Here is a 57671-nt window from a genome sequence, read left to right on the forward strand (position 1 = left end):
CAGCGGCAGCGGATCACTGCTGGTCACCAGCTCCCGCAGCGGATGCCGGGCCAGCACCGCCTCCACCTCCGGCGTCAACGCCGCCGCCAACCGGGACGCCGCCGGACGGCTCTCGTCGCGCAGGGCGTCCACGGCGGCGAGAAGGACGCTTCTGGACCCGGAGTCGGGCACTCCGTCCGCCGCCCGCTCGTGCAGCCGGGCGCCCTCCTCCAGGACGATCCCGGTGTCCATCCCCGCCGGGACCTTGATCTGCGCGTGGTGCCGCCAGGTGGTGACCGGATCACCCCACGCCTCCACGGTGTACGTCCACAGTCCCGGCTCCCCGGCGGTGACGGTCGCCCCCCACCTGTCCGTGCCGGGCGCGAGCTCCCGCATCGGCGTGAACGGCCCCGGACGTCCCCCGGGATCCCTCAGCACCACATCGGCGGCCACCGCGTCGTGCCCCTCCCGGAACACGGTCGCCGAGATCTCGAACGCCTCACCGGTCACGGCCTTCGCCGGCCGGCGCCCCTGCTGGACCATCGGCCGGACGTCGAGGACGGGAATGCGCCCCACGGCGGTCACGGGGCCCGGGGCGGGGGACGGCGGGGGGCCGGTCCCGGCGTGGCGGCCGGGAGAGGTCTCGGCGCCGTGCTTCACGGGCGCCGGGGTGCCGGGCGCCGGAGGGGATGACGAGTGGTGCTTGGCGGGCATGACCGCTCCTGTCCGCGTCAACGTGGGTGGGCGGATGACTGTGGGGAGGTGGGTCCGGCGTGGCGTTGCTGAGGGAGTACCCGCAGGAGCCTTCCCACACTGTTCGGGTGGGCAATCCGGCCCTTTGCTAACTACTCACGCGTATGTCGACACGCAAGACCGGCCCCGTCCGCGCGGGCCGGGGCCGGTCGTCGGTGGGCCCGCTCCCACGGTCGCCGGTGCCGTCCCGGGCGGCCGGTGCCCGGGATCGCGCGGGGGCGCCGCCACGCGCGCGGAACCTGGAGCAGCCGGTTCGGCGAACCGAGCCCGCGCCCGGCCACCTTCCCGCTCGCCGCGCCCTCGACCAGCGCGTTCGCCACCTGGGCGGGGGTCGCCCGCCGGTGCTCGGCGAGATACAGCGCCGCCGCGCCCGCCACGTGCGGGGATGCCGTCGACGTGCCCGAGGAGGCGACCCGCGCGGTGTCGCCCGCGGCGGAGGCCGAGGTGACCGAGACCCCCGGGGCGAACGGATCGAGGGCGGAACCGAAGTTGGAAAAGGCCGGTTTCTTGTCCTGCCGGTCGGTCGCGCCGACCGTGAGGGCCTGCTTCACGCCCGCCGGCGAGTACAACGCGGCCGGCCTGCCCTCGTTGCCCGCGGCAACCGTGTACGTGACACCGGAGGCGATGGAGGTGCGGACGGCGGCGTTCGGCCGTGCGCTGTGGAAGCCGCCGAGGCTGAGGTTGGCGACCGCGGGTTTCCTTGCGTTCCGGGTGACCCGGTCGATGCCGGCGATCACCTGGGCGGTGGTGCCCGAGCCGGCGTCGTCCAGGACGCGCACGGAGACGATGCCCGCCTTCTCGGCGATTCCTCCGCCCCGCGGTCCGCAGGACCGGACCCGCTCCCGGTCCGGCCCGATCCGGGCGGCAGGCCCCGGTGTCCGACGCGGACCGGTACGTCCGGATGGCAGCGTCTCGTGCGGGGTGAAGCGCGGCAAGAACGCCTACGGGGGCGGAATCGGCCATATCCGCCCTCAGGGGAATCGTTTGGCCGGGGGCACGGAGGTACCCGTGTCCTCCGGCTTCCCGCGCGGACCGTGTCCGCGCCGGTACTGTCGGCAACGATGCCCGGACGCACACCGCGTCTCTCACGAACCCGCCGAGGTGGCTTGTGAAGGCGATCCGTCGATTCACCGTCCGACCCGTGCTCCCCGAACCCCTGCGTCCCCTCAGTGACCTGGCCCGCAATCTGCGCTGGTCCTGGCACGCCGGGACCCGTGACCTGTTCCGCTCCGTCGACCCCGAACGCTGGGCCGCCGCCGGCCGCGACCCCGTACGGCTGCTCGGCAGCGTGGCGACCGAGCGGCTCACCGAGCTGGCCGGTGACCGTGACTTCCTGGACCGTCTCGACGCGGTCGCCGGCGATCTGGACGCCTATATGACCGGCGACCGCTGGTACCAGGCGCAGACCGACCGGCTGCCCGCCGCCGTCGCCTACTTCTCCCCGGAGTTCGGCATCACGGCCGCCCTGCCGCAGTACTCCGGCGGACTGGGCATCCTCGCCGGTGACCACCTCAAGGCCGCCAGCGACCTCGGCGTCCCCCTCATCGGCGTCGGCCTGCTCTACCGGCACGGCTACTTCCGGCAGTCCCTGTCCCGGGACGGCTGGCAGCAGGAGCACTACCCCGTGCTCGACCCCAACGAGCTGCCCCTGGACCAGCTCAAGAAGCCCGACGGCACCCCCGCCCAGGTCACCCTCGCCCTGCCCGGCGACCGCTGTCTGCGCGCCCGGATCTGGCTGGCCCAGGTCGGCAGGATCCCGCTGCTCCTGCTGGACTCCGACGTCGAGGAGAACGACCTCGGCGAACGCGGGGTGACCGACCGGCTCTACGGCGGCGGCAGCGAGCACCGGCTGCTCCAGGAGATGCTGCTCGGCATAGGAGGGGTCCGCGCGGTACGCGCGTACTGCGAGCTGACCGGGCACGCCGCACCCGAGGTGTTCCACACCAACGAGGGCCACGCCGGCTTCCTCGGTCTGGAGCGCATCGCCGAACTGCGCGCGGACGGGCTGGACTTCGACGCGGCGCTGGAGGCGGTCCGCGCGGGGACCGTGTTCACCACCCACACGCCCGTCCCGGCCGGCATCGACCGCTTCGACCGCGAACTGGTCGCCCGGCACTTCGGCCCGCACGCCGAACTGCCGAACATGGAGGCCGACCGCATCCTCCGGCTCGGCATGGAGAGCTACCCCGGCGGTGAGCCCAACCTGTTCAACATGGCCGTGATGGGCCTGCGCCTGGCCCAGCGCGCCAACGGGGTCTCCCTGCTGCACGGCCACGTCAGCCGCGAGATGTTCGCCGGACTCTGGCCGGGCTTCGACCCGGAGGAGGTGCCCATCACCTCCGTCACCAACGGGGTGCACGCGCCCACCTGGGTCGCCCCCGAGGTGTTCCGGCTCGGCGCCCGGCAGATCGGCGCCCAGCGCGCCGAGGAGGCGCTGAGCGTCGGCGACTCCGACCGCTGGGACTCCGTCGCGGACATCGCCGACCAGGACATCTGGGAGCTTCGCCGGTCCCTGCGGGAGCTGCTGGTCCTTGAGGTGCGCGAGCGGCTGCGGGCCTCCTGGCGGCAGCGCGGCGCCGGCACGGCCGAGCTGGGCTGGATCGACGGGGTGCTCGACCCGGACGTGCTGACCATCGGCTTCGCCCGGCGCGTCCCGTCGTACAAGCGGCTGACGCTGATGCTGCGCGACCGGGACCGGCTGATGGACCTGCTGCTGCACCCGGAGCGGCCGGTGCAGATCGTGATCGCGGGCAAGGCGCACCCGGCGGACGACGGCGGCAAGCGGCTCGTCCAGGAGCTGGTCCGCTTCGCCGACGACCCGCGCGTGCGGCACCGGATCGTCTTCCTGCCCGACTACGGCATGGCGATGGCGCAGAAGCTCTACCCCGGCTGCGACATCTGGCTGAACAACCCGCTGAGGCCGCTGGAGGCGTGCGGCACCAGCGGGATGAAGGCGGCGCTCAACGGCTGCCTCAACCTGTCGGTCCTCGACGGCTGGTGGGACGAGTGGTTCCAGCCCGACTTCGGCTGGGCGATCCCCACGGCGGACGGGGCGGGTACCGACCCGGACCGGCGTGACGACATAGAGGCCGCGGCGCTGTACGACCTGCTGGAGCAGCGGATCACCCCGTGCTTCTACGACCGGGGGCGCGGCGGGCTGCCGGACCGGTGGATCGAGATGGTGCGGCGGACGCTGAGCCTGCTCGGGCCGAAGGTGCTGGCCGGACGGATGGTCCGGGAGTACGTGGAGCGGCTGTACGAGCCCGCCGCGCACGCGCATCGTGCGATGGACCCGGAGTCGGCGCGTGCGCTTGCCGGGTGGAAGGCGCGGGTGCGTGCGGCCTGGCACGGTGTGACCGTCGACCACGTCGAGACGTCCGTGACGGCGGCCACCGCGGAGCTCGGCACCACGCTCGGGCTGCGGGTGCGGGTGGGGCTGGCCGGTTTGAAGCCGGAGGACGTCGAGGTGCAGGCGGTGTCCGGGCGGGTGGACGAGGAGGATCGCATCACCGATGCGGCGTCTGTGCCGTTGAAGCCGGTGGGCGTGCCCGATGCGGAGGGGCGCTGGGTGTACGAGGGTCCGCTGTCCCTGGAGCGGACGGGGCCCTTCGGGTACACGGTGCGGATCCTGCCGGACCATCGGCTGCTGGCGTCCGGGGCGGAGCTGGGGCTGGTCGCGGTGCCGTCGGAGGACGTGGTGGAGGCGGCGGGGCTGTTGATGCGGTGAGCGCCACGGTGGCGCGGTGGTGGTGCGGCCTCTGTTGGGGCGCCTCCTCCGGAGGGGGACCCCAGCGCCCACCCGTGCCGCCCTGGGGGTACCTCCCAGGCCCTTCAGGCACTGGGGGAGGCACGACTGCCCGCGGGCTGGGGTGGTGGGCAGGCCGAGGCGCGCCTGCCCGCAGGCTGCGGGTGTTGTGCGGTCAGTCCTCCTCGATGCCCCGTGTGGCCAGGCGGCGCAGCACCTTGCCGCAGCGGCGGGCGTAGGCGTGCTGCATCGCGCGGGTGGCCGGGCCGCCCGCGCGGGAGTACCAGCGGGCCGGCCTGCTGAACGCCTCCACCGTCAGCCACACCGTGCCGTCGCCGGTGCGGTCGACGACGAACGACTCCTCGCCGCACTCGGGGTGCCCGGCCAGGGTGCCGTACGCCCAGCCGGCCCTGCGGTGCTCCTCCACCGTCCACACCACACGGCAGGGCGCCTTCACGACCCCGGCGAGGGTGATGGTGACGTCGACGTCCGGGGCCGCGCGGTCGGCGGCGGTCTCGACACCGACCCCCAGCTCCCGGTGCAGCTCCCAGGTGAGCAGCGCCCGGGCCGCCTGCCGGAAGACCGCCTCGCCCTCGCCGAGCCGTGTGCGGACGTGCATGGGGTGGAAGCCGGGAGGGCAGGAACCGGGTTCCCGGGTCGCGCCGACGTGGTCGTAGGTGAAGTCCGCCGAAGACATGGGACCCAAGAGTAGGGCGGCGCCCACGCCTCGGAGGAAGGCGGGGCGCCGCTCACGCGATGCGTGTCCGGTTTACGGGAAGGTGAGCTTCCAGCCGCTGATGTAGCCGGTGTCGTACCGCGCCACGTCCTGCACCCGTAGCTTCCAGGCGCCGTTGGCGGTCTCGGAGGAGGCGTTGACCGTGTAGGTCTCGTTGATGTTGTCCGCGGAACCGCCGGTGCGGCTCCTCAAGGGGTACACCGTGCCGTCCGGGGCCACCAGGTCGACGACCAGGTCACCGCTCCAGGTGTGCACGATGTCCACCGAGACCTGGAGGTTGGAGGGCGCGTTGCCCGTCCGCCCGGAGACGCTGATCGAGGACGTCACCGCGGAGCCGGCGTCCGGGATCGACACGTCGGCGGTGCTCTCGAAGGAGGTACCGCCACCGCCGCCGCCGCCGGAGCGCGAGCCGACGTTGATGGCCGCCCAGGCGTCCTGCACCGCCTTGTACTCGGCGCTGTCCGTGCCGTACAGCTCACCGGTCGCCGCCAGGGTGCCGGTGCGGGCGCCCGCGTAGTTGGTGGTGGAGGTGAACTTTGTGGTCAGCGCACGGAACCAGATCTTCTCCGCCTTGGCGCGGCCGATGCCGGTGACCGGGAGGCCGTCCGAGGTGGGCGAGTTGTAGCTGACACCGTTGATGGTCTTGGCGCCGCTGCCCTCGCTCAGCATGTAGAAGAAGTGGTTCGCGGGGCCGGACGAGTAGTGCACGTCGACGTTGCCGATACCGGAGTACCAGGAGTCCTTGGACGCGCCGTCCTTGCTCGGCTTGTCCATGTAGCGCAACGGGGTGCCGTCGCCGTTGATGTCGATCTCCTCGCCGATGAGGTAGTCACCGACGTCGGAGGAGTTGTTGGCGTAGAACTCGACCGTGGAGCCGAAGATGTCGCTGGTCGCCTCGTTCAGGCCGCCGGACTCGCCGCTGTAGTTGAGGCCCGCGGTGTTCGAGGTCAGACCGTGGGTCATCTCGTGCGCGGCCACGTCGATCGCGGTGAGCGGGTTGGCGTTGCCGGAGCCGTCGCCGTAGGTCATGCAGAAGCAGCTGTCGGACCAGAAGGCGTTGACGTAGTTGTTGCCGTAGTGGACCCGGGAGTAGGCGCCCACGCCGTCGCCGCGGATGCCGCTGCGGCCGTGCACGTTCTTGTAGTAGTCCCAGGTCAGCGCGGCCCCGTAGTGGGCGTCGGCGGCGGCCGACTCCAGGTTGGACGGGCTGCCGTTGCCCCAGACGTCGTCGGATCCCGAGAACAGCGTGCCGGTGCCGGAGGTGCCCCGGTTCAGGTTGTACGTCTTGTGTCCGCCGCGCGCCCCGTCGGTGAGGTTGTACGACGACCCGGACTGGGTGGTGGTCAGGTCGACGGTGCCGCTGTAGACGGTGTGGCCGGTTCCGTTCTGGACGGCCTCCCACTCGTACAGCTTCTCGCCCGTGGTGGCGTCGGTGACGACGTGCAGCTCCTGCGGGGTGCCGTCGTGCTGGAGGCCGCCGACGACCGTCTCGTACGCCACGACCGGCGTGCCCTTCGCCGCCCAGATCACCTTGCGCGGGGCCTGGTCGACGTCGGCGCCCTTCGCCTCCTCGGCCTTCGCGGCGGACAGGGCCTGCCGCTCGGCCTCGGCGGCCGGCACCTCGGCGGTGGTGGTCGCGGGCTTCACCGCGGTCCGGGTGGCCTTGACGACGGCGTCGGCCTCGCCGGCCGTGTCGCCCTGGACGACCAGGTCGCCGCCGAGGACGGGGAGGCCGTCGTAGGTGCGCTCGTAGCGGACGTGCACGGTGCCGTCGCGGTCCTTGAGGACGTCACGGACGACGAGCTTCTCCTTCTCGCCCAGGCCGAGGTCCTTGGCGGTCTCCGCCTTGGTGGCGTTCGCCTCGCGGATCAGCGCGGCGCGCTGGGCGGGGGTGAGCCTGACCGACTCGGAACCCGGCTTCGCCTTGCTCGCGGCCGCCGGTGCCTGCTCGGGGGCGGCGGTGGCGCTGCCGGACTGCACGGCCGTGGCGATCAGCGCGGCCACCCCGGCGAGGGCGACGGCGGCGGCACGGCGGTGTGTGGCGTGGGGGGTGCGTCTGTGGGACGACCTGCTTCTCAACGCGGACTCCTTCTGCGTGGCCGCGGGTCGCGCGGCCTGGGGAGACCGGACGGCGGGTGGGCCGGCCGGGCAGAACGGAAGTGCTCTGAGCCATGGCCGCCGTACAGCGGTGGATGTCGCTGTGGGGTTGCTGTGGAGCGGCCGTGGGAAGAGTGGCAGGGGATCGCGGTTTCTGTCAGGAGCGCGTCAGGAATTTGGCCGGAAACCGTTCGTTGTCCGGGAGTTCACGTTCGATATGCGAACCGTTACGGGAGGGGTGTGGGCCGGTCCCCGTGCCAGGAGTGCCACAGCGCCGCGTACACCCCGCCGGCCGCCACCAGGGCGTCGTGCGTGCCGAGTTCGGTCAGCCGGCCGTCCTCCATGACGGCCACCCGGTCGGCGTCGTGCGCGGTGTGCAGCCGGTGCGCGACGGCGATGACCGTACGGCCTTCCAGGACGGCCGCCAGCGCGCGCTCGGCGTGCCGGGCGGTCGTCGGGTCGAGCAGGGCGGTGGCCTCGTCGAGGATCAGCGTGTGCGGATCGGCCAGCACCACCCGCGCCAGGGCCAGTTGCTGCGCCTGCGAACCGTCGGTGGGATGGCCCCCCTCGCCCAGCCCGGTGTCCAGCCCCCGCGGCAGCTCCCGCACCCACGCCTCGGCGCCGACCACGGCCAGCGCCGCCCACAACTCCTCGTCGTCGGCGGCCGGTTCGGCGATGCGCAGATTGTCGCGAACCGACCCCAGGAACACATGGTGCTCCTGGGTGACCAGGACGACCTGCCGGCGCAGCCGCTCCGGGTCCAGAGCGGCCACGGGCACCCCGCCCACGGTCACGGTCCCCGCGGTCGGCGCGTCCACGCCCGCGAGGAGCCGGCTCAGCGTGGTCTTGCCCGCCCCGGACGGCCCCACCACGGCCAGCCGCTCGCCGGGCGTCACCGTCAGATCGACCCCGCGCAGCACCTCGCCGCCCCCGTCGTAGGCGTAGCGCACCCCGGTCACGTCGATGCGGTCGTCGGCCGGATCCGGACTGTCGCCCCGCTCCGCCGTGCGCGGCGCCCGGGCCAGCCCCTCCACCCGGGCGAACGACGCCCCGCTGCTCTGCAGCTGCTCGACCCGCATCAGCACCTCGTCCAGCGGCCCGCTCAGCTGCAGCAGATACAGGGACGCGCTCACCACCGCCCCGAGGCTCACCGCGCCCCGCTCGTGCAGCACCCCGCCGATCAGCAGCACCCCGGCCACCGGCACGGCGTACGACACCTCGACCACCGGGAAGAACACCGTGCGCAGGAACAGCGTGCGGAACCGGGTGCGACGGGACGTCTCCAGCGCCTCCCGGCTCGCCCGGATCCGCCGCTCCTCCAGCCGGAACGCCTCCACCGTGCGGGCACCCGACGCCGTCGCCGCGACGATCTCCGCCACGTCCGAGTTCGCCGCACCCTCGGCGAGGTAGGCGTCCCGGGCCCGGCGCAGATACCAGCGCACCCCGAGCCAGATCGGTGTGAGACACAGCAGCCCGAGGACGCCGAGCAGCGGATCCACCACGACGACCGCCGCCATCACGAACAGCGACTGCACCCCGTTGACCAGCAGCGAGGGCCCGGCGTCGCGCAGGGTCGTACCGACGGCGGTCACATCGGCCGTCCCCCGCGCCGTCAGATCACCGGTGCCCGCCCGCTCCACCACCGACGAGGGCAGCGCCAGCGCCCGGTCCACGAACCGCTCCCGCACCCGCGCCAGCGTCCGCTCCCCGAAGCGGTGCCCCACGTACCGGGCCCACCGGGACAGCAGCAACTGCGTGACGGCGCACAGCAGGATGACCGGCGCCAGCCGGTCCACCACGGCCACCCCGCCGCCGCCCCGCACCTCGTCGACGATCCGCCCCAGCAGCCAGGGCCCGGCCAGTCCCGCCACGGCCGCCAGCGTGTTCAGGGCCAGTACGCCCGCGAAGGCCCGCCCGTCCGCCCGCACCAGCCCCACCGACGCCCGGCGCACATCGGCGGGCCCGGCGAGGGGGAGTCGTTCCCCGCTCATCGCACGGCCTCCCCTTCGATTTCGATGTCCCTGGCCACCAGCTCCCGGTAGCCGGGCTCGTGGTCGAGAAGTCCCTGGTGACTGCCGCTCGCGGCGACCTTCCCGTCGACCAGGAAGACCACCCGGTCCGCCCGCGCGAGCACCAGCGGCGAGGTGGTGACCAGCAGCGTCGTACGTCCCTTCCGGGCCGCGCGCAGCCGGTCGGCGACCGTGGCCTCGGTGTGCGCGTCGAGCGCCGAGGTGGGCTCCACGGCCAGCAGCACCTCCGGGTCGGCCAGCAACGCCCGCGCCAGCCGGACGCGCTGGCGCTGACCACCGGAGAGGCTGCGCCCCTGCGCGGACACCGTCGAGGCGAGCCCCTCGGGCAGGCCCTGCACGATGTCGTCGGCTGCGGCCGCGTGCAGCGCCCGCAGCACCTCCTCGTCGGACGGGTCACCACGCCCGGCCACCACCTCCCGCAGCGGACCGGCGAACAGATCGGCCTCCGGGTCGGCGACCAGGATCCGCTCCCGCACCCGGGCGAGCGCGATCTCGTCCAGCCGGGTCCCGCCCCAGGTGACCGCCGACGGCGTGTAACGCCCGAGCCGGTCCACCACGGCGAGCGCGTCGGCGGGACGCGCGGCAACGAGCGCGGTCAGCCGCCCCGGCAGCACCCGCACCCCCGACTCCGGGTCGTCCAGCACGGACGGCTCGGCCGGCGGATCGGCGGTGGCGGCGTCGGCCGGCGGCTCGAGCCGCAGCAGCGCCACCACCCGACGGGCGGCCACCACACCCCGGCTCAGCTGGTAGCCGCACTCGATGAGGAACATCACCGGCCACACCAGGACGGCCACATAGCCGTACACCGACACCAGCTCGCCCACGCTGATGTGCCCCTGCGCGGCCTGCCGCGCCGCGATCCAGGTCACCCCCGCGAGGAACAGCGTCGGCAGTCCCGCGGCCAGCGCCTGCATCCAGCTGGTCACCGCCCCGACCCGGTAACCCTGCTCCCGCAGTCGTCCCGAGTCCCGGCGGAAGGCGTCGGAGACCAGGTTCTTCCCGCCCAGCCCGCTCAGCACCCGCAGCCCGCCCGCCAGATCCCCGATCCGCGCGGTCAGCACGCCCTGCCGCTTCCGGTACTCCGTCTCCGTGCCCTGCAGCCACCCGGCCAGCGGTCCGACGGCGAGCCCGATCACCGGCACCCCCAGCACCACCACCACGGCCAGCAGCGGCGACACCGACAGCAGCAGCCCGGCCACCACCGCGTACGCCACGACCGCGCCGATCCCCGGCCCGACCGCCGTGAGCGACTGGGCGATCATCTGCACATCGCCCACGCCGATGGTGACGACCTCCCCTGCCCCCATCCGCCGCTCCAGCGAGGCACCCAGCCGCACCGTCTGCCCGACGACCACCTTCACCGTGCGGAAGTTGGCGTCCATCCGCACCCGGGTCATCGTGCGGTGCCGCATGATGCTCAGCCAGGAGTTGAACCCGTTCACCACGAACAGGGCCCCGGTCCACAGCGCCAGCGCCCCCGTGTCACCCGGCTCCAGCCCGTCGTCCACCGCCCGGGACATCAGATACGGCGTCGCCGCCAGCAGCACCATCCACACGCTGCCGAACACCGCTCCCGCCGCACACCGCCCCGGCTGCCGCAGCACCAGCCACCACAGGTAGCGGGCTCCGCCCCGGCGGTCGGGCGTGCCGGGGTCCTCGTACGCGTCGATCACCGCTCGTTCCCCCCTGTGTGCCGTCGTGCCTACGCCAGACTGTCCCGCCAGGCCCGGTGCAGATCGGCGAACCTGCCCGTCCCGGCGATGAGTTCGGCCGGACTGCCGTCCTCCACGATCCGCCCGTGCTCCATGACCAGCACCCGGTCCGCGATCTCCACCGTCGACAGCCGGTGCGCGATCACCACCGCCGTACGGCCCTTCAGCACCGTCGCCATCGCCCGCTGCACCGCCCGCTCACCGGGGATGTCCAGCGAGCTGGTCGCCTCGTCCAGGATCAGCACCGCCGGGTCCGCCAGCAACGCCCGGGCGAAGGCGACGAGTTGGCGCTGACCGGCCGAGATGCGGCCGCCCCGCTTGCGTACGTCGGTGTCGTAGCCGTCGGGCAGGGCGGCGATGAAGTCGTGTGCGCCGATCTCCTTGGCCGCCTGCTCGATCTCCTGGCGGGTGGCGTCCGGCCGGCCGATCGAGATGTTCTCGGCGACCGTGCCGGAGAACAGGAACGCCTCCTGGGTCACCATCACCACCTCGCGCCGCAGATCGCGTCCCGTGAGGTCGCGCAGGTCCACCCCGTCGAGCAGTACCCGGCCGTCGGTGGGGTCGTAGAAGCGGGCGAGCAGCTTCGCCAGCGTCGACTTGCCCGCGCCGGTGGAGCCGACGACCGCGACGGTCTGCCCGGCCGGGAGGGTGAGGTCGAAGCGGGGCAGCACCTCGCCGCCGGTGCGGTAGGCGAACCGGACGCCGTCGAAGACGACCTCGCGGCCGGGGAGCCCGGAACGCCGCTCCGGAAGCTCCCGGGGTGCCGGCGGCTCGGGCACGGACGGGCTCTGTGCCAGCAGACCGGCGATCTTCTCCAGCGAGGCCGCCGCCGACTGGTAGGAGTTCAGGAACATGCCGAGCCGGTCGATCGGGTCGTACAGCCGCCGCAGGTACAGCACCGCCGCCGCCAGCACACCCAGCGCCAGCGACTCGTCCGCGACCCGGTAGGCGCCCCACAGCACGATCAGCGCGACCGTCGTGTTGGCGGTGATCCGGGAGCCGACGACATAGCGGGCCATCTCAAGGAGCGCGTCGCCGTTGGTCCGTTCGTGCCGCCGGTTCAGCACCGCGAAGTCGGTCTCGTTGGCGGCCTCCCGGCGGAAGGCGCGCACCGGCCGGATGCCGTTCATCGTCTCGACGAACTTCACGATCACCGCCGCGATGGCCGTCGACCGCTTCCGGTACACCCGCCCCGCCCGGCGTCGGTACGACCGTACGAGCAGGTACAGCGGCACGAAGGACACCACCGCGACGGCACCGAGCCCGAGGTCCAGCCAGAGCAGCAGCACCGAGATGTAGACGGCCGACAGGATGACCGTCACCAGTTCCTGCAGGCCCTCCTCCAGCAGCTCGCGCAGGGACTCGACGTCGGTGGTGGAGCGGGAGATCAGCCGGCCCGAGGTGTAGCGCTCGTGGAAGTCGACGCTGAGCGTCTGCGCGTGGCGGAAGATACGGCCGCGCAGATCGAGCAGCACGTCCTGGCTGACCCGGGCGGAGGCGGTCACGAACCCGTACTGCAGGGCGCCGGCCGCCACCGCGCACAGCAGGTAGCCCACCGCCACCGCGATCAGCGGCCCGTTGTCGTCGCCGCGGAACGCGGGCACGGCCCGGTCGATGGCGTACGCCACCAGCAGCGGGCCGGCCTGCACGGCGGCCTGCTGGAGCAGCAGCAACAGCGCGGTGACGGCGCCCCTGCCCCGCAGGGGCGACAGCAGGGAACGCAGCAGTACGCCGGTGGCGCCCGGGGGAGTGGGCAGCTGGTCCCGGTCGAAGGGGTCGTCGGACGGCGGGGTCCGGTCGTCGTCCTCGTCCTTGACGGGCGCGGTGGTGACCGCCGTCATCGCTCGTCCTCCTGTTCCCCCGCGGGGGCGCCGGACATGAGGTGCGCGTACTCGGGGTCGGTGTGCAGCAGTTCGTGGTGGGTGCCGACCGCGGTGATCCGGCCGCCGGAGAGCAGGGCGACCCGGTCGGCGAGCAGGACCGTGGAGGGGCGGTGGGCCACGATGAGCGCGGTGGTGTCCGCGAGCACCCGGCGCAGGGCGGCCTCGACGGCGGCCTCCGTGTGCACGTCGAGCGCGGACAGCGGGTCGTCGAGCACCAGGAAGTCGGGGCGTCCGACGACGGCCCTGGCCAGTGCGAGCCGCTGGCGCTGACCGCCGGAGAGGCTGAGCCCCTGTTCGCCGACCCGGGTGTCCACGCCCTGCGGCAACGCGTGCGCGAAGTCGGCCTGTGCGACGGCGAGGGCACGCTCCAGATCCGCCGCGCCGCTTCCGCCGCCCATCAGCACGTTCTCGCCCACGCTCGCCGAGAAGAGGGTGGGTTCCTCGAAGGCGACGGCGACGCGGGAGCGCAGCTCCTCCCGCGACATCTCCGCGATGTCCGCCCCGTCGAGCGTGATCCGCCCCGAGGTCACCTCGTGCAGCCGGGGCACGAGAGCGGTGAGCGTGGTCTTGCCGCTGCCGGTGGCACCGACGAGGGCGAGGGACTCGCCGGGGCGGATGTGCAGGTCGATGCGGTCGAGCACGGGCAGGGAGCCGGACGGAGCGTCGGGGTAGCGGAAGCTGACGTTCTCGAAGACCAGGCCGTCCGTCACCGCGGGCAGTCGTGCCTCCCCCAGTGCCTGAAGGGCCTGGGAGGCTCCCCCATGGGCGGCACGGGTGGGCGCAGCGGCACCCCGCAATGCCGGGCTGCGATCCCCACCCCCGCGCACCCCCGACTCCGGCTCCGCGTCCATCACCTCGAAGTACCGCTCCGTCGCCGTCGCCGCCTCCTGGCTCATCGCCAGCAGGAAGCCGATCGAGTCCACCGGCCAGCGCAGCGCCAGCGCGGTCGACAAGAACGCCACCAACGTCCCCGCGGACAACTCCCCGTCCGCCACCCGCACGGCCCCCAGCACCAACGCCGCCCCGATCGCCAGCTCCGGCAGCGTCACGATGACGCCCAGGATCGTCGCCAGCAGCCGCGCCTTGTGCAGCTCCGTCCCCCGCAGCTCCCCCGACAGCTCCCGGAACGCCCGTGCCTGACTGCGGTGCCGCCCGAACCCCTTGATGATCCGGATGCCGAGCACGCTCTCCTCGACCACCGTCGTCAGATCGCCCACCTGGTCCTGTGCCAGCCGCGCCGCACCGGAGTACCGCTTCTCGAACACCATGCAGGTGATCAGCACCGGCACGGCCGGCACCAGGATCACCAGCCCCAGCATCCAGTCCTGCACCAGCATGATGATCACGCCGACGAGAATCGTCACCCCGTTGACCAGCAGGAACGTCAGCGGGAAGGCCAGGAACATCCGCAGCAGCATCAGATCCGTCGTGGCCCGCGACAGCAACTGGCCCGACGGCCACCGGTCGTGGAAGGCGACCGGCAGCCGCTGCAGATGCCGGTACAGACCCGCCCGCATCTCCGCCTCGACGTGCGCCAGCGGACGCGCCACCAGCCACCGCCGGAACCCGAACAGCACCGCCTCCGCCAGCCCGAGCAGCAGCAGGTACAGCGCGCCGAGCCACACCCCCGCCGGGTCCCGGTCGGCGATCGGCCCGTCCACCATCCACTTCAGGACGAGCGGGATGACCAGCCCGATGCAGGAGGCGACGACCGCGATGAACGCGGCGGTGAACAGCCGTGCCCGCACGGGCCGCACATACGGCCACAGCCGCAGCAGCGTACGCACGGCGGAGCGGGTTTCCGGGGGAGAAGGTGTAGTGGGCATCAGCAGCGAGCCTACGGTTCACCACTGACGCTGCCCACCGGGTTTTGGCCGGACAGTTCTCCGTCGCCGGTCCTACGACCCGCTCCTGCGGGAAAGTCGTACGCGCGTATCAACCGATCGGCCGATACCCGTTCGAGCGCACCGGCCGATGTGCCGGTGGCTCCCGTACGGCGACGCTGGAGCCATGTCCGTCATCGACGTCACCGATCTGCGCAAGTCCTACGGAGGCCGTGCGGCCGTCGACGGTGTCTCCTTCACCGTCGAGGAGGGTGAGATCTTCGGCATCCTCGGCCCGAACGGCGCCGGCAAGACCACCACCGTGGAGTGTGTCGAGGGCCTGCGCGTCCCCGACGCGGGCCGCGTCCGTGTCACCGGCCTCGACCCCGTCGCCGACCACGAGGAGGTCACCCGGGTCCTCGGCGCCCAGCTCCAGCAGAGCGAGCTGCAGCCCAGACTCACCGTCCGCGAGGCCCTGGAGCTGTACGCCTCCTTCTACCCGCGCCCCGCCGACTGGCGCCCGCTCGCCGAACGCCTCGGCCTCGCCCCGAAACTGACCACCCGGTTCGCCAAGCTCTCCGGCGGTCAGAAGCAGCGCCTGTCCATCGCGCTCGCCCTGATCGGCAATCCGCGGATCGTGGTGCTGGACGAGCTCACCACGGGCCTCGACCCGCGTGCCCGGCGCGACACCTGGGAGCTCATCGAGGACATCCGCACGGGGGGCGTCACCGTCCTCCTCGTCACCCACTTCATGGAGGAGGCCCAGCGCCTCTGCGACCGCATCGCGGTGATCGACCAGGGGCGGGTCGCCGCCCTGGACACCCCGGCCGGGCTGATCCGCCGCTCGGCGGGCGCCACCGTCATCAGCTTCACCCCGTCCGCCCCGCTGGACGACGCCGACCTGAGTGCGCTGCCCGAACTCGCGTCGGTCCAGCACAAGGACGGCCGGGTCACCCTGTCCGGCACCGACGAGACGGTCAACGCCGTCATCACCCTCCTCGCCCGCTCCCGCGTCACCGCCCACCAGCTGCGCGTCACCGACGCCACGCTGGACGACGCCTTCCTGGACCTCACGGAGGCCACGGCATGAGCACCGACGTCCTCGACACCGCCGTCCTGCGGACCGAGTTCCGCCTCTTCCGGCGCGAACCCGGAGGCATCTTCTGGATCGTGCTCTTCCCCACCCTGCTGCTGGTGGTCCTGGGCTCCATCCCGTCCTTCCGCGAGGCCGACCCGAACCTCGGCGGCCTGCGCCCGGTCGACGCCTACGTGCCGGTGGCCGTCCTCCTCGGACTGATCGTCGGCGGGCTCCAGGGCATGCCGCCGACCCTCACCGGTTACCGGGAGAACGGCATCCTGCGCCGCATGTCCACCACGCCGGTACGCCCCTCCGCCCTGCTCACGGCGCAGATGCTGGTGCTCGGCGGCGCCTCGCTGCTCTCCGCCCTCGCCGCCCTCACGGTCGGCCGGCTCGCCTTCGACGTGGCGCTGCCGGAGCAGCCGTCGGGCTACCTCCTCGCGCTGCTGCTCGCCCTGCTCGCCTGCCTCGCCCTGGGCGCCGTGCTCTCCGCCCTGTCACGCACCACGAAGATCGCCACCGCGATCGGGTCGACCGCGCTCTTCCCCGCGATGTTCTGCGCGGGCGTGTGGCTGCCGGTCGAGGCCATGCCGGACGTGCTGGCCGACATCGTCGGCTGGACCCCGTTCGGCGCCGCCGCCCAGGCCCTCAACGAGGCGGCGGCGGGCGACTGGCCGGGCTGGGGCCACCTCGGGGTACTGGCGGTCTGGACGGTGCTGCTCACGGTGGCGGCCGCGCGCTGGTTCCGCTGGGAATGACGAAACGGAGGGGACGCGCGGACATGGCCGACAATGACGCCATGACGGAGACGACGGCGCTCGACGACCGGTGGGCGGTGTTCGACCGCTGGGGCCCGTACGGACTCCTGGCCATGAGCACCCTGCTCGCCTGGGGGACCGCCGACGTCTTCGGCATGAGCACCGGTGAACGAGGGGTGTGCGGTGTCCTGATCGGCGCCGCGGTCGCTCGGGAACTGTGGTGGGGCAGGAGGGCGCGCACCCGTCCCGGACCGTCGGCCGCGGGCGCCCGGCACTACGCCCTGCGCTGGGCGACCGGGTTCGCCCTCACCTGGCTGAACCCGCTGTTCGCCTTCTACGCCGTCATCGGCTACTTCAGCACCGAGCGCCTGCTTCCGCGCCGGCTGCGCAAAGCCGGGCTGTTCGCCACCGCCGTGACCATGGCAGGCTCCCAGTCCGGCGGGCTGCCGCCGGAGGACGGGCTGGGCTGGGCGCTGTTCGGCGCCCTCCTCGCGGCCAACAGCATGCTGGTCCTCCTCTTCGGTCACTTCGCCGACCTGGAGGAGGCCCGCGGCCGGGCCCGGCTGGAGACCATCGCCGAACTCGAGCGCACCAACAAGGCGTTGCAGCAGGCCCTGGACGAGAACGCCGCCCTGCACACCCAACTCCTCGTCCAGGCCCGGGAGGCCGGCGTCGCCGACGAGCGCCGGCGGCTGGCCGCCGAGATCCACGACACCCTCGCCCAGGGCCTGACCGGCATCATCGCCCAGCTCCGGGTCGCGGCGGCCGTTCCGGACCCGGCCCTGAGCCGCACCCACATGGACCGGGCCCTCACCCTGGCCCGCGACAGCCTCGGCGAGGCCCGCCGCTCCGTGCACAACCTCTCCCCGGCCGCCCTCGCCGACGACGGACTGCCGGACGCCCTGAAGAAGACCGTCACGGAGTGGGGCGAACGCACGGACGTACGGGCCGGGTTCACGGTCACCGGCATCGCCGAGCCGCTGCACGACGAGGTGGCGGCCACCCTGCTGCGCATCGGCCAGGAGGCCCTGTCCAACGCAGCCCGCCACGCCGGCGCCACCCGGGTCGGCGTCACCCTGTCCTACATGGGCGACGAGGTCACCCTCGACATCCGCGACGACGGCCGGGGCTTCGACCCGCTCGCCGTCCCCGCGCGCACTTCCACCGGCGGCTTCGGCCTCGACGGCATGCGGGCCCGCGCCGAACGCGTCGCCGGGGCGCTCACCGTCGAAACCGAACCGGGCGGCGGTACGGCGGTCTCCGCTCGCGTACCGTTGGTCCGCCATGACCGATGAAGCCGTGACCGATGAAGCCGTGATCTCCCTCCTCGTCGTCGACGACCACCCCGTCGTACGGGACGGTCTGCGCGGCATGTTCGACTCCGCGCCCGGATTCCGCGTCCTCGGCGAGGCCGCGAACGGCGTCGAGTCGCTGGAGCGGGCCGCCGCCCTGGACCCGGACGTGATCCTCATGGACCTCCGGATGCCGGGCGGGGGCGGCGTCGACGCCATCCGGGAACTGTCCCGCCGGGGCGCCCGCGCACGGGTGCTGGTGCTGACCACGTACGACACCGACTCCGACACGATCCCCGCCATCGAGGCGGGCGCCACCGGCTATCTGCTCAAGGACGCCCCGCGCGAGGAACTGTTCACCGCCGTCCGTGCCGCGGCCCGGGGACGTACGGTGCTCTCCCCGGCCGTCGCCTCCCGTCTGGTCTCCGCCGTCCGCACACCCGCGGCCCCCGGCAGCGAGTCCCTCTCCGCCCGCGAGCGCGAGGTACTGGCCCTGGTCGCCAAGGGCACGTCCAACCGCGAGATCGCCCGCGAACTGTTCATCAGCGAGGCGACCGTGAAGACCCACCTCACCCACATCTTCGGCAAGCTCGGCGCCAAGGACCGCGCGGCGGCGGTGGCCGTGGCGTACGACCGGGGCATCCTCGGCTGACCGGGGCGCCACCGCCGGTCAGGCCCGCACCTGCAGCAGCAGCACCGACCGTCCCGGCACGGTGATCCGTGTCCCCGCCCGGTGCTCCACGCCCGGTGCCCGGTCCTGTTCCTCCCGCCCGGTGTCCACGACCACCTCGTACCGCTCCGCCCACGGCGGCCCCGGCAGCTCGAACTCCACCGGGTCGTGCCCCGCGTGCAGGACGGTCAGGAAGCTGTCGTCGAGGATCGGCGCCCCGTGCTCGTCGCGCCCCGGGATGTCCCGCCCGGAGAGGTACATGCCGAGCGTGGCGGCCGGCGCGTACCAGTCCTCCTCGGTCATCTCCGTGCCGCGCGGGGTGAACCAGGCCAGGTCGCGCAGCCCGTCCGCGGAGTGCGCGCGGCCGGAGAAGAAGGCCCGGCGGCGCAGCACCGGGTGCCGGTGGCGCAGGGCGATCAGCCGGGAGGTCAGCTCCAGCAGGGGCCGCCAGTCCGGGTCGTCCAGGAGTGTCCAGTCCACCCAGCCGATCTCGTTGTCCTGGCAGTAGGCGTTGTTGTTGCCGCGCTGGGTGCGGCCCATCTCGTCGCCCGCGACCAGCATCGGCACGCCCGTCGACAGCAGCAGCGTGGTCAGCAGGTTCCGCAGTTGCCGCCGCCGCAGGGCCCGTACGTCCTCGTCCCGCGTCTCCCCCTCCGCACCGCAGTTCCAGGCGCGGTTGTCGTCCGTGCCGTCCCGGTTGCCCTCGCCGTTCGCCTCGTTGTGCTTGCGCCCGTACGACACGAGGTCCCGCAGGGTGAAACCGTCGTGCGCGGTGACGTAGTTGACCGAGGCGTACGGCCGCCGCCCGCCCCAGGCGTACAGGTCGCTGGACCCGGACAGCCGGTAGCCCATCTCCCGTACGTCCGGCAGCGCGTGCCGCCAGAAGTCCCGTACGGCGTCGCGGTAGCGGTCGTTCCACTCCGTCCACAGCGGCGGGAACGCGCCCACCTGGTAGCCCCCGGAGCCGACGTCCCACGGCTCGGCGATCAGCTTCACCCTGCGCAGCACCGGGTCCTGGGCGATCACCGCGAGGAACGGGGAGAGCATGTCGACGTCGTGCATCGAGCGGGCCAGCGCCGCCGCCAGGTCGAAGCGGAAGCCGTCGACGCCCATCTCCGTCACCCAGTAGCGCAGGGAGTCCGTGATCAGACGCAGGACGTGCGGCTGGACGACGTGGAGGGTGTTGCCGCAGCCGGTGTAGTCGGCGTACCTGCGCGCGTCGGGCTGGAGGCGGTAGTAGCCGCGGTTGTCGACGCCCTTCAGGGAGAGCGTGGGGCCCAACTCGCCCGCCTCGGCGGTGTGGTTGTAGACCACGTCGAGGATCACCTCGATCCCGGCCGCGTGCAGGGCCCGCACCATCCGCTTGAACTCGCCGACCTGCTGCCCCCTCGTCCCGGAGGCCGCGTAACCGGCGTGCGGGGCGAAGTAGCCGATGGAGTTGTAGCCCCAGTAGTCGCGCAGCCCCCGCCGCAGCAGATGGTCCTCGTGCGCGAACTGGTGCACCGGCAGCAGCTCCACGGCAGTGACGCCCAGCCTCACCAGGTGCTCGATCGCCGCGGGGTGCGCGAGGCCGGCGTACGTGCCGCGCAGCTCCTCCGGGATGCCGGGGTGCCGCCGCGTGAAGCCCTTGACGTGCAGCTCGTAGATCACCGAGTCCGCCCACGGCGTCTTCGGCCGGCGGTCGTACGTCCATTCGTCGTCGGGTCCGCCGTCGTGGACGACCACGCCCTTGGGGACGTACGGCGCGGAGTCCCGGTCGTCGCGCACGGTGTCCGCGACGTGCTGCTCGGGCCAGTCGCGGACGTGCCCGTACACCTCCGGCGGCAGCCCGAAGTCGCCGTCGACCGCACGCGCGTACGGGTCAAGGAGCAGCTTCGCCGGATTCCAGCGGGCGCCGGTCCACGGGTCCCAGCGGCCGTGCACCCGGTAGCCGTAGCGCTGCCCGGGCAGCACCCCCGGCACGAAACCGTGCCAGATCTCGTGCGTCAGCTCGGTGAGCCGGGCCCTGCTCTCCTTGCCCCGCTCGTCGAACAGGCACAGCTCGACCCCCTCCGCCCCGCCCGCCCACAACGCGAAGTTGGTCCCCGCCACCCCGTCCGGGCCGGCCCGGAACCGGGCACCCAGCGGCGTCGGCCGGCCCGGCCGAACCGGCACCGTGGGCACGGGCGGCACCGGCCGCGCGCCGTTCACGACGGCGGCCGGGCGCCCGTCCCCGGTGGCCCGCTCCGAGGCCACCGCCTCCTGCTCGGCTGCGCTGGACACCTGTCAGCCTCCCGCGGCTCGTGGGGGACGACGGCGGACAGGGGTGTACGGCCCGTTCCATCGGCTCCGGCCGCGGCTCCCCGGCGCGTCGTCCTCCCACTGTTCTGCCCAGAGCGTGCCTCGCACTCACGTTTCCCCGGGGGCGGCATGGTCGTTTCCGGAGGCGAGGCCCGTCGTTGGGTACCGCGTGAGGTACGTACAAGGGCGCGCACGGCGCGCGAGGGCCGCGCTGGCCGCCGTAGTGACATGGGCAGGACTGCTGACCGGAGCCGCCGGCTGCACCGCGGACGGCACCGTCGGCGGGGCGTTCGGCCCCCCGGCCGCCGAGGACGTCATCCGGGTGTCGCCCGGCGACGGCGGCAAGGACGTACGCCCCGACTCGGCGCTGCGGGTGCGCGTGCCGGACGGACGGCTGGAGTCGGTGAAGGTCGTCGTGGAACAGGACGCGCGGGAGTCGCGGGTCCCCGGGCGGATCTCCGGCGACGGGCTGACCTGGAAGCCCGACGAAGCACGGCTGGCGCTGGCCGCGAAGTACACCGTCGACGCGGTGGCCGTGGACGGTGACGGACGCCGCTCCGCCCGGCACACCACCTTCACCACCCATGTCCCGGAGGAACGCTTCATCGGCTACGTCGCCCCGGAGGACCGCTCCACCGTCGGCACCGGCATGATCGTCTCCCTGGAGTTCAACCGGAAGATCACCCACCGCGCGGCCGTGGAACGCGCCGTCCGCGTCACCGCCCGCCCGGCCGTCGAGATCCGCCCGCACTGGTTCGGCGGCTCCCGCCTCGACTTCCGCCCCGAGCACTACTGGAAGCCCGGCACCGAGGTCACCGTCGGCCTGGACCTGCGCGACGTCGAGGGAGCGCCCGGCGTCTACGGCCTCCAGCACCGCACCTTCACCTTCACCGTCGGCCGCAGCCAGGTGTCGGTGGTCGACGCCACCGCGCACACCATGCGCGTGCGACGGGACGGGGAGCTGCTGGCCACCGTGCCGATCACGGCGGGGGCGCGGAAGACGCCCACGTACAACGGCAAGATGGTGATCACCGAGATGCTCGAGGTCACCCGCATGAACAGCCGCACGGTCGGCTTCGGCGGCGAGTACGACATCCCCGACGTCCCGCACGCCATCCGGCTGACCAACTCCGGGACCTTCCTGCACGGCAACTACTGGGCCGACACCGACGTCTTCGGCGGCTCCAACGTCAGCCACGGCTGCGTCGGCCTGCGCGATGTGAAGGGCGGCGGGGCGGGCACCCCGGCGGGCTGGTTCTTCGACCGCAGCCTCATCGGCGACGTCGTCGAGGTCGTCAACAGCAAGGACAGGAAGGTCGCCCCGGACAACGGCCTCGGCGGCTGGAACATGAACTGGAAGGAGTGGACGGCGGGCAGCGCGGTGAAGCGGCGCTGACCCGAACCCTCGGACGGGCCGTTGAACTTGGAACGGAACGGTGACAAACCCGCCGCCTCGAACGCCCCTGGCCTGTGGTTACTATGCGCCGAGCGCGCGAGGGGCGCGCGGGGGCGCGGGACCCGGCCAGGCCATGGGCCCGCCGAGGGGAGAACAAGTTGAACGTGGGGCCCATATCGGGGGCGACGCCGGTCGGCGCGCGAGGGCGGGGCGGCAGGAGGCTGGCGGCGCTGACGCTCGGCGTGATGCTGGCGGTGACCGCCTGCGGCGGCGGAGGGTCGGAGTCGGGTTCCGGCTCGGGCGACGGCAAGGGCAAGGACTCCACCGCCGCGCAGAGTAAGCAGTCCGAGGCCGTGGTCGGCATCGCGCCCGAGGACGGCGCGAAGTCCGTCGAGACCAGCGGCGCGCTGAAGGTGAACGCGAGCAAGGGCAAGCTGACCGAGGTCGTCGTCAAGAACCCGGACGGCGGCAGGATCGACGGCGAGATATCCGGCGACGGCGCCACCTGGACGCCGTCCACCCACCTGGCCGCCGCCACCAAGTACACGGTGCACGCGGTAGCCAAGGACTCCGAGGGCCGCACCGCGGCCGAGGACTCCAGCTTCACCACGCTGACACCGAAGAACACCTTCGTCGGCACCTTCACCCCCGAGGACGGCTCCAAGGTCGGCGTGGGCATGCCGTTCTCGCTCCGCTTCACCCGGGGCATCACCGAGCCCGAGGACGTCGAGAAGGCCATCCGCATCACCACCGAGCCGGCCGTCGAGGTCGAGGGCCACTGGTTCGGCAACGACCGCCTCGACTTCCGCCCGGAGAAGTACTGGAAGGCCGGCACCAAGGTCACCGTCGACCTCAACCTCGACGGCGTCGAGGGCCGCGACGGCGTCTACGGCAAGCAGTCCAAGAAGGTCTCCTTCACCATCGGCCGCGAGCAGGTCTCCGTCGTCGACGCCAAGAAGCTCACGATGAAGGTCATGCGGGACGGCAAGCTCCTCAAGACCGTCCCGGTCACCACCGGCGCGCCCGGCTACGAGACCTGGAACGGCGAGATGGTCATCAGCGAGAAGCTGACGGTCACCCGGATGAACGGCGAGACGGTCGGCTACGGCGGCGAGTACGACATCAAGGACGTCCCGCACGCCATGCGCCTGTCCACCTCCGGCACCTTCCTGCACGGCAACTACTGGGGCGGCGACGCCTTCGGCAACCGCAACGCCAGCCACGGCTGCGTCGGCCTGCGCGACGTCCGCGGCGGCTGGGACAAGGAGGCACCGGCGGCCTGGTTCTTCAACCAGTCGATGATCGGTGACGTCGTGGTCGTCAAGAACTCCAACGACGCCACCATCGCCCCGGACAACGGCCTCAACGGCTGGAACATGTCCTGGGAGAAGTGGAAGGCGTAGGGACACGGGGCACTCCGTGCCCGATCGGCGACGGCGGGGCCGCACGGCCCCGCCGTCGCCTTTTCCCGGTCGGGCGTGAAAGGGGGAAATGAACGGAGTGAGTGCTCACTCATTGACGGAGTGAGTACTCACTCCGTATTCTCGCGGTCATGACAGCACCCAAGGAGAGCCAGACCACCCGTCGTCGCGCCGCCGCCATGTCGCCGGAGCAGCGCCGCGAGATGATCATCCGGACCGCGATCCCGCTGATCGCCGAGTACGGCGCCGCGGTGACGACCGCGAAGATCGCCCGCGCCGCGGGCATCGGCGAGGGCACGATCTTCCGGGTCTTCGCCGACAAGGACGAGCTGCTGCAGGCCTGTGTGGCCGAGGCGCTCTCCCCCGAGCACGCGGTCCGCGAGCTCGACGCGATCGACGTGTCCCAGCCGCTGCCCGACCGGCTCGCGGAGGCGGCCGAGGCACTGCAGGCGCACATGTCCAGGATGGGCGCGATCATCGGCTCGCTGGGGCACCGCGGCGGCAAGCACCCCGGCACGGTGCGCGGCGCGGGCCGCGACGAGTCGACGGCCCGCATCCGCGCGGCCCTCGCGGAACTGCTGGAGCCGGACAGGGCCGCCCTGCGCCGGCCGCCGGAGCAGATCGCGGCCCTCTTCTTCGGGCTGCTCTTCACCCAGCCCCGTACGGAGGACGAGCCCGACCTGACCCCACAGGAACTGGTGGAGGTCTTCCTGCACGGGGCGCTCTCGGGGAGCACCGAGTGAGCGCGCGGAGAAGGCGACCGGGGGTGACGGCCCTGGCCGTCCTGGCCCCCGTCCTGGTGTGGCTGGTCACGGATCCGCTGCTGGGGCACCGGCTGCGGATCGCCGACGGCGAGCAGACGCTCGACATCGGCGCCGCGCCCGTGGCGGCCGTCGCGCTGCTCGCGTCGCTCTCCGGCTGGGGACTGCTGGCCGTCCTGGAGCGGTCCGGGGCGCGGCGCGCCCGCACCATCTGGACCGGGGTCGCCGGCGCCGTACTGGCCGTGTCCTTCCTGCCGTTGACCGGCGACGGCATGGACGGCGGCACCAGGGCCTCCCTCGCTCTGATGCACCTGGCGGTGGCGGCGGTGCTGATCCCGGGGCTGGGCGGCAGCTCCTCCGCGGCGGGAACCGGTGCCGCCGAGGGGTGACCGCCGACACCGGGTCACTCGCTCCAGGGACCATCCCCGCGGGTGCGGGGAGCAGGGAGTGGTCGGGTCGGACCCGAGCAGCGGCCGGGGACCATCCCCGCGGGTGCGGGGAGCAGGACCGGACACCGTTGCGATCCGTCCTGATCAGGGGACCATCCCCGCACCCGCGGGAACGCAGGATCGAGGGCGTGGCCTTGCTGCCGCTCATCTCTCAGCCAGGCGTGAACTCGTACTGAAGCTCGTACAGGTGGCCCGCCTTGACCATGACGGTGGCTTCCACGGGGCGTTCGTCATCGCTGTGGACGACGCGCAGGGGCGGAGCGCGGGGAGGTCGCTGGGCAGGTTCAGGGCCTGATGCTGCTCCTGGGTGGGGGCCCTGGCCGAGACCCGGTCCACGCTCAGGCGTGGTGGGAACCAGAGTCGGCCGAGGAGCGTCGGGGTGCCGCCCTTGATCTTCCGCTTGGCCGTGAGGGCGGTGTCCCTGGCGATGGACAGGACCTGATGACGTAGTACCGCGGCCTCGGCGTCGTCGAGACTCAGTGCGGACACGACATCGGCCGGCGGCCGGATCTCCACCACGCCCAGCAGCGTGCTGTGCGCCGGGGCACCGAGCTTCGCGGCCTCGGCCAGCCAGCGGTACGGCTGTCCCGGCTCCGTGGGGGCCATGTACGCGGCTGGGCGCATCGTTCGCTGCCGGTGTTCGCGAACGGTGACGGCGGCCCCGGCGCGACTTACCACGAACTGCTCGTCCTTGAGGAGCCGCAGTGCTTTCCGGATCGTCGCGTTCGAGGCGTCGAATCCCTCCTTGAGCTGCGTCGTGGAGGGCAGGTTGGCGCCCGGTCCCCACGTGTGCGACAAGCTGTCGCGGGAGCTGTTCACGGAGCCCGATCGTGCGGTGTGGTACATCGAGGTCAAGGCGGCAGGGTTACGGGTCGTCCTGCTCGATGTGGGCGGTTACTTCGCGCCGTCACTTCACACGCTGTGCGAACTCGTGCGCGGTGGCGTAAGGCCCACTTCGGCCTGGCGGAGGTCGCCCGGCCGGCCCGCGGTGTCCCCGCGTGTGAACGACCGCTAACCTGCGGAGCATGACCGTACATCTCGAAGTCGCCGAAGGCGTCGGCACGCTGCGGCTGGACCGGCCGCCCATGAACGCGCTGGACGTCGCCACGCAGGACCGGTTGAAGGAGCTCGCCGAGGAGGTCACGCGGCGCGAGGACGTGCGTGCCGTGGTGATCCACGGCGGGGAGAAGGTGTTCGCGGCGGGTGCGGACATCAAGGAGATGCAGGCCATGGACCACGCGGCGATGGTCCTGCGCTCCAAGGCCCTCCAGGACTCCTTCACGGCCGTGGCCCGTATCCCCAAGCCGGTCGTGGCCGCCGTCACCGGGTACGCGCTGGGCGGCGGGTGCGAGCTGGCGCTGTGCGCCGACTACCGGATCGCCGGGGAGAACGCCAAGCTGGGCCAGCCCGAGATCCTGCTCGGCCTGATCCCGGGCGCGGGCGGCACCCAGCGGCTGTCCCGGCTGATCGGCCCCTCCAAGGCCAAGGACCTCATCTTCACGGGCCGCCAGGTGCGGGCCGACGAGGCGCTGGCGCTCGGCCTGGTGGACCGGGTGGTGCCCGCCGACGAGGTCTACGCGCAGGCGCACGCGTGGGCCGCGAAGCTGGCCCAGGGGCCGGCGATCGCACTGCGCGCGGCCAAGGAGTCGGTCGACACCGGGCTTGAGACGGACATCGACACCGGCCTCGCCGTCGAACGCAACTGGTTCGCGGGCCTGTTCGCCACCGAGGACCGTGAGCGGGGGATGCGCAGCTTCGTGGAGGAGGGGCCGGGCAAGGCGAAGTTCCGGTGAAAAGCCGTCCGGAGGCTTGCAATTGACGTGATGTCTGATTGGGTTCCCTCGATGGGGCGGTTTGTGGGAGCCTTGGTGCACCCTTAAGCCGTTCGTGTCGAGGGAGCCCGTCGATTGCCTGAGAGCGAGCCGTTTCACCAGCTCGGACGGGATTCCGGAAGCTCCGAAGTGCCATCGGCATATGCCATCGGCCCCTTGTCGGGCGGGAGCGTACGGGGGGCGTATTCCCCCGGAACGGCCCCCGAGGACCCCGCGGACGGCCATGATGGGGGCATGGCGGGGCTGGATGGTATGGAACAGCCGCGGGGAGACGGACGTGCGACAGCGTCGCACTGGTCGCCGACGGCCGATGACGAACGCGCCCTGAAGGCGCTGGAGTTGTTCGGCAATCCGACGGAGGCGGAAGTTCCGCTGCCGTCCCGTCCCGAGTCCGCCGCCACCGCCCGCCGGCTCGTCCAGGTGGTCGTCCTGCGGGAGTGGGGCCTCACCGCCAGGACCGCCGAGGACGCCGTCCTGCTCGTCTCCGAACTGGTCGGCAACGCGGTACGGCACACCGGCGCCCGCGTCTTCGGCCTCCGTATGCGCCACCGGCGCGGCTGGATCCGGATCGAGGTCCGCGACCCGTCCCGCGGACTGCCCTGTCTCATGCCGGTCCAGCCCATGGACATCAGCGGCCGGGGCCTCTTCCTCGTCGACAAGCTCGCCGACCGCTGGGGCGTCGACCTGCTGCCCCGCGGCAAGACCACCTGGTTCGAAATCCGCGTGACGGACCGCTGAGGGCTCCTGAGGATTCTTGAGGGACGTCCTCACCCGCGTGACTTGAGTCTCCAGCCGCTGGAAGGCCCAGACTCCCGGACATGACCGACGACGGCACCGGACTTCTCACCATCGGCGAGCTCGCCCGGGCCACCGGACTGTCCGTGCGCACCATCCGCTACTGGTCGGACGAGGGCGCCCTGCCCCCGGTGGCCCGTTCCGCGGGCGGGTACCGGCTCTACGACGCCGGCTCCGTCGCCCGCCTGGAACTGGTCCGCACCCTGCGCGAGCTGGGCCTCGGCCTCGCCGACGTACGCCGGGTGCTGACCGGCGAGACCACGGTCGCGCGGGTCGCGGTGGCGCACGTGGCCGCGCTGGACGCGCAGATCCGGTCGCTCAAGGTGACCCGCGCGGTGCTGTCGACCGTGGCACGACGCGGCTCGACCGCTGAGGAGACGACACTCATGAACAAGCTGGCCCGACTGTCGACGGCCGAGCGCAGGCGCATCATCGAGGACTTCATGGCGGAGGTCTTCGACGGCATCGACACGGCGGACCCCGACATCCGCACCCGCCTGCGCTTCGCCGCGGCCGACCTGCCCGACGACCCCACCCCCGAGCAGGTGGACGCCTGGGTGGAGCTGGCCGAGCTGATCCAGGACCCGGGGTTCCGGGCGACGATGCGCAGGATGATCGAGTTCAACGCGGCGGACCGGGGCCCGGACGTCCCCTCCGGCAGCTCCCTGTGGTTCATGAGCCGGCTCGTGCAGCTCGCGGGCGGGGCGATCAGGGACGGCGTCGCCCCCGACTCGCCCCGCGCCGCCGGCGTCCTGCGCGAGCTGATCGGCGACGCCGACCCGGCCGTCGTACTGGAACGGCTCGCGTCGGCGACGAACGTACGCCTCGCCCGCTACCGCGAGCTGTCCGCGATCGTGAACGGTGTGGAGCCGCCCGCCGCCTACGAGGAGCGGTTCGGGTGGGTGGTCGCCGCACTGGAGTCTCAGCTGGCCCGATAATCTGACCTGCGTCAACAAGATGGCAAAGTACGAGATGAGGGGCGGACCGGTGGCGGACATCGAGGAAGCGCGCAAGCAGTTCGAGCGGATGGATACGGACGGGGACGGGTTCATCACCGCTGCCGAGTTCAAGACCGCCCTGGCCCAGGGCGGGGACTGGAACGTCACCGAGGCGGTCGCCGAGGCCGTGATCAGGTCCCAGGACCTGAACGGCGACAAGCTCCTGTCCTTCGACGAGTTCTGGGCGCACCTGAACAAGTAGGCGTGATCCGGGAGTGGGCGCCGGGGGCTAGGCGTCCTCGGCCCACTCCTCCAACGCCGACCTGCTGGAGAAGTCCGCGACGTTCTTGTCCAGTGGGTCGTCGGTGTACTGGTGGAAGCGCCACGTGGCCTGGATGCGGGGCTCTCCGGCGGTGACGTAGTCGGCGATCCAGAGGCCGTCACCGTCGTAGGACGTCGTGTCGACGTTCAGCCAGAAATTCCGATTGCAATACAGAATGACTTTGTTGTGGGGCCGCAACTCCTTCACCTTCCGGATGAAGCGGTCCTTCTCCGCGTTGCTCGCCCGCGTTCCCTCGCCCGTCGTCTCCCAGTCGACCGCGAGGATGTCGCCCCGCTTCTCCGGGGCCTTCCTCACGAAGTACTCCGCCTGGGCCGTGAGGTTGCCCGGCCAGAGGAAGTGGTAGAAACCGACGACCAGACCGGCGTCGCGGGCCCTCTTCGTCTGGGCCGAGAGCTTGGGGTTGGCGTACGAACGGCCCTCCGTCGCCTTGATGAAGACGAAGGACAGGCCGTCGGTGCCGTACGAGGACGGCTGGTACGCACTCACGTCGATGCCGCGCAGCATGGGGCTCCCTGAGGTGCTGGTGGGGGGAGGGGAGTCGAATGTTTTCTTCCCCACCCTGGCACGGACGACCCGTCCGGAAGGCGGGAAGTCCGGTCCCAGCGGTCACTGACGCCTCCGGTGTCACTCCGACGTCGCTTCTCCGTCATGTTCTGCTCACTTCGCACAGATGAACTAGCCGGAGAAGTGGCGTGAGCTGACGACCGATGAGAGCGCGGAGAGACGACATGGCCGAACCGGCTGAGGTGGTGGCGTTACCCGCACCGATCGACACGCTCCTCGCCGCCGCCGTCGCCCGGCGCTTCTACCTGGAGCAGCGGTCGAAGGTGGAGATCGCCAAGGAGTTCGGCATCAGCCGGTTCAAGGTGGCCCGGCTCCTCGACGCGGCCGTGGCCCACGACATCGTGCGGATCGACATCACCGTCCCGGCCGAGATCGACGTCCCGCTCGGACGGGCGCTGACCGAGCGGTTCGGACTCCGGCACGGCATCGTCGTCAACCTGGGCCGCGGCGAGGGTGGTACGGCGGCGTCGGCGGACCAGCGGCAGAGCGGGCGCTGGCTCGGCACGGCGGCGGCCCGGCTGATCTCGGAGATCGCCGAGGAGGGCGACGTCCTCGGGCTGGACGGCAGCCACGTGGTGGACGCGCTGAGCGAGGCGGTCGCCCGGCTGCCGCTCTGTGACGTGGTCCAGCTGACCGGGGTGCACGGGCGGGACCTCGCCCATGACGCCGCGATCGCCGCGGTCCGCCGTACGGCCGCGGCGGGCGGGGGCAGGGCGTTCCCGCTCCACACCCCGTTCCTCCTGCCCGACGCCGTGACGGCCGCCCTCCTGCGCAGCCAGCCCGCCACCGCCGAGACGCTGGACCGGTTCGGCCTGGTCACCAAGGCCGTCGTCGGCATCACGGCGTGGGACGCCCCGCACTCCACGGTGTACGACGCCCTGTCCGAGCGGGAGCGGGAGACGCTCCGGGAGGCGGGAGCGTGCGCCGAGGTGGCCGGCCACGTGCTGGACGCCGCGGGCCGGGTGATTCCCACCGAGCTGAACGCCCGCACGATCGCCGTCGGCGCCGACGAACTCCGTGGCGTCGCGGAGCTGATCGGGGTCACGGCCGGTGGACGCGGCACCGGGGCGGTCCGCGCCGTACTGAGGTCCGGACTGCTCACCGGAGTCGTCACGGACGCCGCGACCGCGCGCCGCCTCCTCTGGCACGACGACCCGGACGACCCGGCATGGACCGCACCGTCGTCCCGATCCACCGAATGAGGACAGCGATGAGCCAGCAGGACGAGGCGCTTCCGCCCGTTCCGGACGACATCCGTGAGGCGGGCCGCCTCGCCCCGGACCACTGGCTGGGGGTGGTCGACCCGATGTGGTCCGGGGAGGGGAAGCCCCCGGAGTGGGCGATGACCGGCCGGTGGCGGTCCGGCCTCGACGGCGAGATCGTCGAGTGGGAGGACAACCCCGGTTACCGGCCGTCCCCGCGTGCGCTCGGCTGGCCCGAGCCGGAGGACGAGGTGGACCGAGCCGTCCAGCTCGCGTCGACCGGATACGGACCCGGCGAGGCGGTGCCGGCCGCACTGGCGGGCCGCGAGGTGGCCGTGCTGACGGCGCCGGGCGGCGGTCCGCTGAGTGCGGCGGCGTCGGACGGGACGCCGGTGGTGCCGGTGTTCACCTCGTCGGTGTTCCTGCACGCGTCCGGGCGTTTCGCCTTCGAACTCGTCGGCGTCGACGACCTCTTGACGCGCGTTCCCGAGGGGCACGCGCTGTATCTGAACCCCTCGGCCGCGGTGAGCATGCTGCTGGACCCCGACGCCGTGCGCGACGCGGTCCGGGACGGTGCGGGGGAGCGGGCCTCCGCCGCCGCGCCCGCGGGCCGTACCGCGCGGGTGCTGACCGAGGCCGTGCACCCGGTCCGGGGGACGGACGCGTGAGCCGCTGGTCGTCCGTGATGCCGGGCCGGGGACGCAGGTCCGGCGCCGGTACGGGTCGCCGCGGCACGGCGAGTCCGGCCGGCGGTGCGAACGCCACCGGCAACCGGGGCGCCGGTGGCCCTCCGGTCGAGGACGTCGACGGCGTGCTGCTGGTGCGCTCGGTCGACGACGACTCGTTCCCCCTGGACGTCGTCGCCGAAGTGGCGGGCGCCGTCGGCGGGGAGGAGGACGTCGTCACGGTGATCGTGGGTTCCGCCGCCGGGGGCGGGGCGCCCGACGCCGACCACTGGGCCCGGCTGGGCGCGCTCCTCGACTCCCTCCGCGCGCGGGGCACCGACCGGGTCCGGCTCGTGATGTCCGGCGCCGGTGACGACCGGCCGGACCGGCCCAGCGTCGCCCGCAGGATCGCGGACGCCTGGGAACTGGAGGTGACGGCTCCGGACGGGGCCGTCCTGATCACGCCCGGCGGCGCGCTCTTCGTCCACGGCGACTCCCACCCCGGCTGTGCGTGGTGGCGGTTCGCGCCCGGTGAGAAGCCCCGGAAGGCGGGCCGGCGCGCACCGGCGCCCGTCTGGGAGGAGGCGCTGGACGGGGTGCCCGCGCGCACGGCCGGCGGCTGTGTCGTGGACCGTGTCCCGGCGGGCGTGGTGATCCGCCCGGCCGAGGCGCCCGGGCCGGCCCCCGACGACCTGTGCTTCTCCGTGCCCGTCGACTTCGAGCACCTGACGGTACTGGTCGGCGCCCCGCAGGCGGAGGACGTCGCCGCCGACGAGGTCGCCGCCGTGCTCGCGGGGCTGCCGGAGGGGGAGCGCGCCCGCGCCCGGCTCGCGCCCGGCGGCCGGCGTGACCTGTTGCGGCTGGGGCAGTCGGTCGCCGACCTGCTGGGCACCGAGGTGGAGGTGCTCACCGGCCTGCCGCTGCTCGACGACCACGCACCGCCCGGAACGCCTCCCCGGGCCACGCTGGTCGGGTGGGACGGCAGGCCGAGCTGGCGGCCGTTCGTGTCGTCCGTGGTCTGCGGGCCGGTCGACCCGGAGGGGCGGGCTCCCGTACCCAGGCCGACGGAGCTCCACCCGCCCGACTGGATCCTCGGCGGCAGCGAGCGGGGGACGGTACGGCTGACGGATCGCTGGCAGGCGACGGTGACCCGGGCCGGCCTCGCCCTGTGGGCACCGGACGGTCCCCGTCCCGGGCCGCTCGGACCGGCCGTCGACCCGGAGGTGTGCGCCATCGAACTGGGCATGCCGGGGCAGCCGTTGGACGGCTCCCTGCTGCCCGCGCTGTCCCGCCTCGTGCGCGGCCTCGGCACCGACGTCCGGTCACGCACCACCCTGCTGGTCCGCGGCAGGCTCCTGGCGGGTGACGGTGCCCTGCGCCGCCTGGCCGCGGAACACGGCATACCGAACATCCGCTACGTCACCACCGGCCGGTCCTCGCGCCCGGGGACGGCTGCGGAGCCCGGGCGGGTGACCCACGGGTCCGGCCCGGCCGCTGCGTTGCCGGCTGCCGGGCCCGGTCGGGCTGTACCGACCGTGACCCACGGGCCCGGTACGGCCACTGCCGGGCCTGCCGCCGGCTCGCAGGCCGGGGGGCCCGGCCGTGTTGTGCCGCCCGGTGTGCCGGGTCGGGGGCCTGGTACGGGCGTTGGTGGTCCGTCGGTCGCCGGACCCGGTGAGGGGTTGTCGGCCGGTGTGCCGGGCCGGGGGCCCGGCAGGGTTGCCGCCGGCCCGCAGGCCGGGGGGCCCGGCCGTGTTGTGCCGCCCGGTGTGCCGGGTCGGGGGCCTGGTACGGGCGTTGGTGGTCCGTCGGTCGCCGGACCCGGTGAGGGGTTGTCGGCCGGTGTGCCGGGCCGGGGGCCCGGCAGAGTTGCCGCCGGCCCGCAGGCCGGGGGGCCCGGTGAGGCTTCGGTGTCCGGTGGGGCTTCGGTGTCCGGTGGGGTGGGGCGTGGGGCCGGTACGGCCACTGCCCTTCCGGCCGTCGGGCCCGGCGCCGGGGTGACCCGTCGGCCCGGTACGGCTGTGAGTGGTCCGTCGGCCGCCGGGCCCGGAGGCGGGGTGGCCCGACCCGACGGTGTGGCTGCTGCCGAGTCCGGGGTGCCGGTGCCCCCGCCCGCCGCCGAGGTGAGCGGTGTCGGCGGCGGCTCTTCGGCCACCGCGCCCGTGGCGTCCCCGGAGCCCCGAGCGGATGCCGATGCTCCTGGTCGGCCGGTGGGCGCGCCGCCGGAGCCCCTTCGGGAGGGTGGGCCTGTCCCGTCGCCGGATTCCCCTCCGGTGGGCGGGGCCGCCGGTGCCGGGGGAGCGGCGGGTGCGCCGGGGTCTCCGTCGGAGGGTGCCGGACCCGGGGAAGCGGAGCGCGGGGCGTCCGCGCCCGTCGTGTCCTCGGAGGCCCGTCCGGAGGGGCGGCCCGCCGAGGGGTCCGCGACTGCCGCGTCACCGGAGGCCGGGGCCGGCGCGGGGAGCGGGCAGGGGGCTTCCGGGCCCGGTGCGGCACCGGACGACAGGGCGGGGCCGGGGACCGCAGGGCCTCGGTCCGCCTCCTCGGCCGGGGCGGGGCGCGCCGCCGGTGAGCGGGGCGGTCCAGGGCCGGACGGTGGCCGGGCCGTGCGTGCCGAGGCGGGGAAGGGACCGCGGAGGCGGGCCGGTGAGACGCCCGCGCCGCGCCGCGCCGCCCTCCCGTTCGTGCCCGGGCATGTCAGCGGGGCCGCCGAGCGTGCCGCGTTCCGGGACGCCGCGGCCGGTGCCTGGGAGGGGCACGCCGCCGCCGTATCGCGGGTGCTCACCCGGATGCCCGCGCTGCGCGGTCACGAGCTGGAGGCGGCGCGGACCGACCTCGTCGCCGCGCACGCCTACCTCACCGCCGAGGAAGGGCCGCTGCACCACCGCGAGTTGATCCGGGACCTGCGCACCGGCGGGGGACGCCTGCTGCCCTACGCCGGCTGTCTGGCGTCCGCGCTGCGCCGGCTGCCCTCCTACCGGGGCGTGGCCCTGCGCGGCGGGGACGCCGACGGCCCCGGACCGGCGGTCGGCACGCTGCTGCACGACCCCGCCCCGGTCAGCGCCCTGGCCGGATCCTCGGCGCTTCCCACCGGGGCACCCGTGCGCTACGCGATCTGGTCCGTCACCGGACGCAAGGTACGGCAACTGCTCGACCGGCCGGGCGGCACCACGGAGACGTACGAGGAGATCGTCTTCGTGCCGGGGACCGGCTTCCGGGTGCTGGGGGTACGGACCGTGCCCGCGGGCCCCTCCGTCGTACTGCTGCGTGAGCTCCCCGGGAACGCGACCGCCTACATGGACGGGTCGGAGGAACTGAGCGGGCTGGACCTCAAGGCCCTCACGCACCTCGAGGAGGCGCTGGCCAAGGGCTTCCGCCTCGGCGACGAACCGCGGTGGCCGGACCGCTGCTCCGGGCCCGTGGGCCAGGAGGGATAGCGAGCGGGGGTGCGCGCCGCACGACCACCCATCACCCCACAGTCCACACAGATCGAGGAGAACGATGGCAAGTCAGAAGAAACCGCCCGCTCCCGACGGGCCCGACGGCACGGGCGGCTCGTCCGTCCGCAGGGCCGTCTCCCTCGGGTCGGCGGCGGCCGACCCCGGCCCGATGCTGGCACCGGCCGCACGGCGTACGGCCGCACCGGAGCCGGACGAGGGCGGGGCCGGGGAAACGGAGACGGCACAGTCGGCCCCGAAAACCCCGGACACCGCCGAGAGCGGGACCGCCCCCGAGGAACCGGCCGCGCCGGCCACCGCGTCCGCCGCGCCGGTCGCGTCCGCCTCGGAGGAACGGTCGGAGGCCGGGAACCGGAGCGCCGCCGCCCCGGCCACCGCCGTCCGGGCCGTCCCGGACGCCGAGGCCGAAGGGGTCGGCGGGGCCGGCGGGGCCGGTGGAACCGCCGCGGCCGGTGCCGGTGCGGACGGGCCGCCGTCCGGGAACCCGAAGAAGCCCCTGCTCGCCGCCGCCGGCATCGCGGGCGTCGTCCTCCTCGCCGTGCCGCTGCTGATCTGGGCCACGGACGACTCGCGGCAGAAGAAGGACAACGTGGCGGTGGCCGCCGGGTCCGACACGCTGCTCGAGGAGGAGTCCCTGGAGGTGCCGAAGGGCGACTACGCCCCGGCGGAGCCCACCCCGGAGCCCTCGACGAAGAAGCCGTCCGCCAAGCCGAGCCCCGTCGTCGAGAAGCCCGCCCCGGTGACGAGTTCGGCGTCCGCCCCGGTCAGCGAGTCGCCCAAGGCGACGCAGAAGGCGAAGGAGGCCCGGACCAAGGAGCGCGAGGCCCCCGAGGTCCCGCCGAACACCGCCGCCTACGCCGTTCAGCGGCTGGCCGCCTCGGATCCCGGCCGGCACATCTGCTACCGGGTCCACAGGAAGGGCGCCGGCTGGACGATCCCCAGGTGCGACGGGGCCATGTCGGGCCAGGGGCTGCCGATCACGGCCATCAACATCGCGGTGGTCGGCGCCAAGAGGGTGTCCGCCAACGAGTACGTCCAGAAGGACGGTTGGACGACCCCGTGGTCGGGTGCGGCCGACGGGACGGATCTGACGCTGGGCAGCGCGGCCTCGAACGCGCCGAACCTCAGCGGCTACGCCATCGGCGTCGACGACGGCAACGTCTGCCACCACCACAAGCTCGGCGAGCACGACTGGGGCACCTACTTGTGCGAGTCGTCCGAGGGCTGGAGATTCGGCGGGTCGACGGAGCCGAACGTGTGGCTGGAGTCCGTCAAGTTCAACGTCTGAGGGACGCGACAGCGTGGGGGGACGCCCGCCGGCACCGGCCGGCGGGCGTCCGCCTTCAGCACGTCACAGGGCGGCCTCCCGCCGCCGCGCCGGCGGCAGATCCTCCGGCAGCAGCGTCGTGAGGTCGGCGAGACTGGGCGAGCTCAGCCCGCCCAGCCGGCGGGCCTGGCTCGTCATCATCGTCTCCAGCAGCTGCCGGGCGAGCCGCGCGTTGCCGAAGGACCGGTCGCGCGGGATGGCGTCCACATGGGCGCGCAGCGCCTCGACGGTGTCGTCGGCGCACTCGTACCCGGAGGCGGCGGCATGCCGGGACACGATGGTGACCAGTTCGTCCGTGCTGTAGTCCTCGAACGTCACGAACTTGGAGAACCGGGACGTCAGACCGGGGTTGGAGGCGAGGAAGCGCCCCATCTCCTCGGTGTATCCGGCGACGACGACCACGATCTCGTCGCGGTGGTCCTCCATCAGCTTCAGCAGGGTGTCGACGGCCTCGCGGCCGAAGTCGTTGGACGACCCCTCGGGGGTGAGGGTGTACGCCTCGTCGATGAACAGCACCCCGCCCAGCGCGCTGGTGAAGACGTCCTTGGTGCGCTGGGCGGTGTGGCCGACGTACTGGCCCACCAGGTCCGCCCGCGCCACCTCCACCAGGGAGTCGCGGGGGAGCACCCCCAGCGAGTGCAGGAGCCTGGCGTACAGCCGGGCGACGGTGGTCTTGCCGGTGCCGGGCGGGCCGCTGAAGACGAGATGGTTGCTGATCCGGGGGGCGGGCAGCCCGGCGGCGATCCGCTGCCGGGCGTTGGTGAGCAGACTGACCAGGTCGGCGACCTCCCGCTTCACGGCGGCGAGCCCCACCATGGCGGTGAGTTCGGCCATCGGGTCGGACGCGTCGTCGGCGTCCTGCGCCGTGCCGCCGACGGCCGCCGCCTCCGCGTCGCCGACGTCCTGCGGCAGCAGCAGCGTCAGGTCGTTCTCCGCCGGGTCGGCCATGGCCGCGAGCCGGAACGCCTGCCGGTCGACCATGTCCTCGAACACACCTCGGGCCGCACGGCCGTTGCCGAAGGACGCGTCGCGCGTCATCTGCTCGAAGCGTACGGCCAGGGCCTCCCGGGTCAGCGGACCGAGCTCGAACTGGTGCCTGAGGCACATGCTCTCGGTGATGGTCACCAGCTCCTCCACCGCGTAGTTGCCGAACTCGACGGTGCGGGTGAACCGGGAGGCGAGACCCGGGTTCGCGGTCAGGAACGACTCCATCTGCTCGGAGTACCCGGCCGCCACCACGACCACGTCGTCGCGGTGGTCCTCCATCAGCTTCAGCAGGGTGTCGACGGCCTCGCGGCCGAAGTCGTTGGACGACCCCTCGACGGTGAGGGTGTACGCCTCGTCGATGAACAGCACCCCGCCCAGCGCGCTGGTGAAGGCCTCGGTGGTCTTGATGGCCGTACCGCCGATGACCTGCGCGACGAGATCGGCGCGGGCGACCTCGACCAGGTGTCCGCTCCTGAGCACGCCCAGGTCCGCGAGGATGCTGCCGTAGAGGCGGGCGACGGTGGTCTTGCCGGTGCCGGGCGGCCCGGCGAAGATCAGGTGCCGGCTCATGGACGGGACCGGCATGCCGAGCCGGCGCCGGCGCTCCGCGAGCTGGTTCAGGTTGACCAGCGTGCTCACCTGGTGCTTGACGTTCTCCAGGCCGACGAGCGCCTCCAGTTCGGCCAGCGGGCCCTCGGGTTCCTGCTCCTTGTCCGACCCGCCCGGGGCGCCGTCCTCGCCGGCCGTCCCGGCCGACTCGCCCCAGCTGTCCGGCAGGCCGTTGTCCGCGCTGGTCAGCAGTTCGACCGTGAGCCGCTCGCTCGCGCGGCTCTGGCGCAGTCCCGCGCCGCGGTTGTCGCGTACGACGCACCGGGTGACGTCGACCGGTTCGGCGCTGTCGACCCGTACGCCGTCGCCCGTACTCCCGGTGATCTCGCAGGCGTCGAGGACGGCCCGGCCGCCGCGCGACACCTGGACGCCGTGGGCCCTCGAACCGTGCACCCGGACCCGCTCCAGGGTGATCTCCGCGCCGTCCCGCACACCGACCCCGGCGTCGGCGCTGTCGCCGATCTCGCAGTCCCGCAGGGTGCCCCGGCCGCGTTCGCCGACGAGCAGGCCCGAGCGGGCGGCGGAGCTCAGCACGGTGTCGCTGATCTCGGGGTCGGAGTCGTCGTCGATGTGCAGCGCGCAGCCGCCGGCGGACTCGATCTCGCAGTGCTCGAGCCGGCCGCGGCCGTCGTCGGTGAACTCGATGCCGTGGCCGCCGGCGCCGGTGACCCGGGCGTGGCGCAGCAGGGGGTTGGCGGCGGAGCGCACCGAGATGCCGACGCCCGCCGCGTCCAGGACCTCCAGGCGTTCGAACTCGGCCGTGGAGTCGTCCGCGAGCTGCACCGCCCCGGCGGTGTCGGCGCAGTCGCTCACCACGGTGTCCCGCAGCAGCGGGGCGCTGCCCTCGACGACCCGCACGGCGGCCTCGGTGGAACCGTGGAACGAGCAGCCCTCCAGGGTTCCGCGCGAGCGGTCCAGGACGAGCAGCCCGCTGGTCCTGGTGCGCCTGGTGACACACCCGCGCAGCACCGGGTCGGCCCCGCCGGAGACGACGATGCCGCTCTGCGCGATCGACTCGAAGGAGGTCTCCTCGATCTCCGGGCGGGACATGCTGGTCACCAGCAGGCCCACCGAGGTGTGGTGCACGGCGCACCGCAGCACGCGCGTCGAACTGTGGCCCTCCAGGGCGATGGCCGGCTTGTCGGTGCCGGAGATGTCGCAGCCCTCCACGGTGCCCCGGGCCTCGCCGCTCGCCAGGACGCCGTTGGCCCGCGCGCCCCGGATGCGGCAGTCGCGGACGAGGGGCCCGGCCGTCTCGCCGATGACCACCGCGGAGGTGCCGAAGTTCTCGAACACGCAGTCCTCGACGATGCTCTCGCTCTCCGAGGAGTCGACGAGACCGGCGCCGCCGGGGTTGCCGATCCGGCAGCCGCGGGCGGCCAGTGAACCCTTGCCGCGCACCAGCAGCGCCGTCCATCCGGCCCCGGTCACGGTGCAGTCGTCGAGCGCGGCCTGACCGGCCGGTACGTCCACGACCGCGGCCTCCTTGTCGCGGCCCCGGAGGGTCAGGGCGCTGAGCATCACGGCGTCGGCCATGAGGGTGACGGCGGTGCCGTCCCGCGGGCAGAGCTCGACGGTGCCCGGCTCGCCCTCGCCGACGATCGTCACCCGGTGCCGGATGACGAGGTTCTCGGCGTAGCGGCCGGGACGGACCCGGATCACCGCCCCGGTGCGGGCCTGGGCCAGTGCCTCACCGATCGTCTGGAAGCCGTCCGACCGTTCCGGGCCGACCGTGAGTATGTGACGTGCCACGCCTCGAACCTCCTTGTGCTGCTGCGGTAGTTGGCGTTGTACGCCGTACATCTTGTGTGCATATCATGCGGCTCATGCGGAATGTCATGAAACATCGGGGTGCGGGCTGCGTGCTGGCGGTCGCCGTGGTCCTGCCGGTCGTCGGCGGGCCGGCCTTCGCCGCCCCGGCCGCCCCCGCCGCGCCGGTCGCGCTGTCGGGGAGCCCCGTCGCCGACGGTCCGGGGGCCACGCTGCTGCCCCCGCTGCCCGTCCGGCTCGGCGAGGGCAACCCGTGCACCGGGGCCTCGGAGCGGACGGCCACCGGAGCGGCGTGGTCGCAGACGGCGCTCGGGCTGTCCCGGGCCCAGCGGATCTCCCGCGGCGGCGGCGTGACCGTCGCGGTGGTCGACACCGGGGTCGCCTCCGGCGTGTCCAGCCTGTCCGGCAGGGTGGAGGCCCTCGACGGGGCGGACGAGGACTGCGTGGGCCACGGCACGTTCACCGCCGGCCTCATCGCGGCGGCGCCGGAGAAGGGCAGCGGCATCACCGGGGTCGCCCCGCAGGCGGAGATCCTCGCCCTGCCGGGCACCGACGACCGCGGCGTCCCCTCCGTGGAACGCGTCGCCGCCGGCATCCGGACGGCGGCGGACCGCGGCGCACAGGTCATCTACGTCGGCCAGGCCCTGCCCACCGGACGTTCCGAACTCACCGCGGCCGTCGCCCATGCCACCCGGCGCGACGCACTGGTCGTCGCCCCCGCCGCCCCGGACGCCGTGCCCCGCGAGGAGCAGGGGCCCGACGGCGAGATGCCCGAGGGTCCGTACTGGCCGGCCGCCGCGCCCGGCGCGCTCGCCGTCGTGGACTTCGGCCCCGGCGGCGTACGGCAGAAGAACGCGCCGCCCGCCCACGAGCCCGACCTGTCCGCGCCCGGCGACGAAATGGTCAGCGTCGGCCCCAGGGGCGCCGGCCACTACATCGGCTCCGGGGCCTCGCTGGCCGCGGCGGGCGTCGCGGGCACCGCCGCACTCGTACGCGCCTACCATCCCGACCTCACGGCGGCAGAGGTCACCCGTCGCCTCCTCGACACCGCCTACCCGTCGGACACCCCCCGCCTCGACCCGTACGCCGCCCTGTCCCTGATCCAGGACCGCACGGAACCCCCCGCGCCGAGCGCGGTCCCCGCCCACATGCCGGCCCCCACCGACCCCACCCCCCACCACCGCTCCCTGACGATCGCGGCAGTAGGCCTGACAACGGTCCTCCTCCTGGCAGCCCTGGCCGCGGTGATCCCTCGAGGCCGCACCCGCAACTGGCGCCCCCCGACAGCCCGTTAGCGGCACAACCGCCGTTCCCGCGGGCAGTCGTGCCTCCTCCGGAGGGGGGACCCCCAGGGCGATGGGGGTCCCCCCGCTCGAGCGAAGCCGGGAGTGGGGGAGGGCGGGCGCGACGGCACCCCGCAAGCGCCGGGCCGCGCGAACACCCCCCGGCCCGCCCCGGCGCGCCGCACTCCCCGGGCGCCGGGCCGCGCGAAGACACGGACGCCTCACAACGTGTCCCCCACAAGCCCCGTCTGCACCTGCAAGGTCTTCCGGCGGGCGATCCGAACCGCCCGTCCCGGAATCAGTTCCCGCCCCTTCACGCTCCCGAAGAGATACCCCTCACTCGGCGGACACGACATCAGCAGCCCCGGCGTATTGACCTCCTGTAACCGCCGCAGCAACGACTCGTTGAGCCCACGCCCCGCGCCCGCCGACGACCGCGCCACCACCAGGTGCAACCCCACCTCGTGCCCCAGCGCCAGATGATCCAGCAGCGGGGCGAACGGCTGCGTCATCGGCCCGCCGCCCACCATGTCGTAGTCGTCGACCAGGATGAACAGCCGCGGCCCCTGCCACCAGTCGCACAACCGCATCCGCGACGGAGCGATGTCCTCCCCCGGAACCCGCTGCTTGACCGCCCGCGCCGCCCCGTCCACCAGGTCCCGCAGCATGTCCAGGGAGACCGCGTGCCCGAGCCGGTACGCCTCGGGAACGCTCTCCACCAGCTCCCGCCGGTAGTCCACCGTCATGATCCGCGCCTCGGCCGGCGTGTACCGCTCGGTGATGCCGCGCGCGACCAGCTTCAGCAGGTTCGTCTTGCCGCTCTCCGTGTCGCCCACCACGATCAGATGCGGGTTCTCGGTGAAGTCGTGCCACACCGGCGCCAGTTCGTTCTCGTCCAGGCCGATGGCGATCCGCAGACCGTTCTCGCCCTCCGGCTCCGGCAGCTCCTCGACCGGCAGCTTCGCCGGCAGCATCCGCACCCGCGGCGCGGTGGGCCCCGTCCAGTTCTCGGCGACCGCGGCCACCAGCCCCGCGACCCCGTCCGCGAGGTCGTCGGAGTCCTCGACCCCGTCGACGCGCGGCAGCGCCGACAGATAGTGCAGCTTGTCCGAGGTCAGCCCCCGCCCTGCGCTGCGCGGGATCGTCGCCGCCTTCCGGGAGTCGATCTGCGAGTCCATCGGGTCACCCATCCGCAGCTCCAGCCGGGTCCCGGTCTGGTCGCGCACCGAGGACGACAGTTCCACCCAGCGGGCGGTGGTGACCAGCAGATGGACCCCGTAGTTGAGCCCGCGGGCGGCCAGCGCGTTGAAGGTGGGGATGTGCCGGTCGAAGTCCTGGCGCACGGTGGCCCAGCCGTCGATGGCCAGGAAGACGTCCCCGTGCGGCTCGTCGGGGAACTCGCCCGCCGCGCGCCGCTTGCGGTACGTCGCCATGGAGTCGATGCCGTGCTCCAGGAAGAACCGCTCCCGCCTGGCGAGCAGCGCGGTGACCTCCGCGATCGTACGGCCCACCCGCTCGGTGTCCACACGTGCCGCGACCCCGCTCATATGGGGCAGCTCGTCCAGCGCGGCCAGCGTGCCGCCGCCGAAGTCCAGGCAGTAGAACTGCACTTCGCGGGGCGTGTGGGTGAGGGCCAGCGCGGTGATGAGGGTCCGCAGCAGGGTGCTCTTGCCGCTCTGCGGGCCCCCGGCGATGGCCACGTGGCCGCCGGCCGCCGACAGGTCCACGGTCAGCAGATCGCGCAGCTGGTCGAAGGGGCGGTCCACGACGCCCACCGGCACCGTGAGCCGTCCCCGCAGCGGCCAGTCGGCCGTGGTCAGGCCGTACCGCGGATCGGGTGCCAGCGGGGGCAGGATCTGGTCCAGGGTGGCCGGCCGGCCCAGCGGCGGCAGCCACACCTGGTGGGCCGGCGGCCCCGCTCCGCGCAACCGGTCGAGCGCCACCGACAGCAGCGTCTCCCCGTCGCCGTCCCCCTCGCCCTCCGCCTCGGGCCCCGGCCCGTCGGGCTCGGCCGCCGGGTCCGCGGGCGCGCGCGGCACCACCCACTCCGCCGTCCACGGCACCACCTGACGCGCCACCTGCGCCTGCACGACGGCCCGGCGCCGCTGGTACGGCCCCGAGACGTACGCGGCCCGGAACCGGGTCAGCGCGTCGACGCCGCTCTTGAGGAAACCGGCACCCGGCTGCGCGGGCAGCTCGTAGGCGTCCGGTACGCCCAGCACACCCCGGCTCTCCATCGCGGAGAACGTCCGCAGACCGATCCGGTACGACAGATGGCTCTCCAGCTGGTGCATACGGCCCTCGTCCAGCCGCTGCGAGGCCAGCAGCAGATGGACCCCGAGACTGCGCCCGAGCCGGCCGATCATCACGAACAGCTCCATGAAGTCGCGGTGCGAGGCGAGCAGTTCGCTGAACTCGTCGACCACCACGAACAGGCTGGGCAGCGGCTGCAGCGGCGTCCCGGACTGCCGCGCCTTCTCGTACTCCAGCGCGGAGGTGTAGTTCCCGGCGGCGCGCAACAGCTCCTGCCGCCGGATCAGCTCCCCGTGCAGGGCGTCCTGCATCCGGGCGACCAGCGCCACCTCGTCCGCGAGGTTGGTGATGACCGCCGAGGTGTGCGGCAGTTCGTCGAGTCCGAGGAAGGTGGCACCGCCCTTGAAGTCGACGAGGACGAAGTTCAGCGTCTCGGAGGAGTTGGTCAGCGCCAGCCCCAGCACCAGCGTGCGCAACAGCTCGCTCTTGCCGGAACCGGTGGCGCCGATCAGCATGCCGTGCGGTCCCGTACCGCCCTGCGCCGACTCCTTGATGTCCAGCTCCACCGGCCTGCCCTCACCGCTCACCGCGATCGGCACTCTCAGCCGGGCACTGCCGGTCGCCCGCTCCCACAGCGTGGCCGGGTCGTGCCGGTGCAGATCGGGGATGTTCAGCAGCGAGGTCAGCTCGACGTCGTTGGCGAGCGGCTTGGAGTCGTCGCCGCCCACGCTCATCCGGTACGGAGCCAGCAGCCGGGCGAGCGCCAGCGCTCCCACCGTGCCCAGCCGGTCGGGCCGGCCGAGCACCGTCGACTGCTCCTTGCGGTCGCGGTCGGTGCGCACCAGCGCGACACCGTCGTCGTCCACCTCCAGGCGCAGCGTGGTCCGCCCGGGTTTCCACGCGAGCGCCCCGGTGAGGTCGAGCACCACCGCGTTGCGGAACCCGTGGCCGTCGAAGCGGTGCCCCGCCGGCACCGTGCAGCCGTCGATCACGACGACCGTGTACGGCTCCTCACGTCCCGGTACCGCGTCGGGGTCGGCGCCCGGCCGCTCCAGGAACTCGGCACCGAGCAGGTTCTCCAGCTCGGTGAAGGCCGAGGCGATCATGCGGACCGGTCCGGCGCCGTCCTCCTCGTGCCGGTGCAGACCGTGCGGCAGCCACTTCGCCCACTCCCACTCCGAGCGCCGCTCGTCCGAGACGCACAGCGCGATCCACAGGTCGTCGGGGGAGTGGAACACCGCCAACTGCGCGAGCAGCGCCCGGACCTGGGCGCGTATCCGCTCCTCGTCCCCGCGGAACAGCACCTTCGACCAGGCCCGCAGGTAGATCGCGATGGGCTGGTCCCTGACGGTGGAGTAGGCCCGGGTGAAGCTGCGCAGCGCGTGCGCCGACAGCGGTTCCAGGTCCTCGACGGGCTTGGTCGACAGCGGCGTCAGCTTCATCGCCAGACGCTGGTCGCCCACGCCCATCCGCACCTCGGCGAAGTCCTCGTCCGACGCCCGCCGCTCCCACAGCCGGGTGCTGCGCACCAGCGACGACAGCGCGTCGGGTTCCGGGTGGCGCCAGGCAAGGGCGCGCTGCTGCTCGACGACGGACGCCCGCACCATGCGCCGGGTCTGCCGCAGATACCGCAGGTAGTCGCGGCGCTCGCCCTTCATCCGCTGCTTGCGCTCGCCGTTGCGGCGCATGACCTGACCGAGCATCATGCCCGCCGACGCGATCACCATCACACCGAGCGCGATGTAGATGAATCCGCCGCTGCTCCGGCTCATCCCCGGCCGCATGAACATCAGCATCATGGAGACCGACATCAGCGCCATCGGCAGATACGTCCACACCGCGGAGCTGTCCGGCACGACTTCCGGAAGTGTCGGCGGCTCCTGAAGACTCAGTTCCCCCGACGGCATTTCCGGCCCTTTGCGGCGGGCCGGACGGCGGAACAGGATCACGCTCAACGAACGTCCTCCTCAATGATTTCGGAAGGAATTCCGGGGGAACCTCGCGGGAACGGCGCGGGTTTTTTCGTAAAGGGTCAGAGTCCCGCGCGACGGCGTCGGGAAAATGGCCGTGGGGTGCCGTGACGCTGAACTCCCGGAGTGGTGTTGCGAAAAGCCCGGCGTACGGTCAAACTCGTCGGCGCATGCCCCGTCCGGCTTTTCCGTCGCATTCGGCGACCGACCGGTGTGCCGCTGCCACCTTCCAGCCACCGCGTATCGCGTGGTCCGCCAGAAAGTGTGAACCCCGAGCCCATGACTGAGATTCAGACGGCAAGCCTGTGCCGCGTCACCGTACGTGCTCCGGCCAGGACCGTCGACCTGGCCGTGCCCTCCGACGTCCCCGTCGCCGACCTGCTGCCCACAGTGATCGGCTACGGAGGGGACGACCTGGAGGAATCCGGCCTGGAGCACGGAGGCTGGGTACTCCAACGCCTCGGCGGTCCACCGCTCGACCCCGAGAGTACCTTGGACTCCCTCGGCCTGCGGGACGGAGAGAACCTTTATCTGCGGCCGCGCACCGAGGCACTGCCCGAGGTGCACATCGACGACCTGGTCGACGGCATCTCCGACGGCATGGGCCGCAGGCCGCACGGCTGGAGCGCGGAGGCCGGCCGGCGCCTGCTGCGCGGACTGGCCGCGACCACCCTCGCGCTGGGCATCGTGCTGCTGGCCATGCCGGGCACGGCGGGCTGGATGCGGGCGGTCGCCGCCTCGGCCGCCGGACTGCTGCTGATCGCCGGGGCGGGCTCCGCCTCCCGTGCCGTCGGGGACGCCGGAGCCGGCTCGGTGCTCGGCCTGATGGCGGCCCCCTACTTCGCCCTGGCGGGCTGGCTGCTGCCCGGCGGCGACCTGGGCGGCGCCGACGGCGAAGCCGTCCTCGGCGCACGGCTGCTGGCGGCGTCCGCGGCCGGCGGCGCGGGCGCGGTGCTCGCCCTGGCGGCGGTCGGCGTGTACCCGGCGCTGTTCATCGGCGCGGCCTGTGTCGCGGCGGCGGGCGCGCTCGGCGCCGGCCTGATCACCCTGGACCTGGCGCCGGAACAGGCGGCCGGCGTGGTGGCCGTCGTGGTGGTGCTCTTCGGCGGGTTCGTCCCGTCGCTGTCGTTCCAGCTGGCCGGCATGCGGATGCCGCCCCTGCCGACCAACGTCCAGCAGCTGCAGCAGGGCATCGACCCGTACTCCTCCTCGGACGTCGACGCCCGGTCGGCGCTGGCGGACGGCTGGATGACCGCCCTCTACGGCGCCATCGGCCTGGTGTGCCTGCCCTGCCAGGTGGCGCTCATGGCCGCGCCGGGCCTCGCCGAGATCCTCACCGTCGTGGCCCTCTCCCTCCTCCTGCTGCTGCACAGCCGGGGCCTGGGCAATGTCTGGCAGCGGCTGGCGCTGACCACCGCCGGGGCCTGGGGCGTGGTCCTGCTGCTGTTCGTCTCCGCGCGCTCGCTCGCCCCGGCGGACCGGCTGACCCTGACGGCCGGGCTGATGGGGCTGGCCGCCGCGATCACCATCGCCTCGTGGACCGTGCCCGGACGGCGGCTCGTCCCGTACTGGGGGCGCGCGGCCGAGCTGCTGCACTCACTCGCCGCCATCAGCATCCTGCCGCTGACGCTCTGGTCGATGGGCGTCTACGGCCGGCTCCGCGGCATCAACGGCTGACCCGGGAGAACGGCGACATGCACAGCAAACGCGACCAGGTACAGGCGCACCTCTTCATCATGGGTCGGCTGGCCTCGGCCATGCTGCGGGCCGAGCCGGACTCGCCCGAGAGCCCGCTGGGCCGGACCAACCGCGGCGCCGCGATCGGCGTGATCATCGCCGTGCTGGTGTGCGCCGGCGCCTTCGTCTTCGGACTCATCAAGCCCGGCGGCAACGACTCGTGGCGCTCGGGGGAGAACCTGATCGTCGACAAGGAGACCGGCGCGCGCTACCTGTACCTGGACGGACGGCTGCGCCCGGTGCGCAACTACGCGTCGGCCCGGCTGGTCGTCGGTGGCGAGGTCGGCGTCACGACGGTGGGCACGTCCTCGCTCGCCGGCACCCCGCACGGAACGCCCGTCGGCATCCCCGACGGGCCCGAGGCACTGCCGGGAACGGGTGACCTGGACCGCACCCCGTGGCTGGTGTGTTCCGGGATCCTCCCGCGGACGACGGGCGTCGTCACGGCGACCACGACGCTCGCCCTCGGCACCGACGCCCCGCAGAACGTGCCCGGCGGCCGACAACTGGGCGAGAACGAGGGCCTGCTGGTCACGGGCCCGGACGACGCCACGTACCTGCTGTGGCAGGGCAGCCGGCTGCGCCTGGAGGAGCGGGCGAAGGCGGCCGAGGCCCTCGGGTACGGCGATGTCACCCCGCGTCCCGTCTCCGCGGCGTTCCTCGACGCCTTCCCGCTGGGGCCCGACCTGGCCCCCGCCGAGGTACCGGGCCGGGGTGGGAAGGGCCCCGAACTGGCCGGGCGGAGCACCAGGATCGGGCAGCTCTTCAAGGTCGACGTACCCGGCTCCGCCGCCCGTTACCACCTGCTCACCCGGGAAGGCCTCGTCCCCCTCACCGACACCGGGGCGACCCTCCTGCTGGGCGATCCGCGAACGCGTGAGAAGGCGTACGGCGGGGACGCCGCGACCGTGGCGACGCTCGGCGCGGACACCCTGGCCGGGCATCTCGCCCCCGATGCGCGGAGCTCGGGGACGGCGAAGCTGCCCGCGAAGCCGCCGAAGGCGGTCACCGTCGCCACCGGTTCCGTGTCCTGCGCGGAGGTCGACTCCGCGGACTCCGGTGTGCGGGTGGGCACTTCGGTGCTGCCCGGGAGCGCCCTGCCCGAGGCCGTGCAGGCACCGGCGCCCGAGGTCGAACCGGGCTGCCTGAAGGTCGACTCCATCGCGGTACGGGTCGGGAAGGGCGCGCTGGTCAGGGCGTTGAGCGCGAGCGGCAGCGCACTGGGCGACACCACGTACCTGGTGACGGACGAGGGCGTGAAGTACCGGCTGCTGTCCCAGGAGGCGGTGAAGGCGCTGGGCTACGAGGGCGTCGAGGCGCGGACGATGCCGTCCCCGATGCTGGCCATGCTGCCCAGCGGCCCGGACCTGACCCCCGAGGCGGCGTCCGAGGGCGAGGCCCGGGTGACGCTGAGGTGCCCCGGGCGATAGCGGGCGGGAGGGGCGGCCGGGCCCCGTCGGCAATCGTCCGGAAGGGAAATTCTTGGCGTCCGCGTGGTCACCTCACGTTAAGCCGGGCACCCGGTGGCGTCCGGTGGACGGCGCCGATGCCCGATCTGTCCGGCCGGACCCACCGCACCGCTCACTTGAGCGGCATGAATTCCGAGTCATTGCTCAATTGAGCCTTTGAACAGGGGACTTCGCGGTTCCGCGGGCAATTGCCAAACAAGTTGCGGCCTGCATAGCATCTGGCCACCCCATGGACCCGGCGAGTCACTCGTGACCGCAGGGACGCTCTGTCTGCCCACGGAGTGAAATGGGGGACGCAGCCCGGTGAGTGTCGCCGAAAAGGGAGTTCTCTCATGGCCATGCAGCAGTCCGAAGAACGCGCGACCCGCAACGGGATCATGGCGCTGGAACAGGCCTTCACCGGTGTCCAGCGCTGTCAGCAGGACGTCCAGTCCACGTCGCACACGCTCGCCTCGAATTACGGGGGCGCGGACGGCGGAAAGTACAAGAAGCTGCTGGAGCAGTGGGACGAGCATGTCGACACCATCCTGATCAACCTGGACCGGATGGTCGACGAGCTCAATGGCACCCTCACCGAGCACGGGCTGGTACAGGGATCCACCAGCGACGCGATCGACGCGGAGTACTCGCGCTCCACGGCGGTCTTCGACGAGCTCAACGGCACCAACACGTCGTCGAACTGATCCCCGGCGCCCCCAGCAGATCTCGGCTTTTCAACTTTCCTGGTTCTCCCCGGTGAATGAAGGACTCCGATGGACTTCTCCGACGGCTACATCTACGTCGACTACAACCATGCCGAAGGCGCGGCGGACGACATGGTCGGCCAGTCCAAGGCGATCATGAGCATCCTGGCCAACCTGGAGATGGAACTGGCCGAACTCCGGAACACCTGGATCGGTGACGACCGGGACGTCTACAGCGAGGTCCAGGCGAAGTGGGACAACGCCGTCGAGAACATCAAGATCCTGCTCGCCAACCACTCCGGTCTGCTCACCGACATCTCCCAGAACTACCGGTACACGGAGCAGAACCTGTCGCAGCGGTGGGGCGACATCAGGATCGGCAGCCGCTGACGCCGGCCGGTGACGGAAGGGTGATCACGTGGCCGTCACGGTCCTCGACAGCACATTCCTGAAGAATTTCATCAACAACCAGGTAGACGGCTTCCGCACGACGCTGGAGAACATCCTCAAGGACAGCCCGACCGCCGGCCCGGCGATCTCGTTCATCGCGGACAGCATCTCGACCACGACGATCCTGTCCTCGAAGCCGCTTGTCATCGGCCCCATGGCCGACGAGAACAGCGTGGTCGGCGGGGGAGCCCTGAACAAGGTCATCCAGCAGGGCGCGGGCGAGGTCGAGCGCATCCTGGAGGACCAGACGGTTCTCTTCGAGGATCTCGAACAGGCTTTGTGGGACACGATCGACGAGCTGGCCAAGGCCCAGGGAAAGAACCTCGAGAACATCACCGCGGACGAGTTCATGGACATCTTCGAGGATGTCGACAGTGATCTCGACAATTCCGGCGGAAACGAAGAGGAAGAGTAGCGGAGTTCGGCGATGGCCAACCCCGAGGACAACAACGACGACTACTGGAAGAAAGCAGTCGACCTGCTCACCGGCTACGTTCTGCCGGAGCGGAAGACGTTGTTCGACAATCTCAAGGGTAACGACGGCATCCCGATGATCCACGTCCGGGTGGAGGACGAGGGCGGTCCGGGCTATTCGTCGGGTTTTCTGTCCTCGGGTGGTTGGGGTACGCACAACACCAACTACACCATCCCGTACTACCAGCCGGCCGGCAACGGCACGGACGTCTCCGAAGGCAGCTACCTCTACCAGTACCGCGTGTACATCACCTTTCTCGCCACGCCCTCGGCCGCGCCCCCGAGCGGGGAGGACGTGATCGCGAAGTTCGAGAAGACGAGCAAGGTCCTGATGGACAAGGGCGGCTCGAACAGCGAGGGCGAGAAACTCGACTGGGACACCAGCGCCCTGGTCCAGTACATCTACGGTTCCAAGGCCGCCCTCGACCAGCTGACGATGTGGCCCTACTCCACCCACGGATTCGAGAACCGCGGCATCAAGGTGGGCGATGGCACCTACGTCGACCTGCTCACCTTCACGAAGACGGCCCAGGCGTTCGACCGGGTCGTCAAGTTCTTCGAGGACAGCGCGGTCACCATCGGCAAGTGGGACACCGAGAACATCGGAGAGGGCAGCGACTCCTGGGACGGCACGTCGGCCGCCATCTTCAAGGAGCTCATCCACAAGCTGGCCCGGAACTACGAGGGGTACGCCGACCAGCTCGACGGCAAGGGCACCGAGGGCCTCGGGATCACCATCGACATGGTGACGGTGAGGTCCGAGCCGGCCCGGGCGCTGGCCGCGGCCCAGGGCGTCGTCCGCGCCGAGGCGCAGAAGTTGCGCGACGCCTGGGTGGCGTGGAGGGCCGAGAGCAATCCGCAGCGCTGGCTCTACGACATGCTGCAGGACGCCCGGCTGAAACTCTTCGACACCCAGTTCGACAAGACGGACATCGACACGGTGTCCAGTGGCTCCGGGGCGTACACGTCCTGGCACAACTACGTGGTGTCGACCGCCGGCTTCCGGAACGAGATCGTCATCGGGGAGAAGTCGTACGGCAAGCCGAGCGACATGACCACGTGGAAGGCGATCGCCGACGAGGCGGTGCGCCGGTGGGAGCAGTCCGTGCAGGACTGGCTCAGCACGAAGGGCGCCGAGGCCATCGTGGCCATCAACAAGGCGTTCAAGGAAGCCGAGAAGGCGTTCGACACCAGCATCACCGACAAGGACGATCGCCCCCTCTCCGAGATTTCCGCCAAGGCGGAGGCCGACGCCGAGAAGAAGAAGGCGGCAGCCGAAGCGGCGGCGGCCAAGGCCCAGGCCGAGAAGGAGAAGGCCGAAGCCAAGGCGGAGGCGGAGAGGGAGAAGGCCGAGGCCAAGGCCGAGCGGGAGAAGGAGAAGGCCGAAGCCGAGAAGGAGAAGGCGGAGGCCAAGGCCGAGCAGGAGAAGGAGAAGGCCGAGGCCAAGGCGGAACAGGCCGCCGCCAAGGAAGAGGCCGAGAAGGAGAAGGCCGAGGCCAAGGCCGAGCAGGAGAAGGAGAAGGCCGAGGCCAAGGCCGAGCAGGCCGCCGCCAAGGAAGAGGCCGAGAAGGAGAAGGCGGAGGCCAAGGCCGAGCAGGAGAAGGAGAAGGCCGAGGCCAAGGCCGAGCAGGCCGCCGCCAAGGAAGAGGCCGAGAAGGAGAAGGCCGAGGCCAAGCAGGCGGCCGCCGAGCAGCAGGCGGTCGTCCTCGCGCAGAACCAGAAGGCGCAGGACGAGGCGAAGAAGGAACGGGAACGGGCCGCGGCCCAGGCCGAAGCCGACCGCGCCGAGGCCAAGGCCGAACAGGAAGCCGCGAAGGCGGAGGCCGCCGCCGAGAAGGAAGCCGCCAAGCAGGAACAGGACCGGGCGAAGGCCGAGGCGGAGCGCGAGCAGGAGGCCGCGAAGGCGGAGGCCGAGAAGGAGAAGGCCGGGGCCAAGGCCGAGCAGGAGGCCGCGAAGGCCGAGGCGGAGCGCGAGCAGGCCGCCGCCAAGGAAGAGGCCGAGAAGGAGAAGGCGGAGGCCAAGGCCGAGCAGGAGGCCGCGCAGGCCGAGGCCAAGCAGGAGCAGACCGCCGCCAGGACCGAGGCGGAGCGCGAGCAGGAGGCCGCCAAGGCGGAGGCCGCCGCCGAGAGGGAAGCCGCCAAGCAGGACCAGGCCGACGCGCAGTCCAGGGCGGAGGCCCAGCAGGAGGAGGCCCGCCGCGAGGCCCTGCAGGAGCAGCGGCAGGCCAGGCTGGACGCCCAGAACGCCAAGGCCGACGCACAGGCCGACTACGAGCAGCAGAAGGCCGAGGCCCGCGCCGAGCGCGACGCAGCCCTCCAGGAGGCCGACCGCCAGGAGACGGCGGCGCGACAGGAGTACGAGCAGGAGAGGGCCGAAGCCCAGGAACAGCGCGACCAGGCGCGCCAGGACGCCGAGCAGGAACGTGCGGAGGCACGCCAGGAGTACGAGCGGGAGATCGCCGCCGGCACCGACGAGAACGAGGCCCGCGAGGAGTACGACCGGCGGATCGCGGAGATCGACGCAGCCGAACGGGAGGCCGTCGAACGGGCGGACGCCGCCGAGGCCGCGGCCAGGAGCGAGTACGACGAGGCGAAGGCCGACGCCCGGGCGGAACGGGAAGAGGCGCGCACCGAGGCCGAGCAGGCGCGCAAGGACGCCAAGGCCGAGTACGACCAGCGCATGGGCGACATCCAGGCCGAGTACGACAGGATCAACGCCGATCAGAAGGACATCGACGAGCTGATCCGGCAGCGCATCGCCGACCTCCCGGAGCCCCCCGACCTCTCCGCCTACAACCAGGGCGGCTCCGCGGGCCCGGCGGGCTCCGCGTACTCCTCCGTGTTCAACGACAACCTCTACAACCAGGACGATCTCTCCTCGGCGCTCGGACGTCCGCAGAGCAGCGACGCCCTGGCGGGCGCCTCCGCCGACGGCACCGGCACGGGACCGGGATCGGGCTCGCCGGGGATGTACCCGCCGATGGCGCGCGGCGCGGGCGGCGAGGCCGGCGGCAACTCCGGTGAGCGCACCAGGACCGTCATCGAGCCCGGGGTCGGCCGCTCCGGCCGGACGGCCGCCACGCAGACGGTCGACGACGAGGAGCACCGCGTCGTCCCCAGGTCCACGCAGACCAGCAGCAGCACGCCCTTCATGCCGCCCATGGGAGGCATGGGCGGGGCGGGGGAAGGCAGGCCGCAGACGGAGAGCGGGGACAGGGAACGGACCACGTGGCTGGCCGAGGACGAGGACGTCTGGGGCACCGACGAGGGCGGCGCGCCGCAGGCCCTGGGGCGCTGAGGAGATGGGGACCGGGATGAGTCAGCCGATGGAGGACCGAGTGGCCCAGGCGATGGCCCACCTCAAGGCGGCGGAGCAGGCCGCGGCCTCGGCACGCGCCGAGCTGGACGCGGCGTCGGTCACCGCGCGTTCGGCGGACCGGTCGGTCCGGGTCTCCGTCGGCGCGAAGGGGGAACTGACCAGCCTGGAGTTCCTCGACGGCAAGTACCGGACCATGGCCGCCGCCCAGCTCTCCGCGGCGGTGCTGGAGGCCGCGAACAAGGCACGGGCCGAGATGGCCCGCCGGGTCGTCGCCACGCTCGACCCGCTCACCAGGATGACCGCGCGCGGCGCCGCCCCGCAACGGATGGGCGTCGACTGGGAGTCCCTCTTCGGATCGCTGATCGACGAGACCTCCGTGGCGAAGGGGCCCACGGCGATGAGCAGGCTCCGCGACGAGATCGTCGAGGACGACGAGGAACCCGCCGCCCCGCCCGGGGCGGCCCGCGGCGGGGACGACGGACGACGGGAACGGCAGGAGGGCGCGTAACCATGGCCGGCAACTATTCCGCCGACATCCAGGCGATTCTGCAGGGTTCCAGGCACCTCGCCGACGCGGTGCGCTACGGCGACGAGATGCTGCCCCGGTTCGAGACCGGGAACGCCCAGTACTCGGGCTGGTGGGGCGAGGAGGGCGGCGACGACGAGTTCGCCAACTCGGTCGGCGAACAGGTCCGGCGCGAACAGCAACAGGTGACGGAGACGGTCCTGGCCATCACCAGTGGGTTCATGGCGCTGGTCGACGCGGTCGCCGCGGAGGCCGACCACGTGCAGCGGCCGCAGACCCAGGCGGTGGAGGACATCGAGGCGCAGGGCTCGGAGAGCGAGAACAGGCGCTGAATGGCCATCATGTTCCCGCCCGGTCTGCGGGAGTTCATCGAGGTCTGGGTGGGCGCGAACGTCGCCACCGGCAACGAGGACCGGGGCTTCGACAGCCGTAACCCCTACAAGCGGCTGGCCGACGACGTCAGGGACCTGTCCGACGCGATGAAGGGAGCGATCTCCACCGCGGGGAGCTCGCTCCCGCCGCGGATCGCCGACGAGTTCGTCGCCGCGATGAAGCTCTTCGTCGACGACAACGGCCAGAACCACCTGCAGAAGTTCTCCGACGAACTCCGGGACATCGGCGCCCGGCAGGTGGACCGCTCCATCAAGCTGTCCGAGGCGAAGTACCAGATCCTCATCGAGTTCATCCTGATGAACATCGAACTGGCCCTGATCGCCGCGCTGGCCGTCTTCACCGGCGGTACGTCGCTCACCGAGATCGCCATCCAGAAGGCACGCACCGCGCTCACCATCCTGCTGCTCCTCCAGCGGCTGGGACGCGCCATCCCCACGCCGCTGTCGGTGCTGCTGGAGGCGATCCAGGAGGCGTTCGTCTCCTTCGCCTCGCAGCTGATCTCCATGACCGCGCCGGACGACCCCGAGCGCCGGCGCGACAAGTTCGACTGGAAGGACATCGGCCAGTCGGCGGTCGCCGGCGCGTTCGCGGGACTCTTCGGGGGCGTCTTCGGTGAGGTCGGCGGAAAGTTCATCAACAAGTACTTCAAGAACAACAATTTCTGGAAGGAAGCGTCCGAACTTCCGTTCACCTTCGTCAACGAAGGGCAGGCGGAGACCTTCGCGGAGGCCTTCACCAGCCTCATCTTCCTGGGCACGTTCACGCTCAACCCGAGCACGTTCCTGAGCGCGGGCCTCAGCGGCCTGGTCTTCGAAGCGGCCTCCACCGGTGCGGAGTACGGCGGCAAGTGGCTGAACGACAAGTTCTTCCAGAACCTCGACTTCGGCCCCGACGACATCAACGACGTGACGAACGTCGGGGGCGGGAACAGCGGCCCGTACAAGGACACGAACCGGTACGAGGACATCTACGACGACGGGGTCGCCGACTTCACGGAGAACCCCGGCTACGTCGCCGAACCGCTGCCCCTCCCCGACACGGTCTCCACCACGGATTCCTACGACAACCCCTACACGTCGCCGTACCGTTCCAGCACCTACGACGACGCCTCCTCCATCAGTGACATCAGTGACATCAGTGACATCGGCGACAACGCGTCGGTCTTCAGCGACGTCAGCGATGTCTCGTCCCTCTCCTCCCTGTCGTCTTTCCAGGACCACGGCCAGGACTACGGCGACGTCAACGACGTCAACGCGTACGGGCAACCGGGGACGGTGGCCGGCGGGGGAGTCGGCGGGCCGACGGGACCGGGGGTGTCGGGCGCGGGCAGACCGCCGTACTCCCCCCTCCCGACGAACGCGTCCACGGACGCCCACGGGAACTCCGCCGTCGACGACGTCGACACCACGGTCCCGGAATCCGCCCTCGGCCGGAACACCCCGCCGGCCTCGCGGAACCTGGACACCGACACCGTCTTCTCCACGCTCAACCCCCCGGTGGCCGAGAACCCGGAGACCGACTGGACCGACGGCACGGGCAACGGCCCGGGGAACATCCCCTCCACCGTCGGCTCCTCCGCCCCGGAGCCGCCGTCGGCCCGGACGGGCGGCAACAACGTCGTACCGGACGACTCCGAACGCCAACGCCCGGTGGACGTCGGCACGACACGCTCCGGCGGCAACACGGACACCACCGACGACGCCGACAGCACCCGGAACGCGGGCCGCAGGGGGAACTCCGAGGACGACTCCCGGGACCCGGAGACGTCCAGGACTCCCGAGACCCGGTCCATGCCCGACCAGCAGGACCAGCAGGACCAGCAGGACCGGCCGAACCCGCAGACGCCCCTCGTGCCCCCCGCCGCACCCACCCCGTCGGCCACGGCCTCCCCGGCCACGGCTTCCCCGGCCCCCGCCTCGCAGACCACCACCCCGCAGCAACGGCCCCAGGCCATCCCGTCCGGTGAGCACCTCACCGACTCCACGGACACCGACGCCGTCACCACCGACGACCCGGCGGCCGGCGTCACCCCGGACGGCACCCGTGCTCCCTCGCCCGGGGAGTCCGAGCGGTCCGGCCCGCCCTCCACGGTGCCGGAGACCGGGACCACGTCCGAAGTCCCGCCGCCCTACCGGCCCGTGCGGACCGAGTCCGAGGAACCGCCGACCACCGCTTCCCTGGTGGAGCCGGCCCCGGTCGTCTCCACCGAGGTGCCCCCCGTACCGCCCGCCGTCGCCGACGAGACGCCACTCGGCTCCAGGGCGCCGGCCGGGATCCCGATCGATCCCTCCTCGGCGCCCGGCTCCCCGGACTCGATCGACATGATCATGGACTGGGAGGACGGCGACGAGTCCCTGAGCGACTCGCCCGAGCCGTCACCGGCCACCGACGACCTCGGCCACCAGCTGCTGACGAGCGTGTTCGGCCCCGGCATCGAGACGAACCGGATCTACCCCGCCCTCCGTGACACCCTCGTCCACCTCGACCAGCTCCGGCAGGCCGATCCCGCTCTGCGGAACGCCCCGCTCGACCTGGACGGCCTGACCCGCCGGGTGCTGCTCCTGGACACCGCCGCCCCGGTGACCGAGGCGCAGCGCAGCGAGCTGTTCCGGGTGGCGATGGACCCGGCGGTGGAGTCGGCGGGCAGCCTGGCCGCCCTGGCCGCCTTCCACCTGGAGATCCGTGGCGCACTGTCCCCCACCCAGGCGCTGACCACCGCCGACGGCGGCGTGTGGGGCCGCAACTGGACGAACACCACGATCCTCGACCTCGACCTCACCGAGGTGGGGAAGGTCGCCCGGCAGCCCGACGGCACCCTGGGGCGCGGCGACGTCCGGCCCGCGCCCTGGCACCGGCCCGGTGAGCCGGAACCGTACGTCGTGATGGCGGAGGGCGACCACGAACGGATCGTCGTACGCGGCTACGACGGCGCCCCGCGCCAGGTGCCGCTCGACGTGTTCGCCGAACTGCTGGCCCGCGACCCCCGGCTCGCCGGGCTGCCCCCGGACACCCCCGTGGTACTGCTCGTCCCCAACGCCGGTGCCCGCGGCCTGGATCTCCCGCGCCGGGCGGCGGACCGGGTCGGCAGGCAGGTCTGGTCGGCCAACGGCACGGTGAAGGTGTCCCCGCAGGGGGACCCGTCACAGCCGTACGTCGTCTCCTTGCTGTTCGGGGACGGGCTGCCGCGCGCCGACTGGATCCGCAGCACCCCCGGCCAGGTGCTCGACCCGGCGGAGCGCGAGAACGCGCCGGACTGGGAACGCGAGGTGCGGTCGCACAGCGTCGTCACCGACCGGGGCACCACCATCGGCAGAGGCGTGTTCGAGGACTCCGAGGCCCCGCGCCGGATCGCGGCGCTGCGGCTCGCGACGGAGTCGTCGGAGCTGTGGCACTACGACCCGACCACCGGGGAGTCGGCCAAGGACGACGACCCCGTTCCGTTCGCCGGCAAGCCGGTGTACGTCTTCGGCGCCCACGCCCGGCCCGGCGCGACCCGGGTACCGACCACGACGGACCCCAGGCACCACACCCGGCAACGGGAGACCGGCGGGATGCTCAAGCGGCGTCCGAGCCTGGCGCGGCTCCCCCAGGACCACGCCGTGCTGATGGAGGCATGCTCGAGCGCCAAGCCGCCGGGTGTGGTCCGTACCCGCAGGGGCATCGACGACACGTTCGTCCCCGACCCGCTGGCGGTCGTCAGCGAGAGCCAGCACGTCGCCAACGAGACCGGGCGCACGGCGTACGGCGGCACCCACATGGTCAGC

The 57671-nt window shown here is 72.6% G+C and carries 38 protein-coding genes and 2 pseudogenes (1 of these 40 running past the window's edge); 27 read left to right on the top strand and 13 right to left on the bottom strand.

From position 1 onward, the window contains the following. Together ACH4VX_RS12365 and ACH4VX_RS12370 are read right to left on the bottom strand one after the other, a co-directional pair. On the bottom strand, positions 1 to 693 hold a 693-nt coding region (locus ACH4VX_RS12365), incomplete at its 3' end, for a maltotransferase domain-containing protein (RefSeq protein WP_398367338.1). A gap of 272 nt (positions 694 to 965) precedes the next feature. Then, a pseudogene (locus ACH4VX_RS12370) lies at positions 966 to 1541 on the bottom strand (S8 family serine peptidase); the annotation flags it as partial. Positions 1542 to 1840: 299 nt separating this feature from the next. Here ACH4VX_RS12370 and ACH4VX_RS12375 point away from each other — a divergent pair. After that, positions 1841 to 4459: a glycosyltransferase family 1 protein gene (locus ACH4VX_RS12375; protein WP_398367339.1), complete on the top strand. Its 2619-nt coding sequence runs from the start codon at positions 1841 to 1843 to the stop codon at positions 4457 to 4459. Between the two features lie 193 nt (positions 4460 to 4652). Here ACH4VX_RS12375 and ACH4VX_RS12380 read toward each other — a convergent pair whose 3' ends face one another. The 6 genes from ACH4VX_RS12380 to ACH4VX_RS12405 form a co-directional block, all read right to left on the bottom strand. After that, positions 4653 to 5174 (bottom strand): DUF1990 family protein, encoded by a 522-nt coding sequence (locus ACH4VX_RS12380; protein WP_398367340.1) that lies wholly within the window; start codon positions 5172 to 5174, stop codon positions 4653 to 4655. A gap of 72 nt (positions 5175 to 5246) precedes the next feature. After that, complete coding sequence (locus tag ACH4VX_RS12385; protein ID WP_398367341.1) at positions 5247 to 7292, bottom strand: M4 family metallopeptidase; 2046 nt, start codon at positions 7290 to 7292, stop codon at positions 5247 to 5249. A 245-nt stretch (positions 7293 to 7537) separates the two neighbouring features. Then, on the bottom strand, positions 7538 to 9301 hold the full coding sequence (locus tag ACH4VX_RS12390) for an ABC transporter ATP-binding protein (protein WP_398367342.1): 1764 nt from the start codon (positions 9299 to 9301) through the stop codon (positions 7538 to 7540). Continuing rightward, complete coding sequence (locus tag ACH4VX_RS12395) at positions 9298 to 11013, bottom strand: ABC transporter transmembrane domain-containing protein (protein WP_398367343.1); 1716 nt, start codon at positions 11011 to 11013, stop codon at positions 9298 to 9300. Before ACH4VX_RS12395 ends, ACH4VX_RS12390 begins: the two co-directional genes overlap by 4 nt. A 29-nt stretch (positions 11014 to 11042) precedes the next feature. Further along, complete coding sequence (locus tag ACH4VX_RS12400) at positions 11043 to 12893, bottom strand: ABC transporter ATP-binding protein (protein WP_398367344.1); 1851 nt, start codon at positions 12891 to 12893, stop codon at positions 11043 to 11045. After that, on the bottom strand, positions 12890 to 14761 hold the full coding sequence (locus tag ACH4VX_RS12405; protein WP_398367345.1) for an ABC transporter ATP-binding protein: 1872 nt from the start codon (positions 14759 to 14761) through the stop codon (positions 12890 to 12892). The genes ACH4VX_RS12400 and ACH4VX_RS12405 overlap by 4 nt, the downstream gene beginning before the upstream one ends. Positions 14762 to 14945: 184 nt before the next feature. On the opposite strand from ACH4VX_RS12405, the gene ACH4VX_RS12410 reads away from it, so the two are divergent. The 4 genes from ACH4VX_RS12410 to ACH4VX_RS12425 are packed head-to-tail and all read left to right on the top strand — an operon-like array spanning position 14946 to position 18538. After that, entirely contained in the window at positions 14946 to 15848 is a 903-nt protein-coding gene (locus ACH4VX_RS12410) for an ABC transporter ATP-binding protein (protein ID WP_398367346.1), read from the top strand. Continuing rightward, positions 15845 to 16594, top strand: coding sequence for an ABC transporter permease (locus ACH4VX_RS12415; RefSeq protein WP_398367347.1), 750 nt, complete (start codon positions 15845 to 15847; stop codon positions 16592 to 16594). Before ACH4VX_RS12410 ends, ACH4VX_RS12415 begins: the two co-directional genes overlap by 4 nt. A gap of 23 nt (positions 16595 to 16617) precedes the next feature. Beyond that, a complete protein-coding gene (locus tag ACH4VX_RS12420) occupies positions 16618 to 17889 on the top strand; it encodes a sensor histidine kinase (RefSeq protein ID WP_398367348.1) in 1272 nt (423 codons plus the stop codon). Continuing rightward, positions 17879 to 18538 carry a response regulator gene (locus ACH4VX_RS12425; protein ID WP_398367349.1) on the top strand — a complete coding sequence of 220 codons (660 nt, stop codon included), beginning with the start codon at positions 17879 to 17881 and terminating at the stop codon, positions 18536 to 18538. The genes ACH4VX_RS12420 and ACH4VX_RS12425 overlap by 11 nt, the downstream gene beginning before the upstream one ends. Before the next feature lie 18 nt (positions 18539 to 18556). Here the strand turns inward: ACH4VX_RS12425 and glgX are convergent, their stop codons facing one another. Then, positions 18557 to 20818, bottom strand: coding sequence for a glycogen debranching protein GlgX (gene glgX, locus ACH4VX_RS12430; protein WP_398367350.1), 2262 nt, complete (start codon positions 20816 to 20818; stop codon positions 18557 to 18559). A 187-nt stretch (positions 20819 to 21005) separates the two neighbouring features. Here glgX and ACH4VX_RS12435 point away from each other — a divergent pair, with 187 nt between their 5' ends. The 4 genes from ACH4VX_RS12435 to ACH4VX_RS12450 all read left to right on the top strand — a co-directional run bounded on the left by ACH4VX_RS12435 (position 21006) and on the right by ACH4VX_RS12450 (position 24803). After that, complete coding sequence (locus tag ACH4VX_RS12435) at positions 21006 to 22232, top strand: Ig-like domain-containing protein (RefSeq protein WP_398367351.1); 1227 nt, start codon at positions 21006 to 21008, stop codon at positions 22230 to 22232. A 158-nt stretch (positions 22233 to 22390) separates the two neighbouring features. Then, complete coding sequence (locus tag ACH4VX_RS12440; protein ID WP_398367352.1) at positions 22391 to 23635, top strand: Ig-like domain-containing protein; 1245 nt, start codon at positions 22391 to 22393, stop codon at positions 23633 to 23635. 149 nt (positions 23636 to 23784) lie between these two features. After that, positions 23785 to 24396: a TetR/AcrR family transcriptional regulator gene (locus tag ACH4VX_RS12445; RefSeq protein ID WP_398367353.1), complete on the top strand. Its 612-nt coding sequence runs from the start codon at positions 23785 to 23787 to the stop codon at positions 24394 to 24396. Beyond that, positions 24393 to 24803: a DUF6069 family protein gene (locus tag ACH4VX_RS12450; RefSeq protein WP_398367354.1), complete on the top strand. Its 411-nt coding sequence runs from the start codon at positions 24393 to 24395 to the stop codon at positions 24801 to 24803. The genes ACH4VX_RS12445 and ACH4VX_RS12450 overlap by 4 nt, the downstream gene beginning before the upstream one ends. 211 nt (positions 24804 to 25014) lie before the next feature. On the opposite strand, the pseudogene ACH4VX_RS12455 reads toward ACH4VX_RS12450, so the two are convergent. After that, positions 25015 to 25667, bottom strand: a pseudogene (locus ACH4VX_RS12455) (GntR family transcriptional regulator); the annotation flags it as partial. A 221-nt stretch (positions 25668 to 25888) separates the two neighbouring features. On the opposite strand from ACH4VX_RS12455, the gene ACH4VX_RS12460 reads away from it, so the two are divergent. The 4 genes from ACH4VX_RS12460 (at position 25889) to ACH4VX_RS12475 (ending at position 28690) form a co-directional block, all read left to right on the top strand. After that, the gene (locus ACH4VX_RS12460) at positions 25889 to 26656 is read left to right on the top strand and encodes an enoyl-CoA hydratase/isomerase family protein (protein ID WP_398367355.1); all 768 of its coding nucleotides are present in this window, start codon (positions 25889 to 25891) and stop codon (positions 26654 to 26656) included. Between the two features lie 168 nt (positions 26657 to 26824). Beyond that, entirely contained in the window at positions 26825 to 27433 is a 609-nt protein-coding gene (locus ACH4VX_RS12465; RefSeq protein WP_398367356.1) for an ATP-binding protein, read from the top strand. Between the two features lie 80 nt (positions 27434 to 27513). Next, entirely contained in the window at positions 27514 to 28428 is a 915-nt protein-coding gene (locus tag ACH4VX_RS12470; RefSeq protein WP_398367358.1) for a MerR family transcriptional regulator, read from the top strand. A gap of 49 nt (positions 28429 to 28477) precedes the next feature. Further along, positions 28478 to 28690 (top strand): EF-hand domain-containing protein, encoded by a 213-nt coding sequence (locus ACH4VX_RS12475; protein ID WP_398367596.1) that lies wholly within the window; start codon positions 28478 to 28480, stop codon positions 28688 to 28690. A 27-nt stretch (positions 28691 to 28717) separates the two neighbouring features. On the opposite strand, the gene ACH4VX_RS12480 is transcribed toward ACH4VX_RS12475, so the two are convergent. After that, positions 28718 to 29275: a glycoside hydrolase family 25 protein gene (locus tag ACH4VX_RS12480; RefSeq protein WP_398367359.1), complete on the bottom strand. Its 558-nt coding sequence runs from the start codon at positions 29273 to 29275 to the stop codon at positions 28718 to 28720. Between the two features lie 224 nt (positions 29276 to 29499). Here ACH4VX_RS12480 and ACH4VX_RS12485 point away from each other — a divergent pair, with 224 nt between their 5' ends. The 4 genes from ACH4VX_RS12485 (at position 29500) to ACH4VX_RS12500 (ending at position 35945) form a co-directional block, all read left to right on the top strand. Continuing rightward, the gene (locus tag ACH4VX_RS12485; RefSeq protein ID WP_398367360.1) at positions 29500 to 30537 is read left to right on the top strand and encodes a sugar-binding transcriptional regulator; all 1038 of its coding nucleotides are present in this window, start codon (positions 29500 to 29502) and stop codon (positions 30535 to 30537) included. An 8-nt stretch (positions 30538 to 30545) separates the two neighbouring features. Next, positions 30546 to 31205 carry a type VII secretion system-associated protein gene (locus ACH4VX_RS12490; RefSeq protein ID WP_398367361.1) on the top strand — a complete coding sequence of 220 codons (660 nt, stop codon included), beginning with the start codon at positions 30546 to 30548 and terminating at the stop codon, positions 31203 to 31205. Next, positions 31202 to 34636, top strand: a complete 3435-nt coding sequence (locus ACH4VX_RS12495) for a hypothetical protein (protein WP_398367362.1) — start codon at positions 31202 to 31204, stop codon at positions 34634 to 34636. The genes ACH4VX_RS12490 and ACH4VX_RS12495 overlap by 4 nt, the downstream gene beginning before the upstream one ends. A 64-nt stretch (positions 34637 to 34700) precedes the next feature. Next, entirely contained in the window at positions 34701 to 35945 is a 1245-nt protein-coding gene (locus ACH4VX_RS12500; protein ID WP_398367363.1) for a hypothetical protein, read from the top strand. A 63-nt stretch (positions 35946 to 36008) separates the two neighbouring features. Here ACH4VX_RS12500 and ACH4VX_RS12505 read toward each other — a convergent pair whose 3' ends face one another. After that, entirely contained in the window at positions 36009 to 39332 is a 3324-nt protein-coding gene (locus ACH4VX_RS12505; protein WP_398367364.1) for a right-handed parallel beta-helix repeat-containing protein, read from the bottom strand. A 74-nt stretch (positions 39333 to 39406) separates the two neighbouring features. Between ACH4VX_RS12505 and ACH4VX_RS12510 the strand changes: the two genes are divergently transcribed. Continuing rightward, complete coding sequence (locus ACH4VX_RS12510) at positions 39407 to 40645, top strand: S8 family serine peptidase (protein ID WP_398367366.1); 1239 nt, start codon at positions 39407 to 39409, stop codon at positions 40643 to 40645. 209 nt (positions 40646 to 40854) lie between these two features. Here ACH4VX_RS12510 and eccCa read toward each other — a convergent pair whose 3' ends face one another. Further along, the gene (eccCa, locus tag ACH4VX_RS12515; RefSeq protein WP_398367597.1) at positions 40855 to 44793 is read right to left on the bottom strand and encodes a type VII secretion protein EccCa; all 3939 of its coding nucleotides are present in this window, start codon (positions 44791 to 44793) and stop codon (positions 40855 to 40857) included. A 342-nt stretch (positions 44794 to 45135) separates the two neighbouring features. On the opposite strand from eccCa, the gene eccD reads away from it, so the two are divergent. From eccD to ACH4VX_RS12560, 9 genes are all read left to right on the top strand, one after another. After that, the gene (gene eccD / locus ACH4VX_RS12520) at positions 45136 to 46533 is read left to right on the top strand and encodes a type VII secretion integral membrane protein EccD (RefSeq protein ID WP_398367367.1); all 1398 of its coding nucleotides are present in this window, start codon (positions 45136 to 45138) and stop codon (positions 46531 to 46533) included. A gap of 17 nt (positions 46534 to 46550) precedes the next feature. Then, on the top strand, positions 46551 to 48023 hold the full coding sequence (gene eccB / locus ACH4VX_RS12525; protein WP_398367368.1) for a type VII secretion protein EccB: 1473 nt from the start codon (positions 46551 to 46553) through the stop codon (positions 48021 to 48023). A 371-nt stretch (positions 48024 to 48394) separates the two neighbouring features. Continuing rightward, positions 48395 to 48745, top strand: a complete 351-nt coding sequence (locus tag ACH4VX_RS12530; protein WP_398367369.1) for a hypothetical protein — start codon at positions 48395 to 48397, stop codon at positions 48743 to 48745. Positions 48746 to 48814: 69 nt separating this feature from the next. Further along, positions 48815 to 49135: a WXG100 family type VII secretion target gene (locus ACH4VX_RS12535; protein ID WP_398367371.1), complete on the top strand. Its 321-nt coding sequence runs from the start codon at positions 48815 to 48817 to the stop codon at positions 49133 to 49135. Between the two features lie 28 nt (positions 49136 to 49163). Beyond that, on the top strand, positions 49164 to 49610 hold the full coding sequence (locus ACH4VX_RS12540) for a type VII secretion system-associated protein (protein WP_398367372.1): 447 nt from the start codon (positions 49164 to 49166) through the stop codon (positions 49608 to 49610). 12 nt (positions 49611 to 49622) lie between these two features. Beyond that, complete coding sequence (locus ACH4VX_RS12545) at positions 49623 to 52967, top strand: AAWKG family protein (protein WP_398367373.1); 3345 nt, start codon at positions 49623 to 49625, stop codon at positions 52965 to 52967. Positions 52968 to 52983: 16 nt separating this feature from the next. After that, a complete protein-coding gene (locus ACH4VX_RS12550) occupies positions 52984 to 53496 on the top strand; it encodes a YbaB/EbfC family nucleoid-associated protein (protein ID WP_398367374.1) in 513 nt (170 codons plus the stop codon). 2 nt (positions 53497 to 53498) lie between these two features. After that, positions 53499 to 53846: a hypothetical protein gene (locus tag ACH4VX_RS12555; RefSeq protein WP_398367375.1), complete on the top strand. Its 348-nt coding sequence runs from the start codon at positions 53499 to 53501 to the stop codon at positions 53844 to 53846. Next, positions 53847 to 57671, top strand: partial view of a lonely Cys domain-containing protein gene (locus ACH4VX_RS12560; RefSeq protein WP_398367376.1) — the beginning only. The gene runs 18090 nt beyond the window's last position; 3825 of the gene's 21915 nt are visible here — the first part of the coding sequence; it begins with the start codon at positions 53847 to 53849; the stop codon falls past the right edge of the window.

Origin of the sequence: Streptomyces sp. NPDC020731 (assembly GCF_044334705.1) — a bacterium.
In the GTDB taxonomy this organism is placed as follows: Bacteria; Actinomycetota; Actinomycetes; order Streptomycetales; family Streptomycetaceae; genus Streptomyces.

Bases quoted from the DNA above. Each gene is read 5' to 3' on its own strand.
- ACH4VX_RS12400 (WP_398367344.1), bottom strand. From the start codon at position 12,893: ATGACGGCGGTCACCACCGCGCCCGTCAAGGACGAGGACGACGACCGG.
- ACH4VX_RS12380 (WP_398367340.1), bottom strand. From the start codon at position 5,174: ATGTCTTCGGCGGACTTCACCTACGACCACGTCGGCGCGACCCGGGAA.
- ACH4VX_RS12410 (WP_398367346.1), top strand. From the start codon at position 14,946: ATGTCCGTCATCGACGTCACCGATCTGCGCAAGTCCTACGGAGGCCGT.
- ACH4VX_RS12535 (WP_398367371.1), top strand. From the start codon at position 48,815: ATGGACTTCTCCGACGGCTACATCTACGTCGACTACAACCATGCCGAA.
- ACH4VX_RS12445 (WP_398367353.1), top strand. From the start codon at position 23,785: ATGACAGCACCCAAGGAGAGCCAGACCACCCGTCGTCGCGCCGCCGCC.
- eccCa (WP_398367597.1), bottom strand. From the start codon at position 44,793: ATGCCGTCGGGGGAACTGAGTCTTCAGGAGCCGCCGACACTTCCGGAA.
- ACH4VX_RS12510 (WP_398367366.1), top strand. From the start codon at position 39,407: ATGCGGAATGTCATGAAACATCGGGGTGCGGGCTGCGTGCTGGCGGTC.
- ACH4VX_RS12530 (WP_398367369.1), top strand. From the start codon at position 48,395: ATGGCCATGCAGCAGTCCGAAGAACGCGCGACCCGCAACGGGATCATG.
- eccD (WP_398367367.1), top strand. From the start codon at position 45,136: ATGACTGAGATTCAGACGGCAAGCCTGTGCCGCGTCACCGTACGTGCT.
- ACH4VX_RS12500 (WP_398367363.1), top strand. From the start codon at position 34,701: ATGGCAAGTCAGAAGAAACCGCCCGCTCCCGACGGGCCCGACGGCACG.
- ACH4VX_RS12545 (WP_398367373.1), top strand. From the start codon at position 49,623: ATGGCCAACCCCGAGGACAACAACGACGACTACTGGAAGAAAGCAGTC.
- ACH4VX_RS12550 (WP_398367374.1), top strand. From the start codon at position 52,984: ATGAGTCAGCCGATGGAGGACCGAGTGGCCCAGGCGATGGCCCACCTC.
- ACH4VX_RS12425 (WP_398367349.1), top strand. From the start codon at position 17,879: ATGACCGATGAAGCCGTGACCGATGAAGCCGTGATCTCCCTCCTCGTC.
- ACH4VX_RS12480 (WP_398367359.1), bottom strand. From the start codon at position 29,275: ATGCTGCGCGGCATCGACGTGAGTGCGTACCAGCCGTCCTCGTACGGC.
- ACH4VX_RS12415 (WP_398367347.1), top strand. From the start codon at position 15,845: ATGAGCACCGACGTCCTCGACACCGCCGTCCTGCGGACCGAGTTCCGC.
- ACH4VX_RS12405 (WP_398367345.1), bottom strand. From the start codon at position 14,761: ATGCCCACTACACCTTCTCCCCCGGAAACCCGCTCCGCCGTGCGTACG.
- ACH4VX_RS12485 (WP_398367360.1), top strand. From the start codon at position 29,500: ATGGCCGAACCGGCTGAGGTGGTGGCGTTACCCGCACCGATCGACACG.
- ACH4VX_RS12460 (WP_398367355.1), top strand. From the start codon at position 25,889: ATGACCGTACATCTCGAAGTCGCCGAAGGCGTCGGCACGCTGCGGCTG.
- ACH4VX_RS12490 (WP_398367361.1), top strand. From the start codon at position 30,546: ATGAGCCAGCAGGACGAGGCGCTTCCGCCCGTTCCGGACGACATCCGT.
- ACH4VX_RS12420 (WP_398367348.1), top strand. From the start codon at position 16,618: ATGGCCGACAATGACGCCATGACGGAGACGACGGCGCTCGACGACCGG.
- ACH4VX_RS12555 (WP_398367375.1), top strand. From the start codon at position 53,499: ATGGCCGGCAACTATTCCGCCGACATCCAGGCGATTCTGCAGGGTTCC.
- eccB (WP_398367368.1), top strand. From the start codon at position 46,551: ATGCACAGCAAACGCGACCAGGTACAGGCGCACCTCTTCATCATGGGT.
- ACH4VX_RS12390 (WP_398367342.1), bottom strand. From the start codon at position 9,301: ATGAGCGGGGAACGACTCCCCCTCGCCGGGCCCGCCGATGTGCGCCGG.
- ACH4VX_RS12470 (WP_398367358.1), top strand. From the start codon at position 27,514: ATGACCGACGACGGCACCGGACTTCTCACCATCGGCGAGCTCGCCCGG.